The organism is Methanomassiliicoccus luminyensis B10 (assembly GCF_000308215.1).
GTDB lineage: Archaea > Thermoplasmatota > Thermoplasmata > Methanomassiliicoccales > Methanomassiliicoccaceae > Methanomassiliicoccus > Methanomassiliicoccus luminyensis.
Genome location: NZ_CAJE01000015.1, coordinates 1 through 56,119, shown reverse-complemented (window position 1 = coordinate 56,119; position 56,119 = coordinate 1). Strand labels below are relative to the sequence as shown.

The following is a 56,119-nucleotide window of genomic DNA, read 5'->3' as shown; positions in this document are numbered from 1 at the left end:
CACCGGGAACGGCCGCGCCCAGGATTTCGGACGGAGGATGTGGGTGCGCATGACCAACACCTTCTTCGAGGCCGGGGAATGGACGCTGGAGGAGATGATCGAGGATGTGAAGTTCGGCGTCGTCACCGACAAGATGGTCAACGGCATGGAGGACCCCGTGGGCGGGGGCTTCGAAGCGAAGTCGCTGCGCGGTTTCCTTATCGAGAACGGCGAGGTGACCAGGCCGGTGCGCTCCATGACGCTGACGGGAAAGGCGCTGGACATACTGAGGACCACCGATGCAGTGGGGGACAGGACCCAGCTCGACGCCGGCACCTGCGGCAAGGGCAACGAGGATTTCGTGCCGGTCTCGTCAGGAGGACCGTACTGCCGCTCCCGCATCACAGTAGGGGGCGATTGAATGGACCTCCGGGAGCTGGCGGAGGCAGCCTTGAAGGAGGCCGGGAGGAGCGGGGCGTCGCAGGCCGAGGTCTTCGCCTCCGTGGCGCGGACCGTGAGCGTGTACGTCGACGACGGCCGCATCAAGAACGCCGAGGAAAAGAGCGACCAGGGGATCGCGGTGAGGGCGCTGAAGGGACGGAAGATCGCGCAGGCCTCCTCGACCTGCATATCGGCGGAGGAAGCGGAGCGGTGCGCCCGAGCGGCATCCCGCCTCGCCGACCTCACCCCCGCCTCGCGCGCCTATGATTCGCTGCCGCACCCCTTATCGTCAGCAGCGGGCGTGAACAATCTCGACCCCAGGGTAGTGGACCTCCAGGCCGGGGAGCTGAACGAGATCGCCATGGAAGTGGCCGCCGCGGCGTCGGACCGCGGGGTCAAGGTGCCCAAAGGCATGGTCCGCGCGGGAAGCGTGACCACCTTGGTCCTCAACTCCAACGGGGTGGACATCGCCCACGACAACACCCTGGTGTACTCGGAGTTCGGCTCCATGGCCGACGGCCCGTCCCCGGGCGAGGGGGTCAAGAACTTCACCTCGCCCCGCCTGTCCGACCTCGACCCTACGAAGCTCGGCGCCGAGCTGGCGGAGCAGGCCAAGGCGGCAAGGGACGCCAAGGCCCTGAAAGGTTCATCGAGGCTGCCGGTGCTGATATGCCCCGGCGAGCTGGGAGAGATGTTCGACCTCTCCGTGGGCACGGCCGCCAGCGGCGAGAGCGTGAACAAGAAGCGCTCTCCGTGGACCGGGATGGAGGGAAAGGAGGTGTCGTCGAGGAGCGTCACCGTGCTCGATGACCCCACTGACCCGAGGGCAGTGCTCTCCGCGCCGTACGACGACGAGGGGGTGCCCGCCTCGCCGAAGAAGATCATCGAGGACGGGGTCCTGAGGACCTTCCTGTACGACAGCTACAACGCCGCGGTGGCCGGGAAGAGGCCGTCCGGCAACGGGGTGAGGCGGAGCGCGGTGAACTCGCAGTACCAGTTCCAGTTCCCGCTGACCGCGGGGCACTTAAACCTGGTGGTGGAGCCCGGCGCGAGGTCCCGGGACGAGATGATCGCTTCGCTCGACGAGGGGGCGGTGGTGGAGAAGTTCGCCCATCCCGACGTCAACGGCATCTCCGGCGCGTTCGCGCTGGAGGTGAGGCTGGGGCACCTGGTCAAGAACGGCTCCGTCGTCTCGCACTTCAAGCACGCCCTGCTGGTGGGCAACATGTACGAGGCGCTGAGGAATGTGCTGGAGATAGGGAACGACCCCGAAGCGGTCGGGTCGGTCATCGTGCCCTCGATGGTGTTCGACGGCCTGGAGCTGGTGGGGGCTCCTTCGATCAGTCCACATCCTTTCAGATATGGCAGCTCACCATGATCAGCGATGCCGACCGACCATTTCTCCAAGAGGTCCAGCGGCTTATGCCCTTACGCCGACCTCAGCCTTTCCTCTTTAAGCTCCCTTGATCCACTTGATGTTCGTCTCCATGATGCCGAACAGGACATCGCCGCTCATGCCGGACATGCGCGCGCCGAACGGAAAATGATGCTCGAGGTCCACGAACTGCTCGGTCTTCAGCGTGCCCTCGGGCCGCTGCTCGATGCGCATGTACCTCTCCACCTCCCGCTCCCCGAACGGCGTGGGCACCTTTTCCTTCCCGATCCTCTCGCCGTCATGGAGCACCGACCAGCCGGCCACGATGCCGCCCAGGTCGGCGAGGCTGCTCCCGTTCCAGGGGAACTTCAGGCGGGCCTTCTTCATGAACGGCACGCCCTTGGGAGTGACCTCGATCTCGTACTCGTGGTCCTTCTTGGAGATGACCTTGACCCCTATCGCGCCCTTGACCTCCTTGTCGCCGACGGTCCCGGTGACGGAGTAAATGATGTGGTCGCCCTTGTTGATGATGTCGTCCTTCCTTCTCGAAGGGGCGGAGATGAGGAAGGCGGTCGCGATCGCGGGCCGCATGTCCTCACGGCCTCCTGACCATCACCTTCATGCGGTCCCCTACCGCCTCGAAGCGGCGGGGGTCGCCGAGCAGCCTGCCCACCGGTGTCACGTCCGATATGGCCTCGGGGGCGCCGTCCTTGCTCGCCGGGGTGGGGCCGTAGAAAACGCACAGGGCCCGGCCGGTGGGCCAGTACGCCACCTCTCCCGGCTCCAGGACCTTCCTGCCGTTCTCCAGCCTGGTGACGTCCACCGGTATCTCGAAGTAGATCTCCTCGCCCCAGGCGTTGGTGCGGGCATCGAACGGCGCCGCCAGCCAGATGGCGTTCGCGGTGTCGGTATCGTTCAGCTCCACCTCGAAGTCGAGGTCGCCGATGAGGAGAAGGATGCTGCGGGACATGGTATCGTCGTCAGGAACGGGACATCGCCGTTAATTATTTTTCCTCCGGACCGACCGCACCAGCGCCGCGCTGATCAGCAGCAGGGCCCCGTTGAGCACGGCGGGGGCGGCCCATCCCCCGGTGAGGTCGCGCAGCGCTCCCGACACCACCGGCGAGAGGAGCGCGCCGATCTCCGCCACCAGGTTCCACATGCCGAACGCCTGTCCCATTGAGCCGAGGGGGGCCAGGTCCGCGGTGAGGGTCATGTGCACCGTCTGCATGGCTGCGAACGGCACCCCGATGGCAAATATCAGCACCCCGAGGACGAGGCGGTCGGCGCCTCCCAGGTGCAGGTACGCGCCCAGCAGGAGGACCAGCGCGGCGACCGCCGAGCACAGGAGCACGTACGGCCGTGTCCTGGCGCCCCCTCGCGCCCTGGCGCGATCGTAGATCCTCCCGCCCAGGGGATAGCCAGCCACGTTGGCGACGCCGAAGAAGCCGGCGTACAGGGCCGCTCCGGAGATGCCCAAGCTCGCGGACTCGGACACCAGGAGCAGGGCCCAGAACCCGAAGAACCACAGCGTGTACAGGATCGGGATTGCCGATACGTACATCAGCACCAGGTTGCGGTCCTTCAGCACCGCCGAGCTCTTCGCGCCCAGGAAAACGTAGATGACAGCGATGAGCACGCCGGCCACGGCGAGGACGACGGCTGCCTGGGCAACATCGCCGAGCCGGAGGTCGAGGGTCAGATAGAACGCGGCCATGATGGCGGCCAGGAACACCGCGCAGATGGCCAGGAGGCGAGAGAGCGGTCTTAGGTACCCGGAGCCTCCGTGGGGGTCCCTGACGAATTTCCACACCCCCAGGGCGACCAGGGCGGTCGGAACGGCGAATATGATGAACGGCAGGAACCACGAACTCTCCGCGCCCCACCATGATGCGAAGGCGTCCAGCATGACCGGCGTGGCTACCGTAGCGACGGTCAGGCCGACGGCCAGCCCGGCAAAGATCACTCCCTGGGCCAGCCCCCGGACCCGCTCCGGGGTCACCGAAGTGAGGAGGGCGCGGTCGTTGGAATAGTAGGCGCCTTCCACCAGGCCGGTGAGCACCCTGGCGGCTACGAAGGCGACCAGCGAGCGGGCGAGTCCAGTGATGAGCGTGGTGATCGAGGCCAGCGCCGTGCTCAGGACGATCATGACCTTGCGGCCATATTTGTCGCCCAGGTACCCCGCGGGGAACTGGGTGAGCATGTACCCGGCGAAGAACATGCCGTCGATGAGGCCGCCCAGCGCGTGGGGCATGGGGGCGTCGGAAAGGAAGGCGACGTTGTGCCCGATCATCCAGGAGACCACCGGCCCGGTGAGGCTGCGGTCGATGTAGCAGAACATCCAGGCCAGGAACAGCCACAGCCATACGGTGTGGTAGTGCTGCCAGCGGAACCCCATCGCCCTGTCCTTGTCGGCCCTGACGCGTGCTGCCAATCCTCGATCCTCCCGGTGACCGTTTCCTGGATTGGCAGGCTGGCAACGGCGAAACAATGCCTGTGGGAGTATCGGCGGAGTGTTAATAGTCCTTTTCGTCGCCGCGGGCCCGCGGCGCCTTGCGGACCGTAAGGCTCGATCAGAATCGCCTGAACTACTTGGTATCGATAACCTAAATTAACAGGGTAATAATCCCTTATCCATGTCCGAGAGTTCCAAGGGAATCACCTGGGTGAACCTGGGAGACCTGGGGGTCGGGCGTCCCAATATGGGCACCGGGACCGATGTGATGGTGTACCGCCTGTTCCAATTCTCGGTCCGCCACGTCCTGGAGGACCGTTTGGGCATCGAGCGCACCGAGGAGCTGATGAGGGAGGCCGGGGAGGTCGCCGGGAGGGCCTTCGCCGCCAGCCAGCTGGACAAGGACAAGCCGTTCTTCGAGTACGTTGCCGACCTGCAGAGGAAGCTGGCAGATCTGAAGGTGGGGATACTCCGGATAGAGAAAGCGGACCTGGAGAAGCTCGAGTTCGTTCTGACCGTCTCGGAGGACCTGGACTGCTCGGGCCTGCCCATCACCGGAAAACCGGTGTGCACCTTCGACGAGGGCTTCATCGCGGCGATAGCGGAGCACTACCTGGGCAGGAAGTTATCGGTCAGAGAGGTGGACTGCTGGGCCACCGGGGCCAAGACCTGCCGCTTCGAGGTCAAGGCAGTCGGGCAGTGAGGGAGGCCGGGCCTCTGAGAGATGACAAGGCAAGCCTAGATGACGTCACCGCCCTCTTGCGGGCCCTCAGCTCAGGCCGCCTTGACGATAGCAAAGCCCTCCTGGACCGGCTAAAGGGCTGGGCGCCCGATGACGGGGGCTCCAGGGAGCTGGCCGGGTCGGCGGTCGCCCTGGCCGAACAGATGGTCCTGACGTTCGATTTCCTGAACGCTCTGTCCGAGGGAAGATTGGACCAGGACCCTCCCAGGAACGTCCCGATGATGGGGCCGTGCAAGCAGCTCCACGCGAACCTGCGCCACCTGTTGTGGAACCTGGACCGCATCGCCGCGGGAGATTACTCCCAGGAGGTCGCGTACCTGGGCGATTTCACCGACGCCTACGCCGGCCTCACCGCCTCCCTGCGCCAGAAGCAGGAGCTAGAGGCCAGGCTGGGGGAGTCCGAGAGGCTGTTCCGGACCACCGTGACCGTATCGCCGAACCTAATGGCCATAACGGACCTCGAGGGAAGGATCGAGTTCATCTCCGACGCGGGGGTGAGGTTCATCGGCTGGCCCGAGAACGCCCTTCTGGGGCAGGACATCCTGCGCTTCGTGGTCCCCGAGCAGCGCGACCATGCCCGGGCGCTGATCGCCCGGGTGATCAGCGGGGAAGAGCTGGGGGAGCATGAGCTTCAGGCGATCGACGGTCTCGGCCATAGGATGAGGGTGGAGGTCGCCGCGGGCCTGGTGCGGGACCGGTCCGGCGACCCGGAGAAGATATTCCTGATAGTCAGGGACGTCACCTGGAAGAAGGAGCTGGAGGAGGAGCTCAGGCGGAGCGAGGAGAGGTACCGGACCTTGGTGGAAGCGGTCACCACTCCCATCTTCATCCTGGCGCCCGACACCCAGGTGCTGTACATGAACGAGATGGCCCGGCGGTTCCTTTCGCTGAGGGAGGGGGAGGAACCGGGCAAGTTCATCGATTATATGGACGAATCCTTCTTCCCCGCGCTCACCAAGACCGCTCTGGACCCCGGGAAAGATATGGAGGTGAGCGAGGTCCTGCTCCGGGACGCCGCCGGCCGCCGGGTCTGGGGCTATCTTTCGTTGAGGGAGTTCGAGTACGACGGCTCCAAAGCGCTGCTGGTCTCCTGCTCCGATATCACCGAGAGGAAGAAGGTAGAGGAGCAGTTGGCCCTGGCATCCCACAAGCTGGTGCTGTTCGGCAGCCTCACCCGGCACGACGTCCTGAACCTCGTCACGGTGCTTTCGGGCAACCTCCAGCTGGCCCAGGCCCACAGTTCGGATGACGCGACCAAGAGGTACTTAGAGAGGGCGGAGCAGGCCCTGGAGGGGATAAATCGGCAGATGGATCTCACCCGCGAGTACCAGCGCCTCGGGACCGTGGAGCCGGAGTGGATCGAGGTCCGGGCCATCCGCAATGAGCTGGAGGGCATGGAGCTGGGAGGGGCCGCGCTGTCGCTGGACCTTCCTGATGACGAGATACTGGCCGACCCTCTGTTCATCAGCTGTGTCAGGAACATGGTGGAGAACTCCATCAAGCACGGGGGAACCGTGCGCGAGATCACGGTGCAGGGGCGGGAGGGCGATAACGGGCTGGTAATATCGGTGCAGGACGACGGGAAAGGCATCCCCGCTCATGACAAGGAGAAGGTGTTCGAATGGAACTACCAGGGGCGCTCGGGGCACGGCCTGCATTTCATCCGCGAGGTGCTGAACATCACCGGGATGTCAATAAGGGAAACGGGCCAGGAAGGAACAGGGGCCCGCTTCGAGATAGTGGTTCCCCCGGGGTCGTACCGCAAGAGGTCCTGCCCCGGGAAATGGAAAAGAACGGAATGAAGGGTTTTACTTCCTCTCGAAGAGCGCGCGGATATCCTTGCCGACCGCCTCGACCTGCTTCTCCGACTCCTCTTTCTCGAGCCGCTTCATGTTCTTCAGGTCGACCTTCCACTCCTCAGACCACTCCTTGGCGAACTTCCCGGAGTTGATGTCCTCGAGGATCTTCTTCATGGCCTTCTTGGACTCGTCGTTGATGACCGCGTCCCTCCTGGTCAGTCCGCCGAACTCGGCGGTGTTGGAAACGGAGTCCCACATATGCATCATTCCGCCGGCCTGGATAAGGTCGACGATAAGCTTCAGCTCGTGAAGGACCTCGAAGTACGCGATCTCCGGCTTGTAACCGGCCTTGACAAGGGTCTCGAACCCCGCCTCGATCAGAGCGGTCACACCGCCGCACAGGACGGCCTGCTCGCCGAACAGGTCAGAGGTGGCCTCCTCGCGGAAGTCGGTCTCCAGAACGCCGGCCTTGGTGGAGCCAAGCCCCTTCGCCAGGGCCAGGGCTACTTGCTTCGCCTTTCCTGTAGCGTCCTGCTGCACTGCAATGAGCGAAGGAACACCGAACCCTTCCAGATAGGTCTGGCGGACCATGCGTCCCGGCGACTTCGGAGCGACCATGATGACGTCGTTCTTGGCCGGCGGGGCAATGCACTTGAAGGTGATGGCGAAGCCGTGGGCGAACTCCAGGGCCGCGCCCTCCTTGAGGTTGGGAGCGATCTGCTGCTTGTATACGCCCGGCTGCACTTCGTCGGGCAAAAGGACCATTACGACGTCCGCGCCCTTCACGGCAGCGGGGATCTCGGCGACCTTGAGACCGTCGCTGGAGGCCTGCCCCCAGGACTCTCCGTTCCTGCGGGCGCCGACAACGACATCAAGCCCGGAATCATGCAGGCACAGCGCCTGCGCGCGTCCCTGGTTGCCGTAGCCGATGACTGCGATCTTCTTTCCCTTCAATATGTTCAGGTCAGCGTCGGAATCATGATAGATCTTGGTAGCCATGCTAAACACCGGCTCTCAGTTCTTGCCGTCCTTATCAGGACTTTTGTATAAACAATGTTCGGCCGCCTTCTGCATCTCGCCAGCGCTCTTGTCCCCGCCGCACGCGATGATGAAGTCGGAGCCCTTGGTGGGTGACGACTCCCAGAAGCAGAAGTAATCGTCCTCGATGTACTCCGCGGTGTTCACGTCCTGCAGCGCCATCATGGCGTGGAGCAGCCGTCCGTTCATGGAGCCGGTGTCCGCCTCGATGATGATGGTGATGGTGCCCTTGGTCCTTGCCATGAAGGTCTTCTCGACCCTGATCTTTCTCCTTCCCAGCTCCACGAGGACCCTTTGGATGAGCCCTTGGGAGTCGTTGCCGACGATCTTTATCACTTCCATGTGCACCTACCTCTTATGACATCGTGGGCGCCCCCGCCCGCGGGGATCATGGGGAGGGCGTCCTCCTCCGCTTCAAGATGAATGTCGACCAGGTACGGGACTCCTGCTTTGTACGCATTGGTCAGCGCCTCTTTCAGCTCGGACGAGCGCTCGACGTGGACCCCGTCCGCGCCGTACGCCTGCGCTAGCTTGACAAAGTCGGGGTTGTTGTTGAGCTGCGTCCCGCTGTAGCGGGCATTGTTGAACAGCTTCTGCCACTGTTTGACCATGCCCAGCCAGCCGTTGTTGAACACGCAGACCACCACCGGGAGGTTCTCCGACACCGCAGTGGCGAACTCATGGGCGACCATCTGGATGCTGCCGTCGCCGGCGATATCAACGACGGTCTTCTCGGGGAACGCGCACTTGGCGCCCAGGGACGCGGGGAACCCGAAGCCCATGGTGCCGAAGCCGCCCGAGGTGATGAACTGCCTCGGATACTTGGCCTTGAAGAAGTGCGCCGCCCACATCTGATTCTGACCGACCTCAGTGAGCACGATGGCGTCGTGCGGCAGGGTGCGATTGATCTCGCAGATGGCGCTCTGCGGCAGGACCGGCGACGAGGTGAGGTCGATCTCGCAGGAGCAGTTGGCCACCATCTCGGCCACCCTCTCGGTCCAGGCGCTCTCGCCCCTCTGGGCGGCTAGGCTGTCTATGATGGCGGCGAGGGCCCTCTTGGCGTCCCCCACCAGGCGCACCTGGGTGCGGGCGGACTTGCCGGCCTCGCCGGGGTCTATGTCGATATGGATGATCTTGGTGGATAGCGGCAGCTCCGATTGGTTCCCGGCGCTGCGGTCGGAGAACCTGGTCCCGACCGCCAGAATGGTGTCGGCCTCCAGGAACGCCTTGCGCGCTGATTCCCTGCCATGCATCCCGATGATGCCGAGGCACAGCGGATGGTCCTCGGGGATGATCCCCTTGGCCATGATGGTGGTGGCGACCGGCGCCATCAGCATCTCGGCGAGCTTCATCACTTCCGGCCCGGCGTTGGACCATATGGCCCCGCCGCCGACCAGCAGCATCGGCCGCTCCGCGCTCTTGAGTATCTTGATGGCGTCAGAGAGGGCCGAGAAGTCCTCCAGGGCGGGCGGGGCGGAGAAGTCGGCCTTGTAGGCGTCCTCTGGTACCTCCGCCTTCTGCACGTCCGACGGCAGGTCGATGTGCACTGGCCCCATCCTTCCGCTGGTGGCGATGGCCACTCCTCTCTTGACCGCCTCGGGGATGTCCCGGGGGCTGAGGACGCGGAAGTTGTGCTTGGTGATGGGCATCATCAGGGAGAATGAGTCGGCCTCCTGGAACGCCTGGTTGCCCAGGGCGGAGGTGGTGACCTGGCCGGTCAGAACGAGCATGGGGGACGAGTCGACATAAGCGGTGGCGACGCCGGTCACCAGATTGGTGGAGCCGGGACCGGAGGTGGAGTCGCACACCCCGATCTTTCCGCTCGCTCTTGCGTACCCGTCGGCCATGTGGGCGGCGCACTGCTCATGGCGGACCAGCACATGGCGTATGTTGGACGAGAGCATATCGTCATACAGCGGGAGGGTGGAGCCCCCGGGGTACCCGAACATGACCTCGACCCCTTCTTGCTCTAACAGTGTGAGAACGGCCTTTGAACCTCTCAACAAATCACCTTTTTATCAATGAGCGAGGACACCCAAATCTGCTGGATGCCTCTACCTAATCAAGACTACCACTACGCCCAGAAGCAAAGAAACGGTGGCGCGGTTAGTGGTGGTCATCGATATCGCTAACCCAAATAAAGGCAATGGTATAAATACTCATGCTATGGGCTGGCAGTGTCGAAAATTCGTGTACTGGCTTGAAAAAAGCACGCCTATCGGCCTCTTCCGACAACGACTAATCCCTGGGCCATCTGCTCTCGTGACCCTGCGGGTAGCATACCACAAGGGTCGTCAGCCGCCCACTATTAAACTCGTGAGCATGCAGCTGAGATCAGCCTCGATTGTCCAATGACCTTCGGCCTCATCATTCGCTGCGTTCGGCTCGCTGACGCGGAGCCTGCCGCCTTCCCGCGTAGAGAAGGCGGCGATGTTCCTTGAGGCGTTCAAGTCGGCGTCCATATACTTAGCATGGTCCCTGTTCTCCTGACCTCGATCCAAGATACGCCGGCACGCCTGGTTGAGTGCGCTACAAGCGTATCGAGATTGTGAGGAACATCTGGTGAGAGATCAGCGACGATACAATTGGTATTTCTGGCTACATGCAATCCCACCTTTGGTCAAAGGTGGGTTTTCGGGGATACATATTAAAATATTCCAGTTATATTTGACAGAACGGAGGAGAGTTCAGAATGAAAGTCAGAGTCGGCGTCAACGGTTATGGGACCATCGGCAAAAGGGTCGCGTGCGCGGTGAAGGCGCAGGATGATATGGAGATCATTGGGGTCACCAAGACGAGGCCGTCTTACGAGGCCCGCTTGGCAGGCGCGGAAGGCTTCCCTCTCTACACCGCGAGCGCGGAGCAGACCGCCGCCTTCGAGAAGGAAGGCATCAAGGTGGAAGGGACCATCGAGGACCTGCTGGGCAAGGTGGACATTATCGTGGACGCCACCCCCGGCGGGGTGGGAGGGGACTACAAGGCCAAGTACGAGAAGGCCGGGGTCAAGGCCGTCTTCCAGGGTGGAGAGGACCACGGACTGGCGGGCATATCGTTTAACGCTTACGCCAACTACAGCGAGGCTTGGGGCGCGCAGTTCGTCCGCGTCGTCTCCTGCAACACCACCGGACTCGTGCGGACCTTATTCCCTCTGGACAAGGCCTTCGGCCTGGAGAAGGTCGCCGCCACCATCGTGAGGAGGGGCGCCGATCCCTCGGACAACAAGGGCTCCGCGCTTAACGCTCTGGAACCCGCGCTGAAGCTCCCCACCCACCACGGTCCCGATGTTCAGACCATCATGCCGTGGCTCAACATCACCACCATGGCCGTGAAGGCACCTACCACCTTGATGCACTTGCATTGCATCGTCGCCGACCTCAAGAAGCCGGCCAAGGACCAGGATATCCTGGCGGTGTGGGACAACGTCCCCCGCGTCAAGTTCGTCAGCGGCAAGCATGGCATCAAGAGCACCGCCCAGGTCATGGAGTTCGCCAAGGACCTGGGCCGCTCCCGCGGCGACTTCAACGAAATCGTGGTATGGCAGGACGGCGTGAAGGTCAAGGGCAACACCCTGTTCTACTACCAGGCGGTGCACCAGGAGAGCGACGTGGTGCCGGAGAGCATCGACTGCATCCGGTCCATGATGAAGCTCGAACCGGACGCCATGACGTCCATTCGCACCACGGACAAGACCATGGGCATCGGCAAATAAACTTCTTCGCTCTTCTCTCATCACAGCGGCGCAGGCGCCGTGCCCGGCCCGTAAAAAGGGCCGGGAACGTCCTCGCTTATTTCTTCTCCGTTTCCTCAAGCTCCTGGAGCGCCGGGCAGGTTTCGCCCTCCTTCTCCTCATCGCCCTCCAGCTCGCGCAGGGCGGGGCAGGAGCCGCCGGCCGCCGCGTCTTCCACCACCGGGCAGGTGCCGGTCTTCCTGGTCTTCAGCCAGGACGCGATGATCGCCACGCCTAGTATCAGGACGATGATGAGCAGCGAGATCTCCACCGGAACGTGGTAGATGTCGGCGATAAGCATCTTTATGCCCACGAAGGAAAGGATCCCCGCGAGGCCGTACTTGAGATAGCAGAACAGGTTCATGATGTGCGCGAGAGCGAAGTACATCGACCTCAGGCCGAGGATGGCGAACGCATTGGAGCTGAACACGATGAACGCATTGGTGGTGATGCCCAGAATGGCCGGTATCGAGTCCACCGCGAACACGATGTCGGTGGTCTCCACCACGATCAGGGCTATGAACATCGGCGTGCCCCACAGCACCATCTTCCCCGCGGAGTTCGGCTTTCGGACGAAGAACTTGTCGCCCTCGTAGCCGCTGGTGATGTTCATGAACTTCCGGAAGAGCCGGACCATCACGTTCTGGTCGGGATGGGAAACCTTCTCCTCCTTCTTGACCACCATCCTTATGCCGGTGAAGATCAGGAAGGCCCCGAAGATGTACAGCACCCAGTCGAACGCTTCCACCAGGGTGACGCCGGCGAGGATGAACGCGAACCGGAACACCAGCGCTCCCAGCACTCCGAAGAACAGCACCTTGTGCTGGTCCTTCTCCGGTACGCAGAACGATGCGAACACCAGGACGAACACGAACAGGTTATCGACGCTCAGCATGAGCTCCATGATATAGCCGGTGGTGAACTCCAGGCCGGTCTGGGGGCCCATGAACCAGTATATGCCGAGGTTGAACACCACCGCGGCGGAGATGAAGAATGCCACCTGCATCAAGGCTTCCTTGGGCTTGATCACGTGAGCCTTGCGGTTGAAGACTCCCAGGTCCATGGCCAGAAGTACGAAGATGCTCACAAGGAAAATGATCCACGCGGTAGCGCTCACGTCGGCCATTGTGCACCGTCCCTGGGTTCGAGGCCGTTCAGCCTCCATCACCCATTTAGTACTTTGGGCCCCTAAATCTTCTGAATATATAGGTTATTGCTAGAGAGCGGCGAAAGATCTCGCGCCCAGCTCAGTCCCGGGGGTCGTCCACGGCATCGTCGGAGTACCCTGCCTCCGCCAGACGGCAAAGTTCCTCCCTCCTGATCCTGCCCTCGGCGGTGCGCTTGACGGCCTGCTCGGCGGTGTACTCCCGATGGCACCGCGGGCACAGCGTCTTGAGGTTGCCGGGGTGATCGGACCCGCCGCTCGACCGGGCGATGATGTGATGGACCTCCAGCGACTCCCAGCGGTAGCCGCCTCTGCCCCGGCGCAGCGAGGCGTCGTACACCTTCCTGCGCCTGGCCTTGAAGTCCTCCCCGCAGTCCTGGCAGCGGTAGCGGTCCCGGCGCAGCACGGCGGTCTTGAGCTTGGTCCAGATGAGCCGCCTGATCAGGTCGGGAGTATCGTCGGAATAGGGGAGCTGGGTCGTTCCTTCCGGGTAGTACCTGGAGCCCTCGGGGAGCTCCTGGCGCATCCGCTTCAGAACCTCCTTCGCGCTATGCCACTCCTCGCACAGGCGCTGGGAGTTCGATCCCGCCCGGTGCCTTCGTCCGCAGCAGGGACACGGCACCGTCGGGAGCCTCACCGCATCCCCGTCCCATTCCCTCCATGGGCAGGCGTCGGCCAGCTCGGCATCGCACATGATCGGCCGGGTCTCCGAGCTGCCGTGAAAGACCAGGGCCGCCTCCCCTTCCCCCACCAGGCGGTTCGTGCCCAGCCAGCAGTAGCTCTCCCGCTCCGGGACCAGCCTGTGGCGGCAGGGGCGCATCCTCATCCGCCCGGGCAAGGGCATGCCGTGGCTTAATTTTGTCCGCCTCGCGCCGTCCTCCCCCGGGCCGTTGACCACGCTGTCACAGATTCAACAACTTTTATATATGGATACCATTTTGCCCGGAAAACAGCAGGCGAAACCCATGAAACCCCTTTTCGTTGACGATTCGTTCGAAGTATTAGAACTGGTCAGGTCGTATTTTCAAAATGAACTTTGCATAGATCTTCATACCACCAGGGATGAGCTGGAGGTCCTGCGCCTGGTAGCCTCCAAGGAAGTGGACGTGCTGATCGTCGACAACGATCTGCGCCCGGGCAGCGGCATTGACCTATATGCGGCCGTCAGGAACCTCGATTCCGATATCCCTTTCGTCCTGGTGGCGTTGTACCCGCCCACGGACCGAGTGCGGCGCTTCGTTCTCAAAGAGGGAGTGCCGATGGTCTACAAGAACGACATGGGAGCGGGCTTCCTGGAATCGCTGAGGAAGGTCGTGATGTCGCTCTCCCCGGCCCCCAACAGGGCGCACCATCGCTGAACCCCGCTTTCCCTGGCGCGGCCCCAGCCGCCGCAAAGATTTAACTTTCACTTCCAATATGGCGGTACCGCAAAGCTTGGGAGAGCTGTGGAACGGGGAGATAGATGAAGCAGTACAACACGTTGGATGATTTTCAGTTCGAGAACAAGACCGTCCTGCTGAGGGTGGATATAAACTGCCCCATGTCCAAGGAGACTCTGGAGATCACTGACGACAACCGCATCCGGCAGATAGTCCCCACTGTCAGGGAGATGGTGGACAAGGGGGCCAAGGTGGTCGTCCTGGCCCACCAGGGCCGCCCGGGGGACTGGGACTTCACTGACCTGACTCAGCATGCCCGCCACCTTTCCAAGTACCTCGGCCTGGAGGTCAAGTACGTCGACGACATCGTGGGCGAGACCGCTGCCGCGGAGATCAAGGCCATGCCCCGCGGCAGCGTCATCATGCTCAAGAACGTGCGGGAGCTGCCGTACGAGCAGGAGAAGAAGAGCATGGACCAGCACGCCCTCTGCGAGCTGGTGACCGTGCTTGCCCCCCTAGCTGATTACTATGTCAACGATGCATTCGCCGCCGCCCACCGCTCCCAATGCTCGCTGGTCGGATTTCCGGTGGTGCTCCCGTCCGCGGTGGGGCGTCTCATGGAGAAGGAGCTCACTGCCCTGCAGTCGGTGTTCGACGATCCCGGGCACCCCTCCGTGTTCATCCTGGGGGGAGCGAAGTTCGGCGATTCCATCAAGGTCATCGAGAGGCTGCTGAAGAGCGGCACCGCCGACTGGGTAATATTGGTGGGGCTGAGCGCCAACGCCTTCCTGACCGCCCGGGGAGTGAAGCTGGGCGAACCGTCCACCAAGATCCTGGCGAGCGAGCTGACCCCCGAGACCCTGGAGGCCGCCAAGCAGCTGTTCAAGGAGCACGGCGACCGCATCCTGTTGCCGTTCGACGTGGCGGTGGAGGTCGACGGGCAGAGGCAGGACATGATGGTCGGCGATCTCCCGGCCAATGTGCCCATCTACGACATCGGCAAATCCTCCATATCCAAGTTCGCCAAGGTGCTCGGCCCCGCCAAGACGGCGTTCATGTCCGGCCCTGCCGGCCTCATTGAGAAGGAGCAGTTCGCCCTGGGGACCAGGGAGCTGATGAACGCCATGGTGCACTCCAAGGCCTTCACGTTGATCGGCGGAGGTCACACCGTGGGAGCGGCCGAGAGGTTCGGACTTACAGAGAAGTTCTCTTATGTGAGCACGGCAGGCGGCGCCCTGGAGACCTTTATCCTGGGCAAGCCGCTGCCGGCGCTGGAAGCGCTGAAGAACGGGAAGAAGGCCTAAACCAGGACCTTCCTCATCCGTTCCAGCGCCTCTTCGATCCTTTCCTTCGGCTGGGTCAGGGCCATCCTGACGAAGCCTTCCCCGTTCTTCCCGTAGCCGCCTCCGGGCGTGACCACTACGCCGGCGTCGAGCATCTTGTTGGAGAACTCCGCCTCGCTTCCGCCCACGTCGAAGAACAGGTAGAAGGTGCCCTTGGGCATCTTGACATCAAAGCCCAGCTTCCGGAGGCCCTTGACCATGACGTTCCGGCGCGCCTCGTATACGTCCACGCAGTCCTGCACCATCTGGGGCCTCTTCCGCCCCTTGTACTCCCCGAGGGCCACGGGCATGGCCTTCTGGATGAACTTGGGCGCGCCGGAGTCAATCTGGGTCTTGATCTTCTTCAGCCCGGTGATGAGGTTGGCGTCGCCCACGGCGTAGCCGATGCGGTAGCCGGTCATGTTGAACGTCTTGGACAGAGAGCCGAACTCGACGGCCTGGCGGCCGAACTCCAGGATGGACGGGGCGACGTAGTCGTCGAAGGTCATCTCGGAGTACGGCGCGTCGTAGCACATGATGGTCTTCGTGTCGGCGCACCACTTCATGGCCTTCTTCAGGAACCCCGGGGTCGCGACCGCCCCGGTGGGGTTGTTGGGATAGTTCAGGTACAGCATCTTGGCGTCCTGGGGGAGCGAGTCGATGTCCGGCAGGAAATCGTCCCCGGCGTACAGGGGGAACTTCGCCGGCTGGGCGTCGCACAGCATCGTAGCGCCTTGCGCGTACACCGGATAGGCGGGGTCGGGGCACAGCACCTTGTCGCCGGGGTTGATGAACGCGCGGGCGATGTTGGCGAGGCCTTCCTTGCTGCCAAGGAGTATGACGACCTCCCGGTCGGGGTTCAGCTCCACGCCGAAGCGCCGGGCATACCATTCCGCCACTGCGACCCGGGCGTCCCTCTCCCCGGTCGAGGACGGGTACCGATGGTTGTCGGGATCGTCCAGCTGCTTCTTGATCTCGTCCACGATGGGCTTCGGGGTGGGCAGGTCGGGGTCCCCTACCCCGAAGTCGATGACGTCCACGCCTTCAGCCTTCTTGCGCTCCACCCTCTCTTCGATCTGCGCGAAGATGTACGGAGGTATGTTCTTCAATCGGTCTGCGAACTCGTAAGCCATATGATCACCAGTCTATCTCGCCCTGGAACACCCTCACCGCCGGCCCGGTCATGTGCACGGTGGAGAGGTCCTTCTTCACATTGATGGTAAGGTCCCCGCCGGGAAGGCGCACCTTGACGTCCTCGCCCAGCGGCGCGACGCCTTTCAGCCCCGCCGCCACCGCGGTGGCGCACGCGCCGGTGCCGCAGGCGTGGGTCCACCCCGCGCCGCGCTCGAACACCGAGACATTGAGCACACCGTCCCGGGGGCGCACGAACTCCACATTGGTCTTCCGGGGGAACATGGGGTGCGCCTCTATCTGCGGACCGAGCTCCCGGACCTGCGCGTCGATGAGCGGCTGGAATGTGATGAAGTGGGGGTTCCCCATGCTGACCGCGGTCCCCTGGACCTTCGTTCCGCCGACGTCGATGGTCCCGTCTATGAACCTGCCGTCGCACTTCATGGGGATGTCCTTGCAGTCGAGCCGGGGCGCTCCCATGTCCACGGTGGCCTCGGTCACCTCGCCCTCGTGCGCCTTCACCCTGATGCCCTTCATGCCGCCCAGGGTGTTGATGCGCATCTCCTCCTGCCGGGCGATGGCGTAGTCGTAGAGGTGCTTGGCGACGCATCGTATCCCGTTGCCGCACATCTCCGCCTCGCTGCCGTCGGAGTTCATGATCTTCATGTACGCGTCGGCGTCCCGGTCGGCGCGCACGTACAATATGCCGTCCCCGCCGATGCCGAAGCGGCGGTCACAGAGCGACCGCACGAACTCGGGGTCCGTGGGCACCTGGGAATCGAGGTCCTCGAAGAGGATGAAATCGTTCCCCAGGCCATGGTACTTCCAGAAGACCGTCATACCAATAGCCTCGAGGGCACCTTCACCTGGCGGAGCAGGTCCTCCAGGGTCTGCTTCTCCCGGATGAGGTTCATCTCGCCCTTGTGCACGAGCACCTCGCGGCACAGCGGGCGCATGTTGTAGTTGGAGGACATGGTGAACCCGTACGCGCCGGCATCGTAGGCCACGATTATGTCGCCCTCGTCGAGCTTCGGCAGCTCCCGGTCCTTGGCGATGTGGTCCCCCGTCTCGCATATCGGGCCGACGATGTCGTACTTCGCCTCGGCCGGCCTGTCGAACTTGTTGGCCACCGCGACACGGTGGTAGGAGCCGTAGAAGGCCGGGCGGACCAGGTTGTTGAACCCCGCGTCGGTCCCGGCGAACTTCTTATCGGGGGTGTCCTTGAGGTCGACCACTGTCGCTAGGAGCACGGTGCTGTCGGCGATGATGTAGCGGCCCGGCTCCACCACGATGGTCCTAGCGGTGGTGCCGGCCTTGATCCTTCCGGTAACCTCTTCCGCCAGGAGGTCAAGGTCCATAACGCTCTCCTCGGGGCGGTACGGAATGCCGATGCCGCCGCCGATGTCGATGAACTCCAGCTCGATGCCCAGCTTGGACTCCAGCTCCTGGGCTATGGTCACCAGGACCTCGGTCATCCGGATGAACGGCTCCACCGCCTGTCCGCCGGAGCCGATGTGGGCGTGAAGCCCCTTGGGCCGGAAGCCCAGCTCCAGCGCCCTGGCGTAGGCGTCGATGATCTGGTGCTTGGGCACCCCGAACTTGGTGGACTTGGCCCCGGTGATGACCTTTTCGCTGTGCCCCGATCCCACTTCTGGGTTCACCCGGAACGACAGCGGGAGCTCGGTGGTGATCTTGGACAGCCTTTCCAGCTCGGACAGCGAGTCCACGTTTATCGGCACCCTCTTTGACGACACTGCCCTGAGCTCGTCGTTGGAGACGTTGACGCCGGTGTAGAGTATGCGGTCCGGAGAGAATCCAGCGCGCAGGCAGGTCTCCACCTCCCCGATGGACACGGCGTCGATGCAGCTGCCCTCCTGCTCAAGTATGCGGAGTATGGCCAGGTTGGTGTTGGCCTTGCAGGCGTAGTTGATGCGGGTCGGCATCCGCTTGGCGAAGGCACCGTACACCGCGCGGTAGTTCTCCCTTACCGCGTCCTCATCGGTGACATATATCGGCGAGCCGAACCTCTTGACGATGTCGACGGCCCTGGCCCCGCCGATGAGCATCTGGCCGTCAACGTGCTCGAACTTTCTCATCTTAACCACCTATGAATGTGTTGTGAATGCTCCGGACCGCGTCCAGGGCCTTCTCGCTGGGCACCGCGAAGTTCAGCGCCACGTCCGAGGCGCCCTCGGATATCATCTCGATATTGGCGCCGATCTCGGCGACGTTGGCGAACACCTTCGCGGCAACGCCGGGCATGTTTATCATGTTGTCCCCGACACAGCATATCAGAGATACATTACCTTTCACGGTGAGCTTCTCGATCTGCGGCTCGTTCAGGGCGCTGATGCGCCTGATGACCTCGTCCACCGCGGTGGTCGGCACGACCACCGCCAGAGTGGAGAGGGACGTGGACACCGCGTAAGTGTTCACGGCAGCGTCGGAGATGGAGCCGATGAGCCTGGAGATGAGGCCGGGCTGGTAGACTATCTCCGAGGAATAGATCTTCACGATGGAGAGGTCGCATTTCACGGCCACGGACCTGAGCAGGTCGCCGCCGTCGGACTTCTGCCTCCTGATGAGCGTCCCGGGGGCCTCGGGGTTGAAGGTGTTCTTGACGGTGAGCGGTATGTTCTTCTTCCTCACCGGCTCGATGGTGCGGGGGTGCAGGACCTTGGCGCCGAAGTAGGCAAGCTCGGCCGCCTCGCTGTAGTCCATCTCGTCGATGGTCCTCGCGCCCGTAACTGCCCGGGGGTCGGCGGTCATGAACCCGTTGACGTCGGTCCAGATCTCGCACATATTAGCGTCCAGGCCGAAGGCGACCACGGAGCCGGAGTAGTCCGAGCCGCCCCTGCCGAAGGTCATGGGGACCCCCTTGCGGTCAACGCCGTAGTATCCGGTGTGCACGGGGGTCTTGCCCTCCTCAAGCAGGGGGATGATGTTCTTCTTCATGTTGCGGTATGTCGCCTCGAGATTGGCGGAGCCGTTGCCCGGCGTGCCTTCGGCGATCAGGCCGGACTCCTCGGAGGATACGGCGATGCCGTCCACGCCGCGGCTCTGCAATATATGCGCTACGGTGATGGTGGAAAGCCTCTCCCCCCATGAGGAGATGAGATCGTCCAGCACCGGGTCCGCGTCGGCCTTCTTCCTCGCGTCCAAAGCTTTGGACAAACCGCCGATGCTCTCGTCCAGCGCCTTCCCGTACCTCTCGAAGACATCGGGCTTCATGAGGATCTTGCCCGCGGAAGCGTATTTGGTGCGCACCTGGCCGACGAACTCGCCGGTGTCGGGGCGGTCCCTTATGCAAGCTATCAGCGAATTGGTGACCCCGGACATGGCGGAGACCACCACTACTTTCTTTGCCGGTTCGTTCTTGATTATGGAGGTCATCCTCTCCAGCGCGTCCACGCTGCCCACGCTGGTGCCCCCGAATTTCATCGCCTTTATCATGTTCCCAGCCCCAAAACCCCGTCCATGGAGTGTATCTGGCCATCGCGCTTGTCCGCCACCCACCTGATGGCCAGGACGCAGCCCTCCGCGAACGCTTCGCGGGAGTGGGCGCGGTGGGTGAGCTCGATCCTTTCCTTGTGGCCGGCGAAGATGACGGTATGCTCGCCCACCACGTCGCCGGCGCGGACGGAATGGATCGCTATCTCCCTTCCTCTCGCTCCCACGTTCCCCTGCCGGCCGTACACCATCTTCTCTACTCCGGTAGCCTGGGCTATGATCTCGGCGGCCTTCTTGGCCGTGCCCGAGGGAGCGTCCTTCTTCTGATCGTGATGCACCTCGATTATCTCGACCTCATAGTCCTTCAGGTTCGCGGCCAGCTGCCGGCAGGCGCTGAAGAACACGTTCACGCCGATCGAGAAGTTGGGAGCGACCACCGCAGCCGAGCCGGTTGTCCGGAGCTTCTCGCGGAAAGCCTCCATGCTCTGCGGAGAAATGCCGGTGGTCCCGACCACGATGTTCAATCCCTTCCTCTGCACTTTGGGGAGGTTGCCCTCCGCCGCGGAGGGGGAGGTGAGGTCGACGTACACGTCAGCGTCCTTGGTGGCCTCGGCGAGCCTGTCCGCTCCGACCGCCGCGACGCCCGGCGCGACCTCCTTCCCCACGCTGGCGCTGCCCTCAGAGACTATCGCGGCCACCAGCTCCATGTCCTCCTGTTCGGACACCAGCCTGCACACCAGGCCACCGAGCTTTCCGGTGGCCCCGCCCACTGCGACCCTGATCATGCTTTCACCACGCTTTTAGATGAGCCCATATGATGACAGGGTCTTCCTGAGGGAATCGAGGTTCGCTTCGCTCATGTCGCACAGCGGCAGGCGGAACGGACCGGACGGCTTGCCCATGACGCGGAGGGCTGTCTTGACCGGGATGGGGTTGGTCTCGATGAACATCGCGGCGACCAGGGGGATCAGGTCAGCGTTGAGCCGTCTCGCTTCCTCCAGCTTCCCCGCGTTCATGGCCTTGACCAGGGAGACCACCCTGTCCGGGACGATATTGGACACGACCGATATCACGCCCTTGGCGCCCACGGCCATGGCCGGCACGGTGAGCGCGTCGTCGCCCGACAGGACCGTGAAGTCCTTGGGCGCGCTGGCGGCTATGGCGGCCATCTGGGCCAGGTCGCCGGACGCTTCCTTCACTCCCGCGATGCCGGGGATCTCCGCCATCTTCAGCATGGTGGCGGCGTTTATGTTGGACCCAGTCCTCGACGGGATGTTATACACTATGATGGGGATATCGACCGCGCCGGCGATGGCCTCGAAGTGCTTCACGACGCCGGCCGGGGTGGGCTTGTTATAATATGGCGAGACGGAGAGCAGGGCGTGCGCTCCCAGGTCCTGGGCCGCCTTGCTGAGATGAACGGCCTCGCTGGTGGCGTTGGCCCCGGTGCCGGCGACGACCCTCGCTCTCTTGGCCTCGTCGACCACGATCTCGATGACCCTGAGGTGCTCCTGGTAGTCCAAGGTGGCCGATTCGCCGGTGGTGCCGCAAGGCACCAGCATGCTGATGCCGTTGTCCTCCTGGAACCTGACCAGCTCCCTCAGGCCATCCTCATCGATCGCCCCGTCCCTTCTCATCGGAGTGATGATGGCGGTGGCGCATCCGGAGAACATCTCACGAGCCCCCGAAGTGCTCCTTCAGGATCAGCCTGGTCCTGGTGGATTGAACGTTGTCGAAGCGGCGGATGCGCTCGATGATTTCGTTGAGCTGAGGGGACGACGTCACATCGATAATGGCCACTACGTCCTCCTCTCCCGTGACCTCGAATACCTCGGACACTCCTTCGAACGTCGCTATCTTGGTGGAGACATCGGAGGTGTTGACGTTGACGTTGATCTTGATCTCGATGATGGCCTTGACGTTCTTGCTGGAGGTCTTTATGGTGAAGCACTGGATGACGTTGTCGTCGACCAGCTTCCTGACCCTGCTTCGAATGGTCCCCTCGGAAACCTTCAGCTGGTTCGCGATATCTACAAAGGGGCGGCGAGAGTCCCTCTTAAGTATCTCTATTATCTTTTCGTCCAAGTAATCTATCACAGGCTTTCTCTCCTTTTGCAAGACTTTTACGATTTTCCCTGCGGTTTTTGATGATAACGGGGTATTATTATTAAACTTTGTGTAAGAGGGAGGCTCCACTGCGAATCAGGGGGATGCGGAAGCCGCATATCGCAACGAACCTTGTATTCCGGCCGGGCCCGGTCCAGAGGTCAGTAGCCAACCCTCTTTCCGGTGAGGGATTCCAGGTCCACCCTGATGACGGCCATGTTCTCCAGGCCTTGTCCGCTGTAATTGAACCCGGCCTTGCCGAACTGCTGCTCCACGATGATGTCCATAGCCTCGCGCTTCTCCTCGGGGTCCTCCACGAACCGAGCTCTTCCGGACCCGATCACGCTCTTGAACCTGAAGGCGATCCTGTGGGGGCCGCCGGGGGACCCCGGGACCATCTCGTAGCCGGTGTCCACGACGAAGCATACGCGGGGGTCCCGCTTCAAGGCCTCGATCTTCCTGCCCTCCCTGGACGAGTGCAGGTACAGCCGCCCGTCCCGATAGCCGTACGCTGTGGGGAGCACATAGGGGCCGCGGTCATCGCACATGGCGAAGCGGCACACCTTCTCCTTCCTGAGCAGTTCCTCCATCTCTTCCCGGTCGGTGATCACGTCCTCCTTAAGCTTCATGAGGGATACATGGGGAAATGGAGAGAATAAATGTACGGGCTCGCTCCCCGGCGCCGGCCATCAGGGGCGGGGACAGGCGCGCGGCCGGTCGGCTTTGCTCGCCCGCCCGTGCTCTCACGCGGGGGCATCCTTCCTCGCCTTGTTGGCGAGATCGTGCGCCCTCCTCAGGGGCTTGGGGATGCCCCGGTCCAGGAGTTGCGAGCAGATCTCCGTGGCCGTGCCCAGCGATACTCCCGTGCCCACGGACACGTACGTCGCCTTCTTTCCTTCCCTGAGCATATGCCCGGCCACCTGTCCGTCCAGAATTATGGGCGAGCTCTCCGCCTCCGGCCGTTCGACCTTTCCGACCAGCAAGCTCTTGGCCGCCCCGACCGTAGGTATCCCCAGGCAGGTGCCGATGTGCGAGGCGATGCCCGCGCCCCGGGGGTGCAGGACCCCCTGCCCGTCAATGAGATATACGGTCCCGTCTTCCGGCCGGATGAGCGGGCGCAGGGCCGGCATCTCCCTGAACGTGAGATAGGTGGGGATGTACGGGAACTTCACCGTGCTCTCCATGGTCCTCTCTTCCACCAGCTCGCCGCTCTCCCAATCGTAGATCGCGATGGCGCTGAAGGCCCTCTGCCCCTCATAGGATACGTCCAGCCCGGCCACCCTGCGGAGCTTTCCGAAGTCGTCCCTGTCCGCGATGCGCTCCCGCACTAGCTCCTGCTCCTGGCGCAGCTGTTTCAGCACCGGGGGGATGCGGAATCCCCTGAACCTGATGGCGTCAAAGGAGGCGACGCGTTCACCATCCACTTCCACTCCCTCGGAATGTAGGAGCTGGACCTTGCGCTCCCTTCCCTTGCCGTAGCCGTCGTACCACCCTACCGATCCGTCGGAATAGACGATACGATGGCAGGGGACGACGATGGGGGTGGGGTTGTGGCACAGTATCTCGCCCACCGCCCTGGCGGCCACCTTGTCGCCCAGCGCGGAGGCGATGTCCCCGTATGTCGAGACCATCCCCCTTGGTATCTGCGAGGTGGCCTCGTATACCAGGGCCGCGATATCGACTTCGGTGCTGCAAGCTGGCATCAATGCCTCTCCTTGGGCTGGTCGGTGCATCATCGCGCCCCCTGTGCGACGAAAGCCCGCAGGAGGATTAAATCTTTGGACGTGGACGTCAGCAGCATCAGGCTTCGCCCCCTCCTCGGAGATTCACTGCCTGGTCCCGTACCTGTCGTAGTGCACCAGTTCGTTGAGATGCTTCCTGGTCCGGGCCTCCGGGGCCTCATCAGGATATCCGAGCGTCAGGCAAACCGCCACCTGGCGGTTGGCCGGCACTCCCAGTATCTCTCCGACCTTAGCGGGGTCGAACGCCCCGATCCAGCAGGTGCCTAGGCCCCTGGCGTGCGCTTCCAGGGTGATGTGGTCGATGGCGATGGTCAGGTCGACCTTGCCCCACTTCTGCTGGGGGTCCTCGATGCCCGCCAAGAACACCGAGCAATCCTCCACGAACTTCTGGTTCTTGCACGCCGCGACCAGCTCGGCCTTTAGCTCAGGGCCCTTGACCGCTACCAGCTCCCAGGACTGCCGGTTCGCCGCGCTGGGGGCCGCCCTTGCCGCCTCCAGGACCTCGCTGAGGGTTTTCTCGGGCAGGTCCTTCTTTACGTACTTTCGAATGCTCCTTCTTCCCTTGATGGCGGTGGTAACGTCCATGGCGGCTCCTCCAACTCTCTTCTCAGGCCGAATATCCAGCTCGCGATTAAAAAAAGTTGGGTACCCTCTCCGCCGTCGGAGCCTCTATCTCGTTCATTATTGGAAGCGGCCGCGAGCCTCCCCTTTCATGTTCGCCGATCGATCGGGGAAAGAGGGAATGGAAGAGGTTTACGGCCCGTCCGTAGGCGGGGCGTTCCTGAAGGTGACCATTTCCTGGGGCAGCGCGATCTCGATGCCTTCCTCCCGGAACTTCTTGTAGATCTCCGTCCTGATCTCGGTGGCCACCCTCCACTGCTTCCTGACATGGTCGACCCAGAACCACAGCCTGAACTCCACGGCCGACTCGCCCAGCTTGGCCAGGCGGAGGAAGGGGAGCTGCCCCTCCTGCCTGACCACGTCGGGGTGCTTGCTCACGATGTCCATGAGGATGGCCCTGGCCTTGTCCAGGTCGGTGCCGTAGACCACCCTGACGTCGGCGTACACGCAGCGGTGGTTGTCCGGCCTGGAGTGGTTGATGACCCTCTTGTTGGCGACCTCATTGTTGGGGACGATGATCATCTCGTGGTCATAGGTGTTGTACAGCTGGGTGGAGCGAATGCCCACTCTCTTGACCTCGCAGACCTCTCCGGTGTCAAGCTCGATGAGGTCCCCGACCTTGAAGGGACGGTCCAATAGGAGCTGGATGCCGGAGAACACGTTCCCCAAGGTCTCCTGCGCGGCGAAGGCCACGATCAGGCCGACCACCCCCATGCCGGCCACCAGCAGGGTGAGGTCCACGCCCACCACGTCAAGCACCAGGCCGACGCCCACCACGGGGATTGCAATGATCCCCACCTTGTGTAGCAAGGGGACGAGGACGTCGTCGATCTCGGTATCGCTCTTCTTGGCCCACTTGTCGGCGTAGTGGATGACCACCCGGTCGAATACGCGGTAGGCGATCCAGGTTGCGACCAGCGCGACGATGATCTGATAGGCTTGCCAGATCCGTATGTGCCATTCGGTGGGGATGTTCACAATGGATAGCGAGTCCACCAGGCCGAACAGGACTATGAGGATGAACATGGGCATCCTGACGATCTGCACGATGCGGTCGTCCAGGTCTGTCCTGGTCTTCTTGGTGAACTGGTGGATCAGGGGGTTCACCACGAAGTATATGGCCGCAGCGATGGCCACCCAGACGGCCAAGGTGATGATGAAAGACCACAGTAGGGTGTTGAACGGGGAGGGAAGATCATTGGCCCACATCCCGAAGATCCTGTTGCCGGTGGACTCGAACATGGCATGCAGGGTGACCTGGGCGGTCCTCTCCAGATGCACGGAAGCGGATGGGTCCCCGTTGAGCTTGGTCAGGTCGAAGGCCATGCTCAGGACCAGGTCCTCGTTGCCGACGTCGCGATGCGCGTTGACCGTGGCCGTTACTACAGCGTATTCTCCGGGCTCGATGATCGGAGGGTACTGGGAGAGGGAGACGTCCCAAGCATCGGAGGTGCGGTCCAGGGCGGAGGTCACCTTCAGCAGGTACGGCGAGGTGTCATTGTTGTAGATCACCCACTGGAACTGCGCGCTCTCCCCGGCGTCCACGTCCGCCTGGGTGGCGCTGGCGCTGTGCACATACAAAGGGTCGGCGGAGACCGTCGGTACCGCCAGCACCGACAGCAACAGCAATGGCAGTATGAAAGCGAGAAGGCCCTTCCTCATTGCCGGACCCATCCGCTAGATGCATAAAAACGTTCCCCGATGGAACCTGGTTGCGCATTGGTAAAAAATAGGTCTGAGATCGGAACACGCTGTTCCGCCGTTCACGAATGTCGTCAGCCTTGCGGCGGCGGAACACGGGACGACCGTTTCACCGTTGCTCATTGATTGACATGCCCTGTTCGCCTATGTTCTGGAGGATGCTCGGGAGAATTAACGATTGATCATGAGGTCAGTAACACGAAATTAAAATTCGTAATAATGTTTTTAAGCGATGACCGCGTTAGGTTCTTAACCCCGTTTACGGGGGATCGACAAGGGGAAAACTATGAAAATAATAATATCTGGAAAGGGTGGGAGCGGGAAGAGCACGATATCTTCCCTTTTGGCAAAGGAGCTTGTCGGCAAAGGGTACCGCGTACTGATAGTCGATGCCGATGAATCCAACTACGGCCTCGGGGCCCTGCTAGGGATGGAGTGTGGCCAGGAGCTCATGGATCACCTCGGCGGGAAGAAGGTCATCGGCGAGAAGATGCGCGCGGCTTTCGCCAAGGGCACCAAGGAACTGGCCATGCCGTTGTTCGACCGGTCGTGGAGCATAGATGAGATCCCCGCTGATTGCATCTCCCGGAACGGCGAACTGTACCTCCTGCAGGTCGGCAAGGTGAAGCATTTCGGAGAAGGGTGCGCTTGTCCTATGGGCGGCCTGTCCAGGGAGTTCCTGGACCATCTAAGGCTTGGGCCGAAGGACATCGCCATTATCGATACCGAGGCGGGAGTGGAGCATCTGGGGCGGGGGGTGGAGAAAGGCGCGGACCTGATACTGGCCGTTCTGGACCCCTCATACGAGTCCATAAAGCTTTCCGGCAAGATCAAGGAAATGGCCCACGAGGCGGGGAAACCGGCCTACTTTATCCTGAACAAGGTAGAAGACGGATCGTCCGAGAAGCTGCTAGGCTCGCTCGACCGGAGCGACGTCATCGCCATCGTCCCGAGGGACCGCGAGGTGGAGCAGAAAGGCTTGAGCGGGGAACCGCTGGATGGGTCGATCCAGGGGCTTTCGGGCATATCGTCCTTCGTGACGGAAAAGATCGCCGAGGGGAGGGCATGAACGATGGACAAGAAAACAAGGTCCCTGGCCACGATCGCTGTGGTGGCCGTACTGGTCATCGCCAGCCTCATTGTGGTCGCCAACATGAGACCCTCCGGAGGCGGTCCTGCGGATGGGACCAGGCAGATCAAGGATATGCTCGGCCGGACCGTGGCCGTACCCGAGACCGTCACCAAGGTGGTCGGCACGAGCGCGGGGGCGCTGAGGATGATCACATATCTGAACGCCAGTGAAATGGTGTGCGGGGTGGAGCAGCATGAAACCGACCTCACCGGCAGGCCTTACGCCATGGCCCACCCAGAGTATGCCAGCCTTCCGATAATCGGCCCGCAGCATGGCGGTGACCCCGAACTGATCGCGGCGGCGGCACCGGACGTCATATTCAGCGCCGATGCAGTGATATCGAACCTCGACGCGCTCCAGACCCAGACCGGGATCCCCGTGGTCGGGATAATCTATGGCGGCCTGGACACCCCGGCCAACATCCAGGCGTTCTACCAGGGGCTGACCCTCATGGGAGATGTGATGCACAAGGAGGACAGGGCGGAAGAGGTGATCGAATACGTGAGCGGGGCCATCACCGATCTGGCCACCAGAACTGCCAACGTGGCCGACGCGGATAAGGCCACGGCCTACATAGGCGGGCTGTCCTCCCGGGGCAACCATGGCATAACTTCCACCAGCTCGTTCTTCGCGCCGTTCGTGCTGACCAACTCCAAGAACGTTGTGACGGCGGCCATGACCAGCAACACGGTCGGGGTTGTCAACATTGACCTGGAGGTCATTCCTGGCCTCAGCCCGCAAATAATATTCGTGGACTTCAACGGCCTCGATCTATGCAGGCAGGATATTCAGAACCGTCCAGATCTATTTGACGGCCTGGATGCCATCGAGAGCGGTCAGGTCTACGGCCTGATGGGGTACAACTGGTACACTTTGAACTACGACACGGCGCTGACCGATGCCTACTACGTCGGCAAGCTGCTGTACCCCGACCAGTTCCAGGACGTGGACCCGGTCGAGAAGGCGGACGAGATCTACTCCTTCCTCTGCGGTGCGCCGCTGTATGATCAGATGGTACAGCTTTACGGCCCCTTCGGACCGGTGAGCTTGATCTGAGAGGGGACCGTCCACTGAACCCCTTTGCCCGGGCGGCGGGTGTCATGCTATCCAGCTGCTCGGGGGCAAACATCTTTCAATGGGCCGGGTGAGGCCCAATACGCAAGAAGAGGACGATATCATGAAAGACGCTCAATATCTCACTACATCCGCCTGCCCCGGCTCTCGGGAGTTCTCCGATCTGATGGAGAGGTCGTCGGAAGGTCTCCGGCGATATCATCTTGTCATGACCGCGTGGGACCTAGGCCTGTTCGACCTGACCACCGCCCTCATCGGCCATGAGGCGCTGGCAGCGAAGCTGGGATGCCACCCCCAGATGACCAAGATGTTCTGCGAGGCGCTGGCAGAGGCCGGCCTCTTGGAGAGGTCGGGCCGGGGTTATGTCAACTCGATGCTCGCCAGTACCTACCTGGACGCCGCCTCCCCCTATTGTATGAGGAGCTCCATGTCCAACCTGAAGAGGAACAACGAGAGGTGGGCGAGCCTTGGCAACATCCTGAAGAACGGCCCGATGGTCATGGAGAGGAAAGACCGCTTCGATGACAGCTGGATAACCGGGATCGCCGAATGGGCCGAGACCGGCTCGGTGAGGGAGGCCATGAGCGAGATCGCCGCGCGCACGGACGTAATGCGATGGCGCCGATTGCTGGACCTCGGCGGGGGGCACGGCCTGTACTCGGTCGCGTTCACCGTCCTCAACCCGGAACTGGAAGCGTTCGTGTTAGATCTCCCCACGGTGGTCCCCTTGGCCAAGAAGTACATCGAGTTGTACGCGGCGGACCGGGTCGGGACGATCCCCGGTGATTTCTACAAGGATGACATCGGGAGCGGATACGACGTCATATTCTCATCCTTCAACCAGAGCGGGAACGACCCCTCTGTCCTCCCCAGGATATTCCGGGCATTGAACCCGGGAGGAGAGCTGATCATCCGCCGGTTCAGGGACAATGGGAAGGACGAGGCCATGAACACCTTGGACTGGAACCTGATAACCTTCGAAGGGAAGAAGATCGGCAGCAAAAGGCACACCTCCGATATCGTCCCCGGGGAGGAGGAATATCTTCGCGCTCTGAATGAGAACGGGTTCGAGGTAACGTCCATCGTACCCGCTGGCGAAGCGTCCATATTGATCTTCGCCAAAAGGTCGACGGCCCCAGGGGCGGTAATCGATGGCTGAGCAATATGGGAGCGTTGAACAAACAAAGGAAGAGACCGACTATGATCAGTATGTCTGGAAGAAAGTCCTCTTCATTATTATATGCTCCCTGATACTCCTCGCGGTCGCCCTGGTGGCTTTGTGCATAGGGGCGGCGCAGATCACCCTCTCACAGGTATTTGACCAATTGGCCAGCCAGAGCGGGATCGTCTGGAGCATACGTCTGCCCAGGGTGCTGGTGGCGGTAGTGGCCGGATCCACGCTGGCCGTGGCCGGGACGGTCATGCAATGTCTGCTGAAGAATCCCCTCAGCGAACCCTATACTCTGGGCCTGAGCCAGGCGGCGGCCTTCGGGGCAGCTTTCGGCATCGTTGTGCTGGGAGCGGGGGCGATGTACAGCAATGCCAAGGATGCTGTGGTGGTCAGCAACCAGTATACCGTGACCATCTGCGCGTTCCTGTTCTCCATGATTTCGACGGGGGTCGTCCTGGTCCTCTCCCGCCTCACCAAGGTATCGCCGGAGGCCATCATTCTGTCGGGCGTGATCATGGGCTCCATATTCGGGGCCGGCTTGACCGCGATACAATATTTCGCCAATGATGTCCAGCTCGCCTCGATAGTATATTGGACGTTCGGGGACCTGAGCAGGGTGACGTGGGACAGCCTCACCCTCATCGTGGTCCTTTCCGTCCCCATCATGATATTCTTCGTTTACAATCGATGGAACTACAACGCCATCGATGCGGGAGTGGATACCGCCGGCAGCCTGGGCGTTAACGTGAACGCGCAGACCATGGTGGGAATGACCCTGGCCTCGGTCATCGCGGCGGTGGTGGTCTCTCTGATGGGCATCATCGGCTTCGTTGGACTGCTGGCGCCCCACATTGTCAGGAGGGTCATAGGGTCCGATCATCGGTTCGTCATCCCCGGAGCGGCCGTCCTGGGAGCGCTCATCCTGCTGGGCTCAGACACTCTGGCCCGCACGATAATCGCCCCATTGGTCCTTCCGGTCGGGGTCATCACTTCCTTCCTGGGAGGTCCGTTGTTCCTTTATCTTCTGATACGGAGGTACAGGAGATGATGCTGGACATAAGGGGCATCAAGTTCGCCTACCGGGGCAGGGAGGTGCTGAAGGACATCCTCCTCGGCACCGGTGTCAATGATGTGCTGGCCATCCTCGGTCCCAACGGGGCGGGCAAGACCACCCTGCTGAAGTGCATCAACGGCCTGCTGAAGACCAAGGTCGGCACGATACTGCTGGAAGGGGAGGACCTGCGCGAGATGACCCGGGTGGAGATGGCCAAGCGCATCGGCTACGTGCCTCAGCGGGCCGATGTTTCGAAGATGACGGTCTTCGACGCGGTGCTCCTGGGGAGGAAGCCCCACATAACCTGGGACGTTTCCAGCAAGGACCTCCAGGTAACCAAGGACATCATCCGTGCGCTGGGTTTGGACTCCCTATCCCTGAAGTACATCGACGAGATCAGCGGCGGGGAGCTTCAGAAGGTCCAGATCGCCCGGGCGCTGGTCCAGCAACCCAAGGTCATGCTCCTGGACGAGCCCACCAGCAGCCTGGACCTGTGCAATCAGCACCGGATCATGAGATCGGTGGTCGATGTGGTGAAGGGAAGCGATCTCACCGCGGTGATGACGGTGCACGACCTGAACTTGGCCCTGCGCTACGCGGACAGGTTCCTGATGCTGAAGGACGGCGTGATATACGCGGCCGGCGGCGTCGAGGTCATCACGCCCGAGAACATCGAGACCGTTTACGATATCCCGGTATTCGTGGAGACGGTCAGAGGGAGGCCTATGGTGGTCCCCGCCTGAACGCGGCGCGTTAAGTAAGGCAAAGAGCTACCCGCTCCGCTGGAAGTCGTTCGGGGAACGTGCACCACAGGGCGGGATAGTGGCTCGACCAGAATGTATGAGGAAAGGATTTTTACATGAGTAAGGGTTGGAGGCGGCCATGGACTGGCTGCCCGCCGCCAAGGTCGCGATATCCCTCGCCATCCTCATCCTGGCCTCCCGCTCCGACTGGAAGTACCGGGAGGCCTCGGACACATACTGGCTGGTGCTCGGCACCGCCGGCCTGGGGTTCTTGGCAGCGCAGATGGTCATTGACGGTGCCGACGCGGTGTTCTTCCTCATCCTCATCCCCATCGCCATCCTGTTCTACGACCTGTTCTGGGACCGCAAGGGCATTTTCGAGGATGGCATCAACCCGGTGCCGCTGGGCATGTACGCCGCCGCCCTGGTGCCGCTCGGCGCGCTCGTCTATCTGGAAGGTTCGGAGCAGTACCTCTGGGAGCTGATGATCGTCCCCATATTGTTCGTGATCTTCGTGGTCATGTACTACCTCGACCTCATCAAGGGCGGGGCCGATGCCAAGGCCCTCATCGCCCTGTCCATCATGTTCCCCCTGTACCCGGTGATGGGGCCGTTCCCCCTGATCGCCATGCCCAGCGGGCTGAGCCAGCTGGTGATACCATTCCCCATCGTGGTGCTGTTCACCGCCGCCCTGCTGTCCCTGGCGGTCCCGGTGGCCCTGTTCTTCCTGAACCTCGCGAGGGGCGACAGGAAGTTCCCGGCCATGTTCCTCGGCCACCAAATGCCGCTGGCCGAGGCCAAGAAGAAGTTCGTGTGGCCCATGGAGCGGGTCGAGGAAGGGGCTCGTAAGTTCACCATGTTTCCCAAGGGGGCCGAGGATACCGCCGCCCAGCTGGAGGCGCTGGAGGCCGCCGGGGCCGACAGGATATGGGTCACCCCGCAGGTGCCGTTCCTGATCCCCATCACCGCCGCCCTGCTGTTCTCGGCCGTCGTCGGCAACGTGTTCTTCCTGTTCCTGGGATGAGGGGCGGTCCGTCCGGGTCCGTCAAACGGACTGTTCCGCCCAGAACCTCGCCGTTTCGTCCAGCATCTCGCCGAACTTCTCCAGCTCTTCTTTAGAATACTTTTCCTTCAGCCGATTGATCATCTTCCCGACCTGGCGCTCGTCCTCGTCGTAAGCTTCGTTCTCCTCAGGGGCGATGGATAGATAGTAGATGCGCCCGTCGGCCTCGCTCCTGGTCTTGGTGACGTATCCCTGCTCGACCAGTTCATTGACCTTGATGGTGACCGACGATTTAGAGATATGAAGCATGTCCGCCAGCTTGGACACGGTGCAGTTCTCGGTGAAGGCTATGAGGTCCATGTAGAGCACGCTGTTGAACGTCAACCTCTCATTGACGTGGACGCGGCTCATCATCCTGAGCGTCATCAGGGTGCGAGCGTAATAGTGTCTGGCGAAGCTCTTCTTCAGGTCCATGGCTGTGGGAGATGGTTTTGTTTATTTAACTGTCACTCGGGTTCGCTCACAGGGGTGCTCCCGCTGGGCCGGGGGCTCCGCTTCTTCTCATTGAACGACGCGGCCAGCGCCAGCGCGGTAAGGGACAGCGCTACGCCGGCCATCATGGCGAAATGGAACCCGTCAAGGAAGGGCCCCAGCGGCATCTTGGATATGTCCACGCTCCCTACCCCGGACCCGACCTCGAAGAGCGCGGCGAATATCACGGTCCCCAGAGCGCTCCCGAAGTACATCATGAACGACATCAGGGACGACGCGGACCCGTTCTCGCTCTTGGGGACGCTCTCCACGATACGGCTGGATGCGGCGCCCCCTCCGAGGGCCCACATCATGCCCATGGCCGCCAGCGCAGCGATCAGGGGGAGGTACCCCATCCCCGGCTCTATCATGGAGTAGATGAGCATGAACACCAGCATCATGGCGCAGGCGGCCACCACGAAGGCCCTGCGCTCGGTCCGGTCGGACAGCCTGCCCGCCTTCGCTGACAGGGGAAGTATGACCAGCGAAGGTATCAAGAGGAACAGCCCGCTGGTTATCGAGTCGAACCCCATCCCCCGGACCAGGTAGAACGGGACGAGGTATAGCGCGCCCATGAAGCAGGCGTTGATGAGCATGTATGAGATGAGGGCGGCGACGAACCCCCTGAACCTGAACAGCTTGAGGTTCAGGACCGGGGCGGCGGTCCTGCGGTAGGTGATGAGGAACAGCGCCAGGCACAGCACGAACACCAAAGCCACCGGTACTGTGAGGCCGCCGATCCCCGCCGACGGCACTGACTCCACCAGGTAGAGCCCGGACGCCAGGATGCCGAACAGGAACACCGACCCCTTGATGTCGAACGATGCTCCCTTGATGCCCTCGTCCGCGGGAATGGCCTTGAGGGCGAACCCGATCGCTACCAGTCCTATAGGAACATTGATGAGGAATATCCAATGCCAGGACAGCAGCTCCACCAGGAACCCCCCGAAGGCGGGCCCTATGGCCGCGCCGACGGTCATTCCCAGCATGACCACCGAAAGGGCGAACCCCAGCCTGCCCGATGGATAGAACTTGACGCACAGCATCAGCGAGGAGGCGGCCAGCATGGCCGCACCTACCCCCTGGGCCGCTCTGGAGATGAGCAACATCTCCAGCCCTGCGGACAGTCCGCAGGCCAGCGAGCTCAACGAGAATATCAGGAACCCGACGATGAAGACCTTCTTTATCGCCCCGCTGTCGGAGATCTTGCCGAAGATGAGTATCAGCCCGGCCATCATCAGGAGGTAGATCGTGATCACCCATGACACGGACCCGGCGTCCCCTCCGAAGGTCTCGCTGATGATGGGAAGGGCCACGTTGACAATCGAACCGTCCAGCCCGTCCATGAACATGGCCAATGCCGCGGCTATCAGCAGCATCCTCTGACCCCTGCGGTCGGTTATCGGCCCGTTCATGGCCGCCCGAAAAGGTTAGACATATTTAAGTATAATTGTCTAACATTTTCCTTTGCACGTGCGACCTCTTTCATACGCTCAGCGAGCCCTCTTGCTCTCTGCCTGCTCTACCAGCCCTCTTCGCTGCACCAGGTAGAGGTCCTCCCCGCAGACCTTGCATTTCCCATCTATGGCGTCGTTGCGGAGAATGTGGAACCCCTGCCTCTCGATCACCAGGTTGCCGCAGTTCGGACATACTGTGTCCTCTCCGTGCGGCAGCGACACGTTCCCGAGGAAGACGAACTTGAGCCCCTCCTTCTCGGCCACCCTTCTGGCCATCTCCATCGTAGCTATGGGCGTGGGTCCCCTGTCCTGCATCTCGTAGTCCGGATGGAACCTGGTGAAATGCACCGGGACCTTGGGGTTGAGCTCGGCCATCCACCGGCAGAACTTGCGTATCTCGTCCTCCCCGTCGTTCTCGCCGGGAATGATGAGGTAAGTGATCTCGATGTGGATGCCCAGCTCGTGCGCCAGCTTGGTGGCTTCGAGCACCGGCTCCAGGGCGGCCTTGCAGATCTTGTCGTAGAAGCGCTCGCTGAACCCCTTGATGTCGATGTTCATAGCGTCCAGCACTGAGCTCAACTCTCTCAGAGGCTCTTCTTGGATGAACCCGTTGGTGACGTACACGGTGAACAGGCCGCGCTCCTTGGCGATCTTCATGGCGTCGTACGCGAACTCGTGCCAGATGGTCGGCTCGTTGTATGTGAAGGCGATGCCGCGGCACGAGCTCGTTTCTGCCATGTCCGAGACCTCCTCCGGCCTCATTTCCCGCAACGTGAGCTCGGCGAGCGAGGCCTGGGATATGGTATAGTTTTGGCAATGGAGGCAGCGAAGATTGCATCCTACGCTGCCGAGGGACAGCACCCTTTCCCCGGGGTAGAAGTGGAACAAAGGCTTCTTCTCGATGGGATCAATATTGATCGAGGCGGCCCTGCCGTAGCTCATGGCGTACAGCTTGCCGTCGCGGTTCTCCCTGACCCCGCACATCCCCCGCCGGCCTGGGGAGATGCTGCAGTTCTGGGGGCAGAGATGGCACCTGATCCGTTCGCCTTGCGATTCCCAGAACCTGGCCTCGTGCAGCATAACCTTACATCCTGAAGTGTTCCCATCCTCGGTTCTCTATCGGGACTACTCCCCCGTCCCTGATTAATATGTTTTCCTTTCCCACAGCCTTGCCGATGATGTGGAACCGCTCCCCCAGTGACGCTCTCAGCTGCTCCTCCGCCTCCGGGCGGAAGGTGAACAGGAGTTCGTAGTCCCCGCCGTAGTACATGGCCAGCTCCTCGACGCTCTCGCCGGTCCGCTTCGCTACCTCTAGCGTCTCGGGGTCGATGGGGATGCGGCTCCAGTCGACCTCGAAGGAGACGCCGCTGCGCTTCCCGATCTCGCTGATAGTGAATGCCAGCCCGTCGGTGATGTCCATGCACGAGGTGACCGCACCGGACGAGGACAGGACCATGCCCTCCCTGGTCCGGGGCTGCGGCTCCAGGAGCGCCTTCAGCGCCCGAGGGGCGTCGATGCCCTGGGTAATGGCGAAGTAGCCGGCGGCGGACAGCCCCATCGGGCCGGTAACGGCCAGGAGGTCCCCCTCCCCCGCTTCGCTCCGCAGCAGGACCTTGTCCTTATCGACCAGGCCGAGGGCGCAGCCGGAGATGGCCACGTCGTCCCCCTCCTTGGTGTCCCCTCCCAGTACCTCGGCGCCCACCGACAACGCGCAGTCCTGGACTCCCTTCATGATGCTCAGGAAGTCGTCCACTGGCATGCTTCTCGGCAGTACGAAGGAAGCGAGTATGCCGATGGGCCTCGCCCCCATCGCCGCCACATCGCTGAAGTTCACTGCGGCCACATACCATCCGGTCTGCCAGTACGACATCCCCTTGGGCATGTGCGACAGCCGGGAAGTGATGTCGGAAGTAGCTACCAGATACTGCGGGCCTATGTCCACGGCCGCGGCGTCGTCCCCCGGCCCCACTGCGGCAGTGCTCCTGATGCTCCCGATGAGCGAGGCTACGACAGCCTTCTCTCCCAGGTCGGCTAGGGTCTTCATGGACCGAACAGGGCCATAAGGGGTAATATCTTTTCCCGAGACCTGAGGGTGCTGGAGGCTCAGTCGTCGAACAGGAACTCCACGTCGTTGGCCTTGTTCTTCCTGGCGTTATTGCGCGAGATCATGCCGACCTCCATCCACCCCGCGCTGATGAGGCCGGCCGGAACGAGGCAGTTGGCAGACATCCGGCAGTCGCGGTAGCGGTCCACGATGCCGCTGGTGGCTTTGTCGGTGAGGTCGTTCATTGAGACCTTCTCGAGCCCTTCAGAGAACTCCTTGACGTTGGCGCAGTTGGTCTCGATGTTGCAGTCCAGATCCCCGTCCTCGCGCATGTTCACGGTGATGATGTGGGTCTTGCCGCACAGCCGCATGTTCACTTTTACCTTGGATGTCATTTCTATCCTCTGAACCATTTTATATTGTTGCGTCCGCTGCCGCGGCGCTCACCAGTCCCCATAGGTGCCGTAGTCCCTGGCCGCCTGGACCAGCGCGAACACGTTGGCCGGCAGGGAGTCTGGCGGCAGCTCGCAGGCGGTCCCCAGTATGTAGCCGTTCTTGCTCTCCCGGCCGCGCAGGAGCTGCTGCTTGGCCTGCTCGTAGACCCGCTTGGGGTTGGGAAGGATCATGATCCTGGTATCGACCGAGCCCATGATCGTCGCCACGTCCCCGAACTCCTTCATCAGGATGTCCGACGGGAACACCTCCCGCCCCATGTACCCGGCGTGCATGATGGTGAACGGGGTGAACACCAGCCGGTCCTTGAACACCTTGTAATCGGTCTCGTGATTTCCGCACAGGTGGTAGAGCACCTGAGGTCCCGCCCCCTTCCTCAGCGCCTTGTTCACGAAGGTGCGGAGATACTTCGCTGACAGCTCATCCACGTCACGGTCGCTCAGGACATCGTTGTTGGCCAGCACCGATCCGGTAGAGATGAACGCCGACCCATACCTCTCGGCCATGAGCTCGGCGCCGTTGATCGCGGCCTCGGTGTACTTCCGAATGAGCTGGTGGACCACGTCCCGCTCGGACAGGGTCCACATTACGAAATTCTCGATGCCGCAGAGCTGGGCTCCTCCCCCGGTGAGATCGGAGGTATAGGTCATGGGCACGAACTTCTCGGGAGTGTTCTTCTGTATGTAATCCTGGGCCCGGGTCATCAGCTGGCCGGTGAACCCCCTTTCCATCTCCTTGAGGTCGGGCACCTCGATCTTGTCGACCATCTCCAGGTCGGTGATGGTGGGCGTCCTGACCACCGGCGGGAGCAGAGGCTGGAACTGTATCTCCGCGCCCAGCTCCGCGACCCAGGGGAGGGAGAAGTACCAGTGGGTCATCGGGATCAGATCGTACATCTCGGAGGCGTTGGCCACGCAGGCCGCCCCCAGCTCGGGCTTGGTATAGAAATCGTTGATGGTGAACCCAGATATCAGTGCCGCGTGAGATAGCATCATGGCGTCGACGTCAATGCGGTCGAACTTCTGGCCGGTGAACGGGCTGGCGAACCGCTTCTGGGCGTGCTCATGCCATTTCTTGCTCGGCTCAGGCAAGACATCGACGTCGGAGCTCATGCTGCAAAATCGTTCATGCACTCGATAAAGCTACCGCCTGAATGCATTGCCTGCGTCTCTGGCGGAGGGAGAAAGGGCCCGTCCGGTTCCTTAGCATAGGCTGGACCGGACTGCGGTATCCGCAGCGCCGTTCCGGTCCCTGGCAGTACTCCTCCCGGCACCTTGACGGTCCTGGTCGAACTTTCATATATTGCCTCTTTCATGTCAAATCGGTTCCGAACATGAAGCTCACCATACCATACGGCAAGGACGAGAAGCAGATCCTCAATATCCCGGAGGAGAACTTCGCGGGAACGATATACCCGAAGGACGTCCACGTTGGTGACGAGCGGGCGGAGATCAGGAGGGCCCTGGCCAACCCCGTGGGCGGGCCGGACCTGGAGAAGTTCCTGGAGGGCGGGAAGGATATAGTGTTCATCGTGAACGATGGGACCAGACCTACCCCGACCTGCAAAGTGCTTGACGCCCTGGCCGAGAGGATGGACCTCACCAAGGCAAGGTACCTCGTGGCAACGGGGGCGCACCGCGCGCCCACCGAGGAGGAGTACGAGTTCATCTTCGGCCGCCAGTACGGGAAGCTCAAGGACCGGGTCCACGCCCACGACGCCAAGAAGGACAAGTGCGTGTTCCTGGGGAAGTCGAAGAACGGGACCGAGATGCATGTCAACGAGATCGCGGTGAACGCGGACCGCCTGGTCATCATCACCTCGGTGGAGCCGCACTATTTCGCCGGCTACACCGGTGGCAGGAAGAGCTTCCTGCCCGGGGTCGCGTCGTACAAGACCATCGAGCAGAACCACTTCCTGGCGATGAAGCAGGAGGCCCAGGCCTTGGTCCTGGACGGCAACCCCGTCCACGAGGACATGATGGACGCTCTCAGGGTGGTGAGGGACAAGCCCATCTTCGCCATCCAGATCGTACTGGACCGGCACCAGAGCGTGTACCGCGTGGAGGCCGGCGACCTGCACGCCTCCTTCGCCGCGGCGGTGGACCACGCCAACGAGGTCTTCTCCGTAGCCATCAAGGAGAAGGCCGATGTGGTGGTATCGGTGGCCCCTTACCCAATGGACGTGGACCTCTATCAGTCCCAGAAGGCGCTTGACAACGGCAAGTGGGCGCTGAAGGAAGGGGGCACCATCATTATGGTCTCCAAGTGCCGCGAGGGCATAGGTCATGAGACGTTCCTGCAGCAGCTCTCCCTCTCCAGCGACCCCAAGGCGGTCCTGAGGAACCTGGCCAAGGAGTACAAGCTTGGATATCACAAAGCGGCCAAGATGGCCGAGATCGCGGTTTGGGGCCGCATATGGACCGTCACCGGCCTGGACCCCGAGCTTATCAGCAAGGCGAACATGCGTCCGTTCGCCACGGTGCAGGAGGCGGTGGACGCTGCCCTGGCCGAGAACAAGGGCGCCAAAGTGCTGATCAACATGGACGGCAGCATCACCGTGCCGAGGGTGGGTTAATAATGGCCGCCACTTACGTCGAGGGAAAGAACCTTAAGGAACTGAAGAAGGAGATGATGACCTGCACCATGTGCGGGTTCTGCAAGAGTGTATGCCCGGCCTTTGAGGGAGTGGGCTGGGACCCCGGCGTGGCCAGGGGCAGGATGGTGCTGTCGTACGGCCTCCTGCAGAAGGACATCCCCGCCGACGATTCGGTGGTGGAAGCGCTGTACCAGTGCACCACCTGCAAGGACTGCGAGCGCCGCTGCCCCTCCAAGGTGAAAGTGGTGGACGTGGTCGAGCGGGCCCGCAAGGACATGGTGGCCAGCGGCGTGATGCTCCCCAGCCACAGGAAGGTCGTGGACAATATCCTGAAGTACGGCAACCCCTACGGCGAGAAGATATCGGTCCCTCAGGCGCTGGGCCAGAAGCCCCGCACCGCCGACGTCGGCTACTTCGTGGGGTGCACCGCCGCATATCGCAACCCCGCGGCAGCGAAGGCGACCATATCGATCATGGGCAAGCTGGGCGAGGACTTCACCCTTCTGAACGAGACCTGCTGCGGCTCCGTGATGGAGCGCGTTGGCTGGAACGAGGAGGATGTGGTCGCCCAGATGGAGAAGAACGTCAAGGCGGTGGAGGACCAGGGCGTGGACGAGGCGGTGTTCTCCTGCGCCGGCTGCTACCGCATGTTCAAGGAGGAGTACCCCAAGCACGTGGACGTGCCGTTCAAGGTCCGCCATGTCTCGGAGTACCTCGCCGACAAGGACCTCAAGCTCTCCCCCCTGGAGAAGAAGCTGACCTACCACGACCCCTGCCACCTGGGCCGCCATTCCGGCGTGTACAAGGCGCCCCGCGCGGTCCTCGCGAAATTCCCCGGCGCGGAGTTCAAGGAGATGGCCAAGAACTCCTCCGAGTCGCGCTGCTGCGGGGGCGGGGGCGGGGTTCGCTCCGCGTACCCCGAGCTGTCGGAGCACATCGCCGCGCGCAGGGTCGCCGACGCCGGCTTCGCGGATATCCTGGTCACTTCGTGCCCCTTCTGCGTTACCAATCTGAAGGCGGGCAAGGAGCGCACCGGGGCCAAGGTCGAGATCATCGACCTGGTCGAACTCGTGGACCGCCAGCTGTCATGATCGCGCGGGTCCGGCGGTACCGGTCCGAGGAGGAGGCCTTCTCCGAGTGGAGGCGGCTCGGCATCGCCGGTCCGTCGCCGGACCAGGTCCGCTCGGGCATGGTGTTCGTTTACGTCGAGGGGGAGGAGGAGCAGCTGGAGAAGATCATCGGCGCCGCGGAGGGCAGGGGAGCGGGAGCGTCCCTCTCGCTGTCCGGCAGGAGGCCGAAGGTCCTCCTCTACGCGCCGCTCAGCATCCTTCGGGACGTGGGCTCATCGCCGCGGGCCACCCCGGTGGCCCATGCCCTGGACGGCTACTTCTCGACGAGGACGCCCGGCATCGCCCTGCCGGCCGGGTGGATGGACTTCGGCCGCCCCCTGGTCATGGGCGTTCTGAACATCACCCCCGACTCGTTCTCCGACGGCGGAAGGTTCTACGGCAAGGACGCCGCGGTGAAGCGTGGCCTGGAGATGGCTGCCGAGGGCGCCGACATCATCGATGTCGGCGGCGAGTCGACCCGCCCCGGCTCCCAGGCGGTGCCGGCGGAGGAGGAGCTTCGTCGGGTCATCCCGATAGTGGAGGAGCTGGCATCGAAGCTCGCCGTGCCAATTTCCGTGGACACCAGGAAGCCGGAGGTGGCTAGGGCGGCCATGGAGGCCGGCGCGTCCATCATCAACGACGTGATGGGGCTTCAGGACCCTGAGATGTCAAGGGTGGTGGGCGACACCGGCGCCCCCATAGTCCTGATGCACACCCTGGACGATCCGGCGGTGATGCAGAATATGGTGTCCCCGGGAACCTACGAGGACGTGGTCGGGGACATAATGTGGCACTGGGAGGAGCGCCTCAAGGCCGCGGCCGAGGAAGGCGTGCTCCGCGAGCAGGTGATCATAGATCCCGGCATCGGGTTCGGGAAGCTGATGGAGCACAACCTCGAGATCCTCCGGCGTGGCAGGGAGTTCCGCTCCGCCGGCCGCCCCCTGCTGCTGGGGGCGTCCCGGAAGGGCTTCATCGGCAAGCTGACGGGGGAAGCGCCGGATCGGAGGCTGGGCGGCAGCCTCGGCGCGGCCGCGGCGGCCGTGCTCAACGGGGCGGATATAATCAGGGTGCACGACGTGAGGGAGACGGCCGATATGGTCCGGGTCCTGGAAGCGGTCGGCCGCCCCGAGATCAGATGAAGATCGTCAGGAGCCACAAGCCGACCAGCGCGGCGATGGCCAGGCCGTAGAACAGCAGCATCTTGCGGCTCGACCCTCTCTCATCGACCCGGGCGGCGGTCTCGCATTCCTCGGAGCAATACCACTTGTCCTCGGGGATGGGCGCCTTGCACCTCTTGCAGTGCCGGTGCGGGGGGAGGGGTACGGACGGCATATCGGTCCTCCAAACCTCTCACCGCACATTAATATTTGGTAGCGGGCCACCCCCACCGGTGCTGACCCTTACGATTCTCTTCCGTGAGACCAGAATGGGGTCAAGTCGTGGAAGGATTATCTCCGAATATACGAATTTCGCAGCTTTGCGAGCGAGTAAGGCCAAAACCCTTCGGTTGCATTTTAGATAATGACCAGACTTTAAATACGTGGTATTTTCTGCCTTGATATGGTAACGCACGGCGGCAGAGAATGAACAGGATCGTGATCATACCAGACCGGTGCAAGGGGTGCAGGGCTTGCGAGAGAGCGTGCGCCCTCGAGCATACCTTGAGCATGGGCCCCGCAAGCTCGGACCCCGTGGACGCCCCATTGCCCCGGATCAAGGTGCTATATGGTCCGGGCGACGGCTCTGGCAAGAAGGGAAGGCCTCTCCCGTTGCGCTGCCGGCATTGCGATGATCCGAAGTGCGTCACGGCATGCATGGCCGGTGCTCTGAGGAAGGGCGAGGACGGCGTGGTGCGGCACGACCCCCGGAAGTGCGTGGGCTGCTGGATGTGCGTGATGAGCTGCCACAGCGGCGCGGTGTTCCGCAATGCGGCCGCCAGGGTGGCGGTGAAATGCGATCTGTGCCCCGGGCGCGAGGTCCCCGCCTGCGTTTCGGCGTGCAAGTTCGAGGCCATCATCATTCAGAGCGATGCAGTGAGCGCCGCCCCGGCCAGGGAGCAGGGGACCGTCGAAGGGTGACCGGATGCGCCGCTACGATTACATTATTATCGGTAACAGCGCCGCTGGGGTCGGCGGGTGCGAGGGGATACGCAAGGTGGACCGTTCCGGCACCATCGCCATGATCTCCAACGAGGTGGTGCTGGCGTACTCCCGGTGCCTCATCACTCACTACATCTCGGGCCACCTGCCGGAGGGATTGCTGCTGTTCCGGCCTTCCGATTTCTATTCCCGCATGAACGCCGAGGCCATTCTGGGCAGCCGGGCTGTGCGGGTGGACCCCCGCGAGAGGATCGTCGAGCTCAATGACGGTTCAGTGGTGGGGTACAGGAAACTGCTCCTGGCCACCGGGGCAGGCGCATTTCCGTACGACATCCCCGGGAACGACAAGCCGGGCGCCCACCTGCTGAGGACCTGGGATGACGCCAGGAAAGTGTCCGAGGAGGCCGCGCCGGGAGAGAAGGCCCTGGTGCTGGGCGGCGGGCTGGTGGGCATGAAGGCCGCCGACGCGCTGCACGCCAGGGGGATGGACGTGACGATCATAGTGGCCTCGAACCAACTGCTCTCCCAGACCATGGACCGGACCGGCGCGGAGATGGTCCGCGAGGCGGTCGAGCGCAACGGCATCAAGGTGCTCATGAACTCGTCGGTCCAGGAGATTACCGGGGACGAGTGGGTCTCCGGGGTCCGCCTGGAGGACGGGACCGAGATACCGGGCGACATGGTCATCATGGCCAAGGGGGTGCGTCCGAACGTCACCCTGGCCAAGAACGCCGGGCTCGCCGTTGACTATGGCATCACCGTGGACCGGCACATGCGCACTTCCGACCTGAACATCTACGCCGCGGGGGACGTGGCCGAAGCGGCCGACCTTCTGGACGGGGGGAACCACACCCATGCCATCTGGCCCAACGCGGTGGAGCAGGGCCACATCGCGGGCATGAACATGGCCGGCAAGGAAGTGGAGTACACCGGCGGCATGGGCATGAACTCGGCGGAGTTCTTCGGGCTCCCCGCCATCAGCATGGGCAAGTGCCGCACCCGGGACGAGGCGGGCATGGAGGTGCTCACCTCCCGCGACGTGGAGGGGGGCACCTACCGCAAGCTGGTGATACGCGGGAACGTGCTGGTGGGTGCGGTTTGCGTGGGGGACATAGCCTGCGCGGGGGTGCTCAACGGCCTGATACAGCGGAAGGCCGACATATCCGGCATCAAGGACCTTCTGATGCGCAAGGACTTCGACATTGCCAAGCTCCCCCAGCCCGACGCCCTGTAAGGCGTCCGCGCGATAGCCTTTATTAGTCGAGAACGGGTTCCCCGGGACCATGTGGAAGGTGCTGGGAACAGAGACCGTTGTGATAAAGGCCGGCGATGTCTGGTCAGACCGCTTGATCGAGCTGTCCGCTCGCAAGAAGGATGCCGCGAGGTTCCGCGAGCTGATGTCGAAGGCCGACCTGCGCTACTTCTTCGACGCCATACCGGAGGTCCACGCGTTCCACCTCCAGTTCCCCGCGTCCGTGGAGATCGAGGACCTGGAGTTCTTCAGGGACTTCATCCTCAAGCTGGAGAAGGCGGCCAAGGTCCCGGTCATAGAGTTCGACGGGGAGCCCCAGAAGTACACCGTGGTCCTGACCTCCGAGACGGAGGATGACGTTCACAAGGGCATCAAGAGAAAAGCGAAAGTAAAAGGATGAGAGGGCCGGCCGGGCGAGGGGCCGGGCCCTCCGTTCAGCTCTATTCTCACGCGGCGGCGTCGGCCCTGCTGACCAGGTCGTCGAACTTCTCGAGGCCGGCCGCCGGGTCGGTGTTCTGCGCCTTTATCCAGTCCTGGAGCTTGCCGAGCGCCCTTCCGTCCGCGATGATGGACCGCGCCCTCTCCACCCCCTCCGCGAGGGACGAGACCCTCCCGGTCATGTACAGCATGGGGGCGGTGTTCAGGCATACGATGTCCTGGCGCGCCCCGTCCTCCTCCCCGCCCAGCACTCTCAGGAAGCGGAGCACCTCGCGCTCCCGGTCCGGCGAGGACAAGATGTCCTCCGCCCGGGCGGTCTGGAGCCCCATGTCCCGGGGGGCGATCTCGTAGGAGCGGACGGCCCCGTCCTCCCCCATCTCCGCTACTATGGTCCGGCCGAGGGTGGACATCTCGTCCATGCCCGCGCTCCCGTCGGCGCCGAGCCCATGGAACACCATGGCCCTCTTGAAGCCGATCTCCCTCATGGTCTCCAGGGCCGGCATGATCATGGCCTGGGAATACACCCCCCTCGCCCCGATGGCCGGGAGCGCGGGATTGGCCAGGGAGGCCGCTATGTTCAGGATGGTCCCGAAGCGGATCTGCGAGAGAATCCTCCCCAGGGCCACGGGGTGGACCTTGGGGGACATTCCGTTGAAGATGCCGATGCCGGCGGTCTCGATGGACCTCTTGACCACGCTGACCTCGCATTCCACGTCAAGGCCCAGCGCTTCCAGCATGTCAATGGTGCCGCAGCGGGAGGTGATGGCCCGGGCGCCGTGCTTGGCCATGAGCACGCCGTCGGCGGCCGCGACCACCGATGCGGCGGTGGAGATGTTGAAGGTCTTGAGGGCGTCCATGCCGGTGCCGCAGTTCTCCACCAGCGGCCCGTCCGCCCGCGGGGTGACCTTGACGGTGTCGATCTCGTAGATGGCCTCCCAGCTCCCCGCGATCTCCTGCGGCGTCGCCCCCTTCGCGGTGATGGCCGCCAGGAACGCTCCCTGCTGCAGGTCCGGCTGCTCGTTCAGCAGCACCTGCCGAAACATCTCCTTGGCGTCCTCGCGGGACAGCCCGCTGCCGCCGATAAGCCCGTTGACCTTCGCTCCGAAATACCTCAGCTTCTCTTCCATCATCACACACCTCTAGAACTTCGTGACCACGCACTTCAGCGCTTTCCGCGACTCGATAAGCCTGAACCCGTACTCCAGCTCCTCTAAGGGCAGGGTGCGGGAGATCAGCGGGCGCAGGTCCACTGCGCCCGACGATATGAGCCGCACCGCCTCCCTGTTGCTGGTGCTGGTGCACCCGTACGCTCCCACCAGGGACAGCTCGCGATAGTGGAGCTGGTTCAGGTCCAGCGTCCTGCTCGAGGCGTCCTTGGGCAGGCCGGAGAACACGCACACCCGTCCCCGCGGGGTCATGAGCCTCAGGAGGCCGTCGCCGATGTCCGCCTGGGCCGAGGCCAGCACCGCCACGTCGGCGCCTCCGAGGTCGCGCAGCGCGGCAGAGATATCGTCCTCTCCGGGATCCAGCGTCCTGGCCGCGCCCATCGCTTCGGCCGCCGCCCTTCTCTCTGCCGACGGCTCCACCACGATGGGCACTCCGCCGGCCGCCTTGGCCACTGCCGTGCTCATCAGCCCCATCGGCCCGGCCCCGAAGATGAGGACCATGTCGCCCTCCCCCGTCCGGGCCATGTCCCGCCCGTGCACACAGCAGGCCAGCGGTTCCGCCAGCGAGGCCAGCTCCGAGGGCACATCCTTCGAGAGCACGTTCACGCCCCCCTGCCGGAGGTTGCCCGGGGGAACGGCCATGTATTGGGCGAAGCCCCCGTCATAGTTGAACCCGATGATGCCCTGGGAGGAGCACATGTTATCCTGCCCCTTGAGGCAGGAGCGGCAGGTGCCGCAGCATATCCCCGGCCATACCTGCACCCGGTCGCCCACGGCCGCCTCGCCTCCGTCGATGTCCACGACGGTCCCTACCACCTCGTGGCCCAGGACGCGCGGGTATGCCAGGTCCCGTTGCCCCCGGCGGGCCATCTTGATGTCGGTGGGGCAGATGGCGCATGCGTCCACCCTTATGAGCGCGCCCCCTTTCGGGCGTTCCGGCTCCTTGACGTCCTCGATGGCAAGGTCCCCCGGGGACCGCAGAACGGCAGCCTTCATTCCCTTCATTCCTCTGGTTGGATGTATCATCCAACCAATTCCATCGAAAGAATGGAAGAGTATATATCGATTGCTTAGGGGAAATCACGATTGGAGGTATAATCCAACAATGTCCAGATATTGGATAATTTGGTGGAGATCGCCCTACGCGGCGTCCTCTACGAGCTCGCCGTTCCTCCTGACAGTATAGCTCTTCACCGGCACTTGGGCGCCTGCCCTCTTCACCGCCTCGGACACCAGCCGCTTCATCTGTCCGCAGCAGGGCACCTCCATGTGCACGAGAGCGATGTCCCTGATGCCGTTCTCGGAGAGGATGGAGGACAGCTTCTCGACGAACTCCCCCTGGTCGTCCAGCTTGGGGCACCCGATGACGGTGACCCGCCCCTTGATGAAGTCCCGGTGGAACGCGGCGAAGGCAAAGGCGGTGCAGTCGCCGGCCAGGAGAAGGCGCGCCCCTTTGAAGTACGGGGCGCCGGGGGAGACCAACCTCATCTGGATGGGCCAATTGCTCAGCTCGGAACCCTCCCCGGCGGGAGCGGAAGGCTCGTCCGCGGGACGGAGCACCATGGGCGCCGCGGAGGGGCAGCCGCACTGCTCCGGCCGCCTGCTCCCGGAGACGTGCCGCTTGGCGGCCTCCTCGTCGAACGCTTCAGCTTCCCTTTCCTCGATGGACAGCGCGCCCTCCGGGCATTCGCCGAGGCAGGCGCCCAGGCCGTCGCAGTACATGTCCTTGATGACCTTGGCCTTGCCCCCCCTGATTTCGATGGCTCCCTCCGCGCAGGCGTCCACGCACTGGCCGCACCCGGTGCATTTCGCTTCATCTATCTTGATGATCTTCCTGGTGGCCACGTCCTGTCCCTCTCAGGAACTTCATGGGCGTTCTGAGTTAATAATGAACGGGACGAACTAGAGCCACTCGCCGCTTCTTTCATGGTCAATCATCATTAAATTGGATGGGTCCCCTAACAATAGATGAGGATTGCATATGGAGAAGAACTATCCCTATCCCCAAAGAAATTCGAGCGTGAAGTGGGTGGACACCGAGTGGCTGAAGGGCCACCTGAACGACGACATGGCCATTCTGGACGTCCAGCCCAACATCCATGATTACATCGTCGAGCATCTCCCGGGGGCCGCGCACCTGGACCAGGAGTTCCTGAGGTCGTCCTTGGGAGGCCTGCCGGGGCAGTTCATGCCCCCGGAGGCGGTCGCTCCCTACTTCAACCGGGTGGGGGTCACCATGGACCGGCCGGTGCTGGTATACTCCTGCAAGGGTCCCTCCAAGGGATGGGGGGACGGGCTCGAGCAGACCATGATGGCGTACGGGCTGACCCGGAGCGGCCACGACAAGGCGCTCATCCTGGACGGCGGCCTGGAGAAATGGAAGGCCAACGGGGGGCAGACGACCCAGCAGTTCCCCCGGATCAAGGAGGGCGACTTCCGCGGCAGGGAGATGAAGGAGTTCTACGTCGGGTACGACGAGTTCAAGCGGACCAAGGACGACGACAACGTCCTCCTGCTGGATGCGAGGCCTGCCGCGGTATACGAGGGGAAGGGGGCCTGGCCGAAGGCAGGGCACATACCCGGCGCGATCAGCCTGCCCTGGGCCTCCCTGATGAGCAAGGACAACCCTCGCGAGCTCAAGCCCGACGGGGAGATCCAGGAGATCATCGGCAAGGTCGAGGCCACCCCGGACCGGTCCATCATCTGCTCCTGCGGGACGGGGAGGGAGGCCACCAACGAGTTCAACCTCTTCAAGTGGTACCTCGGATATCCCGACGTCAGGATCTATGAGGGATCCTTCACCGAATGGTCCTCTTATCCCGACAACCCCACGGTAACGGGGCCCGACCCCCGCGGCCCCGAGCAGCAGGTGGTCCAGCAGCGCTGAGGCCCCCCCTCCTCTATTTTTTTCCACATGATGAGCGGAGATAATTATTTCCAGGTAGAAATCCATCCAGGGCGTCAGAAATGCCCGCTGTGGCCTGACTGCCTGAGGTGAATGACAATGGATGGGGGAAAACGTCCGCTGGGCGCGACCGCACTGAGCGCGCTGTTGATGGTGTTCGGGATAATGGGTGTGCTGAGCGGCCTCGCGCTGATGATCAGCCCGTCGGGCGCCCTGCTGGGCCTGCCGACCGAGTACCTGGACAGGATACCGTTCCACAACTACTTTCTGGTCGGCCTGTTCCTGTTCGTGATCTACGGGATCACGCCGATAGCCTTGTCATATGGCCTGTGGACCCGGGAGCAGCTGTTCCTCGGGGAGATAAGCAAGGCCGGGGGCATCCATTGGGCCTGGCAGGGCACCCTGGTGATGCTGGGCATCCTGCTGGTGTGGCTCCTCGTGGAGCACTTCATATATGACATCGAACTCTCCCCGCCCACGTACTTCACTGTGGTCCTGGGGGTGCTGATGTTCATCCTGCTGATGTTGCCCTCTGTCAGGAGGTACTGCCGGTCAAGGACGCCGGCCTGAGGCCGCCTTACTTCATCGTCGGTTCGGGGACCTTGCATTCCCCGGGCAGCTCGATGAGGTTGGCAAGCTTGAGGGGGGTGATCTTCCCGGTCATCATGTCCTTGAAGTCGCCCCAGTCCATGGCCGTCTCCACGCACCCGTCCCGCAGGGTGACGAATCCCATCGCCACCACGCCCATGCGGTCGCACATCTCCAGTCCCTCTTTGACCTCCATCAGGCACCCCACGCCCACGATCGCTTCCGGCCGGTACCTCTTGACCATCCTCTTGATGAAGGTGGAACCGGGGACTATGAACACCTTGGTGCCGTCCGCCCGCACCTCATCGATGTTCGGGCCAATATCGCACCGGCCGCACTTCATGCAGATGAGGCCCTCGTCGCTGAGATGAGCGGGGCACTCCTTGGAGCGCAGGCACTGGGGCAGGAAGATGGCCCGCTTTTCCGGTGGCACCGCCTCGAACCTCTTCTTCATCATCATGTTGTGCAGGCGTATGGAGAACGCGGTCAGCTCCTTGTCGTCGATCCCCAGAAGTTTCCAGATGGCCCTCACCAATCCCTCCATCATCAGCAGGCCAGGCTTGAGCAGGCGGGGGAAGATGAACTTCCCCATCTTGATGGAAACTACCGTGAGAAGTACCAGCGTGAGGCTGAACGCCACCAGGAAAAGCAGGAGCAGTATGGCGGCTTCGCCGATCAACCTCATGGCCTCGTTCCATGAGGGGGAATCGATGAGCATTGCCAACCCATAAGATGGGCTCCTACAAATAGTAAGCCCATTGAGCCCCCGTGTATCCTCGTAGGGTCAGGGCGCCCCCGATCGCCCGATCCGCCTCTCAAAGCCCAGAACCGCGGAAGGTCTTACAGCAACCTTATTCCCGCCCCGGGACCATCAAGGCCCTCGAGATGGACGGCGCGGATGGTTATTTCGGATGGGTCCGGGTCGGCGGCAGGAAGTACGTCAAGGACGTCATCGTCCACGTGGACGGAAGCGTCACGGAGCGCCCCACCGAGCTTTCTCTGGACTACCGGTCCGACTATTTCCACACTCCCCTGTCGGAAAGGGAGCTGGGGTTCCTGGACGGGGAGCGGCCGGAGGTGGTCATCGTGGGCGCGGGCTACAAGAGCATGATGCCCCTCACCCCCCAGGCAAAGGCCGTCCTGGAGAGGTACGATCTGGTGGTCAGGTCGACCTCGGACGCCATCGAGATCATGAACCGCGAGAGCAGGCGGTTCGTGGCGATACTTCACCTGACCTGCTGAGAGAAGAAAAAGAGGATTGGTTAAGAGGTTTGAACGGAGCTTGTCCGGAGCTCACCTCTTGCGGCGGTATGCTCCGCCGAAGATGTGTATGCATCCCAAGGCCGACAGCACCAGTCCGACCATGACGAGGGTCAGGAAGGCCGAGCCGGACCCCCCGCCCAGGACGTACCCGGCGTTGGAAACGGTCGGCACGACCGTCACGTTGACCGAATCGGTCGGTTCATCGCCGGCCGATACTATCAAGTGGTATTCCTGGGTGGTCGTCCTGCCGTCCGACGCCGTCGCCGTGACGCTTATGTTGTATGTCCCCACCTCGTCTTGGCCCGGCGTTCCCGAGAGCGTATGGCTCTGTTGATCATAGCTCAGGAAGGGAGCGTCGTATGTGACGCTCACGGTCGCCGTGTCGCTGACGGTCACAGTGGAAACATACTCGTCCCCGTACGACACCTCCTGCACAGGAGGCGTGATGGCTATCACGAGGGGCGGCAGCTCCGGGTCGGCCGGATCCGGCGTGGCCGGAGGGTTTACTGGGTCTGGCAGGGTGCCTCCCCGGTACGGGTAGTTGGTCGTGCCGGTCAGCACCATGGAGGTGATGGCCTGCCCGCCGTTGGCGTAGATGGTGTTCTCGCCGAACGTCCACCTTACCAGGGGATACACGTTGTTCTTGGCCAGCTCTCCCCAGAACAGGGGCAGGTTGTCATTGGCGGCCCACTGCTCGGGGTCGGTGAACAGGTACGCGTCGTCCGCCTGGGCATAGAAGTGCCGGTGGGCGATCTCGAACCCGGTCTTGCCGGTGGAGAGATCGAAGTCCGACTGGCTCCACCCGAACAGGGTGCCGTAGCCGGCGACCCCCATGGTCCTGGGGTGAGTGGACGCGCCGGCGGTCGCCGCAGCGACCGCCTTGGCCCAGGTGTTGAACTTGACCTTGTCGTTCTTCCAGTAGTTCTGGTTGACGATGTTGTGGTCAGGCTCGTTCCACATGTCGTAGAACCCCAGGGCGTCATGGTACTCGAAAGCGCCCATAACGTCGCGGCAGTACTCGACATAGCGGTTGAACGCGCTGGAGCCGGCCACGAAGGCCGAGCCGGAACCGCCGAAGCCGTAGGGAGCGTTCGATTCCCCCTGGGAACCGGCGAGCACCAGGACCACCCACACGCCATGCTCGTACGCTTCGTCGAGCATGATCTTGAGCAGGTTCATGTACTCGTCATGGTGATACAGCCAGGCCTGGTACTGCAGCTCGGTGCCCCAGGTGTCGCCAGCGCCGATCCTCACGATGTTGCAATCGTAGTAGGCGAGCAGGGCGAAGTACTGGTGCCAGAACTCCTCGGCGTTGGCGTTCTGGGACATTCGCATGTCCCCGCCCGTATCGGGCCCGTTGAACACCGAGGTCTTTCCGGCGACGGTCATGTCACCGTTGATGTACGCCATGATCGCGAATTGAAGAGCAGTGGTATCGACCACACCAAAAAACTGGGCGGAAGCGTCGCCGTTGACAGTCAAGTCGGAACCGGATACCGAGATCCGTCCGTAGGCTGGAGCCGCCGAGACCCCATCGGTCTCGAACAAAATGACAGCTCCGGGTAGTAGCAGCGCAAGGGCTGACAAAATCACTACTAGCTTTGTTGTGTTGCTACCCATCCAAATTACCTCTCGAAACAGAGCATTCGGAGACCGAGAGGCATGGTAAAAAGCGGTATCTTTCCAGTTATCTAGAATAATAGTGCATACTGGATTTTATCTCGAAAAAGATAACAATATCATGCTGGCTGGAAAAATCGCATAAATTATCCTTCTAGATAATATCGGGCCGGAAAATGCCGGTTTCGGATAACCACGGCAAAGGTTCATTCGCATGCGGCTTCAATAGACCTAGCAGGTGTCGAATGGGCAGCAATCCCAAGGGGCATGCGATGAGGGCGGCGGAAGGGCCGGACCCCTCGTTCAGGAGGATACAGGGGGAGACGGGGGCCATAACCCACGAGGTGGACGTGCGCCTCCCCACCGACGCGGGCACGTTCCGACTGCACCTCTATCTCGATGAGGAGGGGAAGGAGCAGCTCGCCCTGGTCATGGGCGATGTGGCCGGAAAAGAAAAGGTCCTCACCAGGGTCCACTCGGAATGCCTGACCGGCGATCTCCTCGGATCCCTCCGCTGCGACTGCCAGTCCCAGTTCAGGCAGTCCATCGAGATGATCGCCGAGGAGGGCGAGGGCGTGCTCATCTACCTGCGGCAGGAAGGCCGGGGCATCGGCCTGAGGTCCAAGCTGAGGTCCTACAACCTCCAGGACCAGGGATACGACACCATAGATGCCAACGAGGCCCTGGGGTATGAGCCGGACAGCCGCGAGTACGGCGCCGCCGCTCTCATCCTGAAGGACCTGGGGGTGAGGTCGATACGCCTGCTCACCAACAATCCCGACAAGTCAGAGGCGTTCGACCGGTACGGGATCGGGGTGGCGGAGCGGCTGGCCATCAACCCGAGGGTCACCAAGGACAACTGGAGGTATCTGGAGACCAAGGCCGAGAGGTTCCACCATCGCATCGACCTGAGGGACAACCCGCACCATTCCCCGGAGGTGGACCGCATCATGAGGTTCGCCAAGAAGGCCATGCTGCGCGAGGGAGCCCCTTCCCCGTTCATCACGGTGTTCCTGTGCCAGACCCTCGACGGGCGCCCGGTGCCCCTGGAGGAGCTAAGCTCGGAGGAGATGGCGGGGGAGGCCGCCGCCATCAGGGACCGTTTGCGGTCCATGCACCAGGCGTACCTGGTGGACGCGAGTTCGATAGCCCCCTCGCGCCTGGCGGGCCCCGGGCGGCTCATAGTCCACGATCCCGGTCTCTCCCTCTTCTCCTCGCCCCGCTGCCCGCACCCGCTCCCCGCCGGCGCCATCGTGGTGGCCGAGGAGGGCACGGAATGCAGGTTGAAGTACGATGCCGAGATGGCCGGCGCGGAGGTAGCGCTCCTGCCCCCCGGAAGCGGCCTGGGTGGCTTCCTGGGGCTGTGCCGGGACCGCGGCATCGCCTCGGTCCTGTCGGAGGGATGGCCCTCCTTCAGGGGCGCATCTCCTGACGGAAGCTCTCTGGGAATGGCCATTGGAATAATGGACCCCCGCTTTTCCGGAGTGGCGGAGGCTCCGGTCCCCGCCCCCCTCCGCTTCGCGGAGATGTACTATGCGGAGATAGATTCGTCATGGGTATGGTACGGGGCCCCCGAGAGGGGAAGAGGTCTTGGGCCCTGAACGCACAGAATCATGGCCCCCGTCGAGACAGGGTGCCGTTGTCACTGGTCCAATAGGATGATGAAATAGAGAAAACAGGGGAAGAGGTTTGAGGTTCGCCCCGTCAAGCTTAGCAAAGCCTGCGGCGGTCGAAGTAAAGGAACATCACCAGGCCGATCATGGCCGCCAGGCCGAGAGCGCCTATGACAGAGCTGCCGGAAGCGCCGGAGGCGCCGATGGCGCCGGCGGAGGCCCCGCCATAGATGGACGAGGCGCCGGTGAACACGCCGCCGCTGGCGGAAGCGCCGTTGGCATCAGTGTTCTGGACCTTCACCTTGACAGGCCCGTCGTCGACCCTTACGACGTTCTTGGCCTCGACGCCGCCCTTGTAGGGGTAATCGGAAGTGCCGGTCAGTACCATGGAGGTAATGGCCTGCCCCCCGTTGGCGTAGATGGTCTTTTCGCCGTAGGTGTACCTGCTCAGGGGGTACTCGCCGTTGTTGGCAAGCTCTCCCCAGTACAGGGGCATGTTGTCGTTGTCGGCCCACTGCTCAGGCTCGGTGAAGACCTTGGGGTCGTTGGCGGAGGCATAGTAGTGCCGGTGCGCGATCTCGAACCCGGTCTTGCCGGTGGAGAGATCGAAGTCCGACTGGCTCCACCCGAACAGGTTGCTGTATCCAGCAACACCCAGCGTCCGGGGGTGCGTCGACGCGCCCGCGGTGGCGCTGGCCAGGGCGCGGGCCCAGGTGTTGAACTTGACTTTGTCGCCATGCCAGTAAGCCTCGTTGACACCGTTGTGGTCCGGCTCGTTGAAGAGATCGTACCAGGCGACGATGTTCTCGTCGTCCAGGTACGTCATCATCGAGCGGCTGAACTTGACATAGTTGTCAAAGGCCTCGGACTTGGGGTCGAACACGGAGCCCGAACCGCCGTAGGCGAAGGGGGTCTCGTGCTGGACGCCGCCGGTCACGAACACCAGGTACACGCCGTTGACCTCAGCATAGTATGTCATGCAGTCGATCAGGTCCATGTACTCATCGTGGTGGTTGAGCCAGGCATTGTACTGGATCTCGGAACCCCAGCTGTCGCCGGGACCGATGCGCACCAGGTTGACGCCGTAGTGCGCCATCTGGGCGAAGTACTGGTTCCAGAACGCGTCCGGAGTGTCGTTGGGCGTCACGGGGACATGGGTCCCCGTATCCGGCGCGTTGAACACCGAGCCCTTGCCGGCCACGGTCTTGTCACCGTTGATGTAAGCTTGAGTTGCGAATGCGAGGACGGTCGTGTCCACCACGCCGAAGAACGGCGCGTCGGGCTTGTGGCCGCCCACCAGGATCTCTTGGCCAGATACGGTCACCCTTCCTACTTCGGGGGTGGGGGCCGCAGCGGCCGCGAAATTGGACGACAGCAGCACTCCCAGCAGCAGCACCGCTGCTATCGGGACAGCTATCGCTAATTTAGGTAAAGACTTCATTTCTAAACCCATCCCATCTCGTGTCGTCGGTTATGCCGCTCTCACGGCATGCCGCCTGACAGAGCAAACCTAATGACGCGCCTATCTTTGAAGTGATTTTTCATCTGGTTATCCTAATTGATATTCATTAAAAATCATTAGCCAGTCAGTTCTATATGTCGATAAATGATAGTATCTTGGATGTTTCTGTAACGTTTGCTAAAGGAGGGCGGGCCGGCCGTCGGGGGCCGTGCCGAGGAGCCTTGAGGGTCTTCCTACGGGGTTCCCATATAGTATATTATGTAACGTAGGGAGCAAATGGGGGACGGTCGGATCGACCGGCAAGCAAGGGAGGGCGACAATGGATAAGCCGATGGCGGGAAAGACGGTGCTGCTGACCGGGGCTACCTCGGGGATCGGCAGGGCCGCGGCCGTGGAGCTGGCCGGCATGGGGGCTCACATGGTCCTGGTAGGCCGGGACCAGGGCAGGCTGGGCACGGTAGTGGGCGGGATAGAATCCCGGGGCGGCACCGCCGACACGCTGGTGGCCGATCTCACCTCCATGGAGGAGGTGAGGGGCCTGGCCTCGCGCTTCCTGGACCGGTACGACCGGTTGGACGTACTGGTCAACAACGCCGGACTGGTCATCGGGAAACGGGAGCTGACCGCCGATGGGTATGAGCATACCTTCGCCCTGGACCACCTGGCCCCGTTCCTGCTGACCGACCTTCTTATGGGCCGGCTGAAGGCCAGCGCTCCCTCCAGAGTGGTGACGGTGAGCTCGGTCGCTCACGTGTTCGGGCGGATCCACTTCGACGACATCATGCTGGAGCGGGGGTACGATCCCCTGAGGGCCTATTCCCAGGCCAAGTTGGCCAACATCATGTTCACTTACGAGCTCTCGCGCCGCCTGGAGGGGACGGGGGTCACCGCGAACTGCCTCCATCCCGGCATAGTCAGGACCAACTTCGCCAAGGGTGTGGGCGGCTGGTTCGGCGCGGTCATGCTCCTCCTCCGCCCCATCATGATCGGCCCGGAGGAGGGGGCGAGGACGACGGTATACCTGGCCTCGTCACCGGAGGTGGAAGGCGCCACCGGCGGGTATTATGTGCGGCGGAAGAAGGCCCGGTCCTCCCGGCGGTCCTATGATCAGGAGGACCAGAAGCGGCTGTGGGAACTGAGCGCCGAGCTCGCCGGGACAAGCTCCCGCTGAGC

The 56,119-nt window shown here is 62.5% G+C and carries 57 protein-coding genes (1 of these 57 cut by a window edge); 24 read left to right on the top strand and 33 right to left on the bottom strand.

Annotated features, from left to right (window positions below):
* Positions 1-400 carry the 3' portion of a TldD/PmbA family protein gene (locus WYS_RS09285; protein WP_019177892.1) on the top strand. Its footprint begins 977 nt before the window's first position, so the window shows 400 of its 1,377 coding nt (coding positions 978-1,377); its start codon lies beyond the left edge, outside the window; it ends in the stop codon at positions 398-400.
* A complete protein-coding gene (locus WYS_RS09280; RefSeq protein WP_019177891.1) occupies positions 401-1,798 on the top strand; it encodes a TldD/PmbA family protein in 1,398 nt (465 codons plus the stop codon).
* Positions 1,799-1,873: 75 nt separating this feature from the next.
* On the opposite strand, the gene WYS_RS09275 is transcribed toward WYS_RS09280, so the two are convergent.
* The 3 genes from WYS_RS09275 to WYS_RS09265 are packed head-to-tail and all read right to left on the bottom strand — an operon-like array spanning position 1,874 to position 4,229.
* Entirely contained in the window at positions 1,874-2,386 is a 513-nt protein-coding gene (locus tag WYS_RS09275) for a hypothetical protein (RefSeq protein WP_019177890.1), read from the bottom strand.
* A 4-nt stretch (positions 2,387-2,390) separates the two neighbouring features.
* The gene (locus tag WYS_RS09270; protein ID WP_019177889.1) at positions 2,391-2,765 is read right to left on the bottom strand and encodes a cyclophilin-like fold protein; all 375 of its coding nucleotides are present in this window, start codon (positions 2,763-2,765) and stop codon (positions 2,391-2,393) included.
* A 30-nt stretch (positions 2,766-2,795) separates the two neighbouring features.
* On the bottom strand, positions 2,796-4,229 hold the full coding sequence (locus tag WYS_RS09265) for an MFS transporter (RefSeq protein WP_147654312.1): 1,434 nt from the start codon (positions 4,227-4,229) through the stop codon (positions 2,796-2,798).
* A gap of 202 nt (positions 4,230-4,431) precedes the next feature.
* Here WYS_RS09265 and WYS_RS09260 point away from each other — a divergent pair, with 202 nt between their 5' ends.
* The gene (locus WYS_RS09260; protein ID WP_019177887.1) at positions 4,432-4,953 is read left to right on the top strand and encodes a V4R domain-containing protein; all 522 of its coding nucleotides are present in this window, start codon (positions 4,432-4,434) and stop codon (positions 4,951-4,953) included.
* Entirely contained in the window at positions 4,950-6,794 is a 1,845-nt protein-coding gene (locus tag WYS_RS14920) for a PAS domain-containing sensor histidine kinase (RefSeq protein WP_049796318.1), read from the top strand. Before WYS_RS09260 ends, WYS_RS14920 begins: the two co-directional genes overlap by 4 nt.
* A gap of 6 nt (positions 6,795-6,800) precedes the next feature.
* Here WYS_RS14920 and ilvC read toward each other — a convergent pair whose 3' ends face one another.
* The 4 genes from ilvC to WYS_RS09235 all read right to left on the bottom strand — a co-directional run bounded on the left by ilvC (position 6,801) and on the right by WYS_RS09235 (position 10,291).
* The gene (ilvC, locus tag WYS_RS09250) at positions 6,801-7,790 is read right to left on the bottom strand and encodes a ketol-acid reductoisomerase (protein WP_019177885.1); all 990 of its coding nucleotides are present in this window, start codon (positions 7,788-7,790) and stop codon (positions 6,801-6,803) included.
* A 15-nt stretch (positions 7,791-7,805) separates the two neighbouring features.
* Positions 7,806-8,171 carry a hypothetical protein gene (locus WYS_RS09245; RefSeq protein ID WP_019177884.1) on the bottom strand — a complete coding sequence of 122 codons (366 nt, stop codon included), beginning with the start codon at positions 8,169-8,171 and terminating at the stop codon, positions 7,806-7,808.
* Positions 8,162-9,832 carry a biosynthetic-type acetolactate synthase large subunit gene (gene ilvB, locus WYS_RS09240; protein ID WP_026068987.1) on the bottom strand — a complete coding sequence of 557 codons (1,671 nt, stop codon included), beginning with the start codon at positions 9,830-9,832 and terminating at the stop codon, positions 8,162-8,164. Before ilvB ends, WYS_RS09245 begins: the two co-directional genes overlap by 10 nt.
* Before the next feature lie 291 nt (positions 9,833-10,123).
* Complete coding sequence (locus WYS_RS09235) at positions 10,124-10,291, bottom strand: hypothetical protein (RefSeq protein WP_236993854.1); 168 nt, start codon at positions 10,289-10,291, stop codon at positions 10,124-10,126.
* A 230-nt stretch (positions 10,292-10,521) separates the two neighbouring features.
* Here WYS_RS09235 and WYS_RS09230 point away from each other — a divergent pair, with 230 nt between their 5' ends.
* Positions 10,522-11,538 (top strand): type II glyceraldehyde-3-phosphate dehydrogenase, encoded by a 1,017-nt coding sequence (locus WYS_RS09230; protein WP_019177881.1) that lies wholly within the window; start codon positions 10,522-10,524, stop codon positions 11,536-11,538.
* Positions 11,539-11,614: 76 nt separating this feature from the next.
* Here WYS_RS09230 and WYS_RS14915 read toward each other — a convergent pair whose 3' ends face one another.
* Together WYS_RS14915 and WYS_RS14910 are read right to left on the bottom strand one after the other, a co-directional pair.
* On the bottom strand, positions 11,615-12,682 hold the full coding sequence (locus WYS_RS14915; RefSeq protein WP_049796317.1) for a TerC family protein: 1,068 nt from the start codon (positions 12,680-12,682) through the stop codon (positions 11,615-11,617).
* A 121-nt stretch (positions 12,683-12,803) separates the two neighbouring features.
* Positions 12,804-13,619: an HNH endonuclease gene (locus WYS_RS14910; RefSeq protein WP_187120181.1), complete on the bottom strand. Its 816-nt coding sequence runs from the start codon at positions 13,617-13,619 to the stop codon at positions 12,804-12,806.
* A 67-nt stretch (positions 13,620-13,686) separates the two neighbouring features.
* Between WYS_RS14910 and WYS_RS09215 the strand changes: the two genes are divergently transcribed.
* Positions 13,687-14,079 carry a response regulator gene (locus tag WYS_RS09215; RefSeq protein WP_019177878.1) on the top strand — a complete coding sequence of 131 codons (393 nt, stop codon included), beginning with the start codon at positions 13,687-13,689 and terminating at the stop codon, positions 14,077-14,079.
* Between the two features lie 104 nt (positions 14,080-14,183).
* Positions 14,184-15,404 carry a phosphoglycerate kinase gene (locus tag WYS_RS09210; protein WP_019177877.1) on the top strand — a complete coding sequence of 407 codons (1,221 nt, stop codon included), beginning with the start codon at positions 14,184-14,186 and terminating at the stop codon, positions 15,402-15,404.
* Here the strand turns inward: WYS_RS09210 and WYS_RS09205 are convergent.
* The 11 genes from WYS_RS09205 to WYS_RS09155 all read right to left on the bottom strand — a co-directional run bounded on the left by WYS_RS09205 (position 15,401) and on the right by WYS_RS09155 (position 26,134).
* Entirely contained in the window at positions 15,401-16,531 is a 1,131-nt protein-coding gene (locus tag WYS_RS09205) for an aminotransferase class I/II-fold pyridoxal phosphate-dependent enzyme (protein ID WP_019177876.1), read from the bottom strand. The genes WYS_RS09210 and WYS_RS09205 overlap by 4 nt on opposite strands.
* Before the next feature lie 28 nt (positions 16,532-16,559).
* Entirely contained in the window at positions 16,560-17,393 is an 834-nt protein-coding gene (gene dapF, locus WYS_RS09200; protein WP_019177875.1) for a diaminopimelate epimerase, read from the bottom strand.
* Entirely contained in the window at positions 17,390-18,649 is a 1,260-nt protein-coding gene (gene lysA, locus WYS_RS09195; RefSeq protein ID WP_019177874.1) for a diaminopimelate decarboxylase, read from the bottom strand. The genes dapF and lysA overlap by 4 nt, the downstream gene beginning before the upstream one ends.
* 1 nt (position 18,650) lies before the next feature.
* A complete protein-coding gene (locus tag WYS_RS09190) occupies positions 18,651-20,006 on the bottom strand; it encodes an aspartate kinase (protein ID WP_019177873.1) in 1,356 nt (451 codons plus the stop codon).
* A complete protein-coding gene (gene dapB, locus WYS_RS09185; protein WP_019177872.1) occupies positions 20,003-20,788 on the bottom strand; it encodes a 4-hydroxy-tetrahydrodipicolinate reductase in 786 nt (261 codons plus the stop codon). The genes WYS_RS09190 and dapB overlap by 4 nt, the downstream gene beginning before the upstream one ends.
* Before the next feature lie 15 nt (positions 20,789-20,803).
* Complete coding sequence (gene dapA, locus WYS_RS09180; RefSeq protein WP_019177871.1) at positions 20,804-21,676, bottom strand: 4-hydroxy-tetrahydrodipicolinate synthase; 873 nt, start codon at positions 21,674-21,676, stop codon at positions 20,804-20,806.
* 1 nt (position 21,677) lies between these two features.
* The gene (locus WYS_RS09175) at positions 21,678-22,100 is read right to left on the bottom strand and encodes an Lrp/AsnC family transcriptional regulator (RefSeq protein WP_049796328.1); all 423 of its coding nucleotides are present in this window, start codon (positions 22,098-22,100) and stop codon (positions 21,678-21,680) included.
* Between the two features lie 170 nt (positions 22,101-22,270).
* Complete coding sequence (locus WYS_RS09170) at positions 22,271-22,738, bottom strand: pyridoxamine 5'-phosphate oxidase family protein (protein ID WP_019177869.1); 468 nt, start codon at positions 22,736-22,738, stop codon at positions 22,271-22,273.
* Between the two features lie 114 nt (positions 22,739-22,852).
* The gene (locus WYS_RS09165) at positions 22,853-23,812 is read right to left on the bottom strand and encodes an endonuclease V (RefSeq protein WP_019177868.1); all 960 of its coding nucleotides are present in this window, start codon (positions 23,810-23,812) and stop codon (positions 22,853-22,855) included.
* Positions 23,813-23,935: 123 nt separating this feature from the next.
* Positions 23,936-24,436 carry a nitroreductase family protein gene (locus WYS_RS09160; protein WP_019177867.1) on the bottom strand — a complete coding sequence of 167 codons (501 nt, stop codon included), beginning with the start codon at positions 24,434-24,436 and terminating at the stop codon, positions 23,936-23,938.
* 168 nt (positions 24,437-24,604) lie between these two features.
* Complete coding sequence (locus tag WYS_RS09155; protein ID WP_019177866.1) at positions 24,605-26,134, bottom strand: mechanosensitive ion channel family protein; 1,530 nt, start codon at positions 26,132-26,134, stop codon at positions 24,605-24,607.
* 325 nt (positions 26,135-26,459) lie between these two features.
* Between WYS_RS09155 and WYS_RS09150 the strand changes: the two genes are divergently transcribed.
* The 6 genes from WYS_RS09150 to WYS_RS09125 all read left to right on the top strand — a co-directional run bounded on the left by WYS_RS09150 (position 26,460) and on the right by WYS_RS09125 (position 32,371).
* A complete protein-coding gene (locus WYS_RS09150; RefSeq protein ID WP_026068983.1) occupies positions 26,460-27,242 on the top strand; it encodes an ATP-binding protein in 783 nt (260 codons plus the stop codon).
* A gap of 3 nt (positions 27,243-27,245) precedes the next feature.
* Positions 27,246-28,361 carry an ABC transporter substrate-binding protein gene (locus WYS_RS09145; protein WP_019177864.1) on the top strand — a complete coding sequence of 372 codons (1,116 nt, stop codon included), beginning with the start codon at positions 27,246-27,248 and terminating at the stop codon, positions 28,359-28,361.
* A gap of 121 nt (positions 28,362-28,482) precedes the next feature.
* Positions 28,483-29,538, top strand: a complete 1,056-nt coding sequence (locus tag WYS_RS09140; protein WP_162137728.1) for a methyltransferase — start codon at positions 28,483-28,485, stop codon at positions 29,536-29,538.
* The gene (locus tag WYS_RS09135) at positions 29,531-30,598 is read left to right on the top strand and encodes a FecCD family ABC transporter permease (RefSeq protein WP_019177862.1); all 1,068 of its coding nucleotides are present in this window, start codon (positions 29,531-29,533) and stop codon (positions 30,596-30,598) included. The genes WYS_RS09140 and WYS_RS09135 overlap by 8 nt, the downstream gene beginning before the upstream one ends.
* Positions 30,595-31,347, top strand: a complete 753-nt coding sequence (locus tag WYS_RS09130) for an ABC transporter ATP-binding protein (protein ID WP_019177861.1) — start codon at positions 30,595-30,597, stop codon at positions 31,345-31,347. The genes WYS_RS09135 and WYS_RS09130 overlap by 4 nt, the downstream gene beginning before the upstream one ends.
* Before the next feature lie 139 nt (positions 31,348-31,486).
* Entirely contained in the window at positions 31,487-32,371 is an 885-nt protein-coding gene (locus WYS_RS09125; RefSeq protein WP_147654311.1) for an A24 family peptidase C-terminal domain-containing protein, read from the top strand.
* A 21-nt stretch (positions 32,372-32,392) separates the two neighbouring features.
* Here WYS_RS09125 and WYS_RS09120 read toward each other — a convergent pair whose 3' ends face one another.
* The 6 genes from WYS_RS09120 to WYS_RS09095 form a co-directional block, all read right to left on the bottom strand.
* A complete protein-coding gene (locus WYS_RS09120; protein WP_019177859.1) occupies positions 32,393-32,824 on the bottom strand; it encodes a MarR family transcriptional regulator in 432 nt (143 codons plus the stop codon).
* 32 nt (positions 32,825-32,856) lie between these two features.
* Entirely contained in the window at positions 32,857-34,296 is a 1,440-nt protein-coding gene (locus WYS_RS09115) for an MFS transporter (protein ID WP_019177858.1), read from the bottom strand.
* 78 nt (positions 34,297-34,374) lie between these two features.
* Complete coding sequence (amrS, locus tag WYS_RS09110; protein ID WP_019177857.1) at positions 34,375-35,418, bottom strand: AmmeMemoRadiSam system radical SAM enzyme; 1,044 nt, start codon at positions 35,416-35,418, stop codon at positions 34,375-34,377.
* Between the two features lie 4 nt (positions 35,419-35,422).
* Positions 35,423-36,382 carry a thiamine-phosphate kinase gene (gene thiL / locus WYS_RS09105; protein ID WP_019177856.1) on the bottom strand — a complete coding sequence of 320 codons (960 nt, stop codon included), beginning with the start codon at positions 36,380-36,382 and terminating at the stop codon, positions 35,423-35,425.
* 59 nt (positions 36,383-36,441) lie between these two features.
* Complete coding sequence (locus WYS_RS09100; protein WP_019177855.1) at positions 36,442-36,777, bottom strand: DUF6951 family protein; 336 nt, start codon at positions 36,775-36,777, stop codon at positions 36,442-36,444.
* A 48-nt stretch (positions 36,778-36,825) separates the two neighbouring features.
* Entirely contained in the window at positions 36,826-37,947 is a 1,122-nt protein-coding gene (locus WYS_RS09095; protein WP_019177854.1) for a uroporphyrinogen decarboxylase family protein, read from the bottom strand.
* Between the two features lie 221 nt (positions 37,948-38,168).
* Between WYS_RS09095 and larA the strand changes: the two genes are divergently transcribed.
* From larA to folP, 3 genes are read left to right on the top strand one after another with little or no spacing between them, the layout of a single operon-like run.
* Complete coding sequence (gene larA / locus WYS_RS09090) at positions 38,169-39,410, top strand: nickel-dependent lactate racemase (protein WP_019177853.1); 1,242 nt, start codon at positions 38,169-38,171, stop codon at positions 39,408-39,410.
* A 2-nt stretch (positions 39,411-39,412) separates the two neighbouring features.
* Positions 39,413-40,522, top strand: coding sequence for a (Fe-S)-binding protein (locus tag WYS_RS09085; RefSeq protein ID WP_019177852.1), 1,110 nt, complete (start codon positions 39,413-39,415; stop codon positions 40,520-40,522).
* On the top strand, positions 40,519-41,679 hold the full coding sequence (gene folP / locus WYS_RS09080; RefSeq protein WP_019177851.1) for a dihydropteroate synthase: 1,161 nt from the start codon (positions 40,519-40,521) through the stop codon (positions 41,677-41,679). Before WYS_RS09085 ends, folP begins: the two co-directional genes overlap by 4 nt.
* Here the strand turns inward: folP and WYS_RS14905 are convergent.
* Positions 41,672-41,872, bottom strand: coding sequence for a DUF2116 family Zn-ribbon domain-containing protein (locus WYS_RS14905; protein ID WP_019177850.1), 201 nt, complete (start codon positions 41,870-41,872; stop codon positions 41,672-41,674). The two genes, folP and WYS_RS14905, sit on opposite strands and share 8 nt — an antisense overlap.
* Before the next feature lie 251 nt (positions 41,873-42,123).
* Between WYS_RS14905 and WYS_RS14900 the strand changes: the two genes are divergently transcribed.
* The 3 genes from WYS_RS14900 to WYS_RS09060 are packed head-to-tail and all read left to right on the top strand — an operon-like array spanning position 42,124 to position 44,291.
* Positions 42,124-42,618, top strand: a complete 495-nt coding sequence (locus WYS_RS14900; protein WP_019177849.1) for a 4Fe-4S dicluster domain-containing protein — start codon at positions 42,124-42,126, stop codon at positions 42,616-42,618.
* Positions 42,619-42,622: 4 nt separating this feature from the next.
* Positions 42,623-43,873: an NAD(P)/FAD-dependent oxidoreductase gene (locus WYS_RS09065; RefSeq protein WP_026068980.1), complete on the top strand. Its 1,251-nt coding sequence runs from the start codon at positions 42,623-42,625 to the stop codon at positions 43,871-43,873.
* A gap of 49 nt (positions 43,874-43,922) precedes the next feature.
* On the top strand, positions 43,923-44,291 hold the full coding sequence (locus tag WYS_RS09060; RefSeq protein ID WP_019177847.1) for a hypothetical protein: 369 nt from the start codon (positions 43,923-43,925) through the stop codon (positions 44,289-44,291).
* A gap of 46 nt (positions 44,292-44,337) precedes the next feature.
* On the opposite strand, the gene trpD is transcribed toward WYS_RS09060, so the two are convergent.
* From trpD to WYS_RS09045, 3 genes are all read right to left on the bottom strand, one after another.
* Positions 44,338-45,459: an anthranilate phosphoribosyltransferase gene (gene trpD / locus WYS_RS09055; RefSeq protein ID WP_019177846.1), complete on the bottom strand. Its 1,122-nt coding sequence runs from the start codon at positions 45,457-45,459 to the stop codon at positions 44,338-44,340.
* Between the two features lie 9 nt (positions 45,460-45,468).
* Positions 45,469-46,491, bottom strand: coding sequence for an alcohol dehydrogenase catalytic domain-containing protein (locus tag WYS_RS09050; RefSeq protein WP_026068979.1), 1,023 nt, complete (start codon positions 46,489-46,491; stop codon positions 45,469-45,471).
* A 144-nt stretch (positions 46,492-46,635) separates the two neighbouring features.
* Positions 46,636-47,340 (bottom strand): ATP-binding protein, encoded by a 705-nt coding sequence (locus tag WYS_RS09045; RefSeq protein ID WP_019177844.1) that lies wholly within the window; start codon positions 47,338-47,340, stop codon positions 46,636-46,638.
* Between the two features lie 136 nt (positions 47,341-47,476).
* On the opposite strand from WYS_RS09045, the gene WYS_RS09040 reads away from it, so the two are divergent.
* Together WYS_RS09040 and WYS_RS09035 are read left to right on the top strand one after the other, a co-directional pair.
* Positions 47,477-48,382, top strand: coding sequence for a sulfurtransferase (locus WYS_RS09040; RefSeq protein ID WP_019177843.1), 906 nt, complete (start codon positions 47,477-47,479; stop codon positions 48,380-48,382).
* Positions 48,383-48,499: 117 nt separating this feature from the next.
* Entirely contained in the window at positions 48,500-48,970 is a 471-nt protein-coding gene (locus WYS_RS09035) for a hypothetical protein (protein ID WP_019177842.1), read from the top strand.
* A 7-nt stretch (positions 48,971-48,977) separates the two neighbouring features.
* On the opposite strand, the gene WYS_RS14895 is transcribed toward WYS_RS09035, so the two are convergent.
* Entirely contained in the window at positions 48,978-49,706 is a 729-nt protein-coding gene (locus WYS_RS14895; RefSeq protein WP_019177841.1) for a DUF116 domain-containing protein, read from the bottom strand.
* 167 nt (positions 49,707-49,873) lie between these two features.
* On the opposite strand from WYS_RS14895, the gene WYS_RS09025 reads away from it, so the two are divergent.
* Positions 49,874-50,230: an MTH938/NDUFAF3 family protein gene (locus WYS_RS09025; protein WP_019177840.1), complete on the top strand. Its 357-nt coding sequence runs from the start codon at positions 49,874-49,876 to the stop codon at positions 50,228-50,230.
* Between the two features lie 51 nt (positions 50,231-50,281).
* Here the strand turns inward: WYS_RS09025 and WYS_RS15690 are convergent, their stop codons facing one another.
* Positions 50,282-51,799, bottom strand: coding sequence for a putative Ig domain-containing protein (locus WYS_RS15690; RefSeq protein WP_147654310.1), 1,518 nt, complete (start codon positions 51,797-51,799; stop codon positions 50,282-50,284).
* 317 nt (positions 51,800-52,116) lie between these two features.
* On the opposite strand from WYS_RS15690, the gene ribA reads away from it, so the two are divergent.
* Positions 52,117-53,472 (top strand): GTP cyclohydrolase II, encoded by a 1,356-nt coding sequence (gene ribA / locus WYS_RS14890; protein WP_019177838.1) that lies wholly within the window; start codon positions 52,117-52,119, stop codon positions 53,470-53,472.
* Between the two features lie 109 nt (positions 53,473-53,581).
* Here the strand turns inward: ribA and WYS_RS09010 are convergent, their stop codons facing one another.
* Positions 53,582-54,925: a hypothetical protein gene (locus tag WYS_RS09010; protein WP_187120180.1), complete on the bottom strand. Its 1,344-nt coding sequence runs from the start codon at positions 54,923-54,925 to the stop codon at positions 53,582-53,584.
* A 340-nt stretch (positions 54,926-55,265) separates the two neighbouring features.
* Between WYS_RS09010 and WYS_RS09005 the strand changes: the two genes are divergently transcribed.
* A complete protein-coding gene (locus tag WYS_RS09005; RefSeq protein WP_019177836.1) occupies positions 55,266-56,117 on the top strand; it encodes an SDR family oxidoreductase in 852 nt (283 codons plus the stop codon).
* Positions 56,118-56,119: the final 2 nt, after the last annotated feature.

Excerpts from the sequence above, each read along its gene's own strand:
- WYS_RS09280 (WP_019177891.1), top strand. The coding sequence starts at position 401 with ATGGACCTCCGGGAGCTGGCGGAGGCAGCCTTGAAGGAGGCCGGGAGG.
- WYS_RS09275 (WP_019177890.1), bottom strand. The coding sequence starts at position 2,386 with ATGCGGCCCGCGATCGCGACCGCCTTCCTCATCTCCGCCCCTTCGAGA.
- WYS_RS09270 (WP_019177889.1), bottom strand. The coding sequence starts at position 2,765 with ATGTCCCGCAGCATCCTTCTCCTCATCGGCGACCTCGACTTCGAGGTG.
- WYS_RS09260 (WP_019177887.1), top strand. The coding sequence starts at position 4,432 with ATGTCCGAGAGTTCCAAGGGAATCACCTGGGTGAACCTGGGAGACCTG.
- ilvC (WP_019177885.1), bottom strand. The coding sequence starts at position 7,790 with ATGGCTACCAAGATCTATCATGATTCCGACGCTGACCTGAACATATTG.
- WYS_RS09245 (WP_019177884.1), bottom strand. The coding sequence starts at position 8,171 with ATGGAAGTGATAAAGATCGTCGGCAACGACTCCCAAGGGCTCATCCAA.
- WYS_RS09235 (WP_236993854.1), bottom strand. The coding sequence starts at position 10,291 with ATGGACGCCGACTTGAACGCCTCAAGGAACATCGCCGCCTTCTCTACG.
- WYS_RS09230 (WP_019177881.1), top strand. The coding sequence starts at position 10,522 with ATGAAAGTCAGAGTCGGCGTCAACGGTTATGGGACCATCGGCAAAAGG.
- WYS_RS14915 (WP_049796317.1), bottom strand. The coding sequence starts at position 12,682 with ATGGCCGACGTGAGCGCTACCGCGTGGATCATTTTCCTTGTGAGCATC.
- WYS_RS09215 (WP_019177878.1), top strand. The coding sequence starts at position 13,687 with ATGAAACCCCTTTTCGTTGACGATTCGTTCGAAGTATTAGAACTGGTC.
- WYS_RS09210 (WP_019177877.1), top strand. The coding sequence starts at position 14,184 with ATGAAGCAGTACAACACGTTGGATGATTTTCAGTTCGAGAACAAGACC.
- dapF (WP_019177875.1), bottom strand. The coding sequence starts at position 17,393 with ATGACGGTCTTCTGGAAGTACCATGGCCTGGGGAACGATTTCATCCTC.
- lysA (WP_019177874.1), bottom strand. The coding sequence starts at position 18,649 with ATGAGAAAGTTCGAGCACGTTGACGGCCAGATGCTCATCGGCGGGGCC.
- WYS_RS09190 (WP_019177873.1), bottom strand. The coding sequence starts at position 20,006 with ATGATAAAGGCGATGAAATTCGGGGGCACCAGCGTGGGCAGCGTGGAC.
- dapB (WP_019177872.1), bottom strand. The coding sequence starts at position 20,788 with ATGATCAGGGTCGCAGTGGGCGGGGCCACCGGAAAGCTCGGTGGCCTG.
- dapA (WP_019177871.1), bottom strand. The coding sequence starts at position 21,676 with ATGTTCTCCGGATGCGCCACCGCCATCATCACTCCGATGAGAAGGGAC.
- WYS_RS09170 (WP_019177869.1), bottom strand. The coding sequence starts at position 22,738 with ATGAAGCTTAAGGAGGACGTGATCACCGACCGGGAAGAGATGGAGGAA.
- WYS_RS09165 (WP_019177868.1), bottom strand. The coding sequence starts at position 23,812 with ATGCCAGCTTGCAGCACCGAAGTCGATATCGCGGCCCTGGTATACGAG.
- WYS_RS09160 (WP_019177867.1), bottom strand. The coding sequence starts at position 24,436 with ATGGACGTTACCACCGCCATCAAGGGAAGAAGGAGCATTCGAAAGTAC.
- WYS_RS09155 (WP_019177866.1), bottom strand. The coding sequence starts at position 26,134 with ATGAGGAAGGGCCTTCTCGCTTTCATACTGCCATTGCTGTTGCTGTCG.
- WYS_RS09150 (WP_026068983.1), top strand. The coding sequence starts at position 26,460 with ATGAAAATAATAATATCTGGAAAGGGTGGGAGCGGGAAGAGCACGATA.
- WYS_RS09145 (WP_019177864.1), top strand. The coding sequence starts at position 27,246 with ATGGACAAGAAAACAAGGTCCCTGGCCACGATCGCTGTGGTGGCCGTA.
- WYS_RS09140 (WP_162137728.1), top strand. The coding sequence starts at position 28,483 with ATGAAAGACGCTCAATATCTCACTACATCCGCCTGCCCCGGCTCTCGG.
- WYS_RS09135 (WP_019177862.1), top strand. The coding sequence starts at position 29,531 with ATGGCTGAGCAATATGGGAGCGTTGAACAAACAAAGGAAGAGACCGAC.
- WYS_RS09130 (WP_019177861.1), top strand. The coding sequence starts at position 30,595 with ATGATGCTGGACATAAGGGGCATCAAGTTCGCCTACCGGGGCAGGGAG.
- WYS_RS09125 (WP_147654311.1), top strand. The coding sequence starts at position 31,487 with ATGGACTGGCTGCCCGCCGCCAAGGTCGCGATATCCCTCGCCATCCTC.
- WYS_RS09120 (WP_019177859.1), bottom strand. The coding sequence starts at position 32,824 with ATGGACCTGAAGAAGAGCTTCGCCAGACACTATTACGCTCGCACCCTG.
- WYS_RS09115 (WP_019177858.1), bottom strand. The coding sequence starts at position 34,296 with ATGAACGGGCCGATAACCGACCGCAGGGGTCAGAGGATGCTGCTGATA.
- amrS (WP_019177857.1), bottom strand. The coding sequence starts at position 35,418 with ATGCTGCACGAGGCCAGGTTCTGGGAATCGCAAGGCGAACGGATCAGG.
- thiL (WP_019177856.1), bottom strand. The coding sequence starts at position 36,382 with ATGAAGACCCTAGCCGACCTGGGAGAGAAGGCTGTCGTAGCCTCGCTC.
- WYS_RS09100 (WP_019177855.1), bottom strand. The coding sequence starts at position 36,777 with ATGACATCCAAGGTAAAAGTGAACATGCGGCTGTGCGGCAAGACCCAC.
- WYS_RS09095 (WP_019177854.1), bottom strand. The coding sequence starts at position 37,947 with ATGAGCTCCGACGTCGATGTCTTGCCTGAGCCGAGCAAGAAATGGCAT.
- larA (WP_019177853.1), top strand. The coding sequence starts at position 38,169 with ATGAAGCTCACCATACCATACGGCAAGGACGAGAAGCAGATCCTCAAT.
- WYS_RS09085 (WP_019177852.1), top strand. The coding sequence starts at position 39,413 with ATGGCCGCCACTTACGTCGAGGGAAAGAACCTTAAGGAACTGAAGAAG.
- folP (WP_019177851.1), top strand. The coding sequence starts at position 40,519 with ATGATCGCGCGGGTCCGGCGGTACCGGTCCGAGGAGGAGGCCTTCTCC.
- WYS_RS14905 (WP_019177850.1), bottom strand. The coding sequence starts at position 41,872 with ATGCCGTCCGTACCCCTCCCCCCGCACCGGCACTGCAAGAGGTGCAAG.
- WYS_RS14900 (WP_019177849.1), top strand. The coding sequence starts at position 42,124 with ATGAACAGGATCGTGATCATACCAGACCGGTGCAAGGGGTGCAGGGCT.
- WYS_RS09065 (WP_026068980.1), top strand. The coding sequence starts at position 42,623 with ATGCGCCGCTACGATTACATTATTATCGGTAACAGCGCCGCTGGGGTC.
- WYS_RS09060 (WP_019177847.1), top strand. The coding sequence starts at position 43,923 with ATGTGGAAGGTGCTGGGAACAGAGACCGTTGTGATAAAGGCCGGCGAT.
- trpD (WP_019177846.1), bottom strand. The coding sequence starts at position 45,459 with ATGATGGAAGAGAAGCTGAGGTATTTCGGAGCGAAGGTCAACGGGCTT.
- WYS_RS09050 (WP_026068979.1), bottom strand. The coding sequence starts at position 46,491 with ATGAAGGCTGCCGTTCTGCGGTCCCCGGGGGACCTTGCCATCGAGGAC.
- WYS_RS09040 (WP_019177843.1), top strand. The coding sequence starts at position 47,477 with ATGGAGAAGAACTATCCCTATCCCCAAAGAAATTCGAGCGTGAAGTGG.
- WYS_RS09035 (WP_019177842.1), top strand. The coding sequence starts at position 48,500 with ATGGATGGGGGAAAACGTCCGCTGGGCGCGACCGCACTGAGCGCGCTG.
- WYS_RS14895 (WP_019177841.1), bottom strand. The coding sequence starts at position 49,706 with ATGCTCATCGATTCCCCCTCATGGAACGAGGCCATGAGGTTGATCGGC.
- WYS_RS09025 (WP_019177840.1), top strand. The coding sequence starts at position 49,874 with ATGGACGGCGCGGATGGTTATTTCGGATGGGTCCGGGTCGGCGGCAGG.
- ribA (WP_019177838.1), top strand. The coding sequence starts at position 52,117 with ATGGGCAGCAATCCCAAGGGGCATGCGATGAGGGCGGCGGAAGGGCCG.
- WYS_RS09010 (WP_187120180.1), bottom strand. The coding sequence starts at position 54,925 with ATGAAGTCTTTACCTAAATTAGCGATAGCTGTCCCGATAGCAGCGGTG.
- WYS_RS09005 (WP_019177836.1), top strand. The coding sequence starts at position 55,266 with ATGGATAAGCCGATGGCGGGAAAGACGGTGCTGCTGACCGGGGCTACC.